The sequence below is a fragment of the Tritonibacter mobilis genome (genome assembly GCF_001681715.1).
GTDB classification, from domain to species: Bacteria; Pseudomonadota; Alphaproteobacteria; order Rhodobacterales; family Rhodobacteraceae; genus Epibacterium; species Epibacterium mobile.
Genome location: NZ_LNWY01000026.1, coordinates 1 through 57,671, shown reverse-complemented (window position 1 = coordinate 57,671; position 57,671 = coordinate 1). Strand labels below are relative to the sequence as shown.

Annotated in this window: 45 protein-coding genes, 1 tRNA gene and 1 pseudogene; 23 read left to right on the top strand and 24 right to left on the bottom strand. The window is 57.0% G+C overall.

Annotation, left to right across the window (positions count from 1 at the left end):
- Positions 1-36: 36 nt before the first annotated feature.
- Positions 37-126 (bottom strand) — tRNA-Ser (locus UB90_RS20850).
- A 286-nt stretch (positions 127-412) separates the two neighbouring features.
- On the opposite strand from UB90_RS20850, the gene UB90_RS20845 reads away from it, so the two are divergent.
- The 8 genes from UB90_RS20845 (at position 413) to UB90_RS20810 (ending at position 7,622) form a co-directional block, all read left to right on the top strand.
- On the top strand, positions 413-1,318 hold the full coding sequence (locus UB90_RS20845; RefSeq protein ID WP_074712667.1) for an SPOR domain-containing protein: 906 nt from the start codon (positions 413-415) through the stop codon (positions 1,316-1,318).
- Between the two features lie 62 nt (positions 1,319-1,380).
- A complete protein-coding gene (locus UB90_RS20840) occupies positions 1,381-2,562 on the top strand; it encodes a D-alanyl-D-alanine carboxypeptidase family protein (RefSeq protein ID WP_065327047.1) in 1,182 nt (393 codons plus the stop codon).
- Complete coding sequence (gene tmk, locus UB90_RS20835; RefSeq protein ID WP_065322931.1) at positions 2,559-3,203, top strand: dTMP kinase; 645 nt, start codon at positions 2,559-2,561, stop codon at positions 3,201-3,203. Before UB90_RS20840 ends, tmk begins: the two co-directional genes overlap by 4 nt.
- Complete coding sequence (locus tag UB90_RS20830) at positions 3,200-4,321, top strand: DNA polymerase III subunit delta' (protein ID WP_065327048.1); 1,122 nt, start codon at positions 3,200-3,202, stop codon at positions 4,319-4,321. Before tmk ends, UB90_RS20830 begins: the two co-directional genes overlap by 4 nt.
- Before the next feature lie 61 nt (positions 4,322-4,382).
- A complete protein-coding gene (locus UB90_RS20825) occupies positions 4,383-5,186 on the top strand; it encodes a TatD family hydrolase (protein WP_065327049.1) in 804 nt (267 codons plus the stop codon).
- The gene (locus UB90_RS20820; protein WP_065327050.1) at positions 5,186-5,983 is read left to right on the top strand and encodes an MBL fold metallo-hydrolase; all 798 of its coding nucleotides are present in this window, start codon (positions 5,186-5,188) and stop codon (positions 5,981-5,983) included. Before UB90_RS20825 ends, UB90_RS20820 begins: the two co-directional genes overlap by 1 nt.
- 36 nt (positions 5,984-6,019) lie before the next feature.
- Positions 6,020-6,952 (top strand): AEC family transporter, encoded by a 933-nt coding sequence (locus UB90_RS20815; protein ID WP_005614841.1) that lies wholly within the window; start codon positions 6,020-6,022, stop codon positions 6,950-6,952.
- 124 nt (positions 6,953-7,076) lie between these two features.
- Entirely contained in the window at positions 7,077-7,622 is a 546-nt protein-coding gene (locus tag UB90_RS20810; RefSeq protein WP_065327051.1) for a peroxiredoxin, read from the top strand.
- Positions 7,623-7,695: 73 nt separating this feature from the next.
- On the opposite strand, the gene UB90_RS20805 is transcribed toward UB90_RS20810, so the two are convergent.
- The 7 genes from UB90_RS20805 to UB90_RS20775 all read right to left on the bottom strand — a co-directional run bounded on the left by UB90_RS20805 (position 7,696) and on the right by UB90_RS20775 (position 16,066).
- Positions 7,696-9,087: a M20 family metallopeptidase gene (locus UB90_RS20805; protein WP_065327052.1), complete on the bottom strand. Its 1,392-nt coding sequence runs from the start codon at positions 9,085-9,087 to the stop codon at positions 7,696-7,698.
- Positions 9,084-10,649, bottom strand: a complete 1,566-nt coding sequence (locus tag UB90_RS20800; protein ID WP_065327053.1) for a gamma-glutamyltransferase family protein — start codon at positions 10,647-10,649, stop codon at positions 9,084-9,086. Before UB90_RS20800 ends, UB90_RS20805 begins: the two co-directional genes overlap by 4 nt.
- Positions 10,646-11,629 carry an ABC transporter ATP-binding protein gene (locus tag UB90_RS20795; protein WP_009175704.1) on the bottom strand — a complete coding sequence of 328 codons (984 nt, stop codon included), beginning with the start codon at positions 11,627-11,629 and terminating at the stop codon, positions 10,646-10,648. Before UB90_RS20795 ends, UB90_RS20800 begins: the two co-directional genes overlap by 4 nt.
- Entirely contained in the window at positions 11,626-12,621 is a 996-nt protein-coding gene (locus tag UB90_RS20790; protein WP_005614852.1) for an ABC transporter ATP-binding protein, read from the bottom strand. The genes UB90_RS20795 and UB90_RS20790 overlap by 4 nt, the downstream gene beginning before the upstream one ends.
- A gap of 3 nt (positions 12,622-12,624) precedes the next feature.
- Positions 12,625-13,521 (bottom strand): ABC transporter permease, encoded by an 897-nt coding sequence (locus UB90_RS20785; protein ID WP_065327054.1) that lies wholly within the window; start codon positions 13,519-13,521, stop codon positions 12,625-12,627.
- A gap of 1 nt (position 13,522) precedes the next feature.
- On the bottom strand, positions 13,523-14,440 hold the full coding sequence (locus UB90_RS20780) for an ABC transporter permease (RefSeq protein ID WP_005614855.1): 918 nt from the start codon (positions 14,438-14,440) through the stop codon (positions 13,523-13,525).
- Between the two features lie 102 nt (positions 14,441-14,542).
- Positions 14,543-16,066: an ABC transporter substrate-binding protein gene (locus tag UB90_RS20775; protein WP_065327055.1), complete on the bottom strand. Its 1,524-nt coding sequence runs from the start codon at positions 16,064-16,066 to the stop codon at positions 14,543-14,545.
- A gap of 153 nt (positions 16,067-16,219) precedes the next feature.
- On the opposite strand from UB90_RS20775, the gene UB90_RS20770 reads away from it, so the two are divergent.
- A complete protein-coding gene (locus tag UB90_RS20770) occupies positions 16,220-16,981 on the top strand; it encodes an IclR family transcriptional regulator (RefSeq protein ID WP_065327056.1) in 762 nt (253 codons plus the stop codon).
- Between the two features lie 35 nt (positions 16,982-17,016).
- Here the strand turns inward: UB90_RS20770 and UB90_RS20765 are convergent, their stop codons facing one another.
- Together UB90_RS20765 and UB90_RS20760 are read right to left on the bottom strand one after the other, a co-directional pair.
- Positions 17,017-19,518, bottom strand: a complete 2,502-nt coding sequence (locus tag UB90_RS20765; RefSeq protein ID WP_065332074.1) for an ATP-binding protein — start codon at positions 19,516-19,518, stop codon at positions 17,017-17,019.
- A 6-nt stretch (positions 19,519-19,524) separates the two neighbouring features.
- Positions 19,525-20,247: a response regulator transcription factor gene (locus tag UB90_RS20760; protein ID WP_065327058.1), complete on the bottom strand. Its 723-nt coding sequence runs from the start codon at positions 20,245-20,247 to the stop codon at positions 19,525-19,527.
- A 236-nt stretch (positions 20,248-20,483) separates the two neighbouring features.
- Here UB90_RS20760 and phnD point away from each other — a divergent pair, with 236 nt between their 5' ends.
- From phnD to UB90_RS20720, 8 genes and pseudogenes are all read left to right on the top strand, one after another.
- Positions 20,484-21,464, top strand: coding sequence for a phosphate/phosphite/phosphonate ABC transporter substrate-binding protein (phnD, locus tag UB90_RS20755; protein ID WP_065327059.1), 981 nt, complete (start codon positions 20,484-20,486; stop codon positions 21,462-21,464).
- 134 nt (positions 21,465-21,598) lie between these two features.
- Positions 21,599-22,372 (top strand): phosphonate ABC transporter ATP-binding protein, encoded by a 774-nt coding sequence (gene phnC / locus UB90_RS20750; protein ID WP_009175612.1) that lies wholly within the window; start codon positions 21,599-21,601, stop codon positions 22,370-22,372.
- The gene (gene phnE, locus UB90_RS20745; protein ID WP_065327060.1) at positions 22,369-23,163 is read left to right on the top strand and encodes a phosphonate ABC transporter, permease protein PhnE; all 795 of its coding nucleotides are present in this window, start codon (positions 22,369-22,371) and stop codon (positions 23,161-23,163) included. Before phnC ends, phnE (UB90_RS20745) begins: the two co-directional genes overlap by 4 nt.
- The gene (gene phnE, locus UB90_RS20740; protein ID WP_009175713.1) at positions 23,163-23,972 is read left to right on the top strand and encodes a phosphonate ABC transporter, permease protein PhnE; all 810 of its coding nucleotides are present in this window, start codon (positions 23,163-23,165) and stop codon (positions 23,970-23,972) included. The genes phnE (UB90_RS20745) and phnE (UB90_RS20740) overlap by 1 nt, the downstream gene beginning before the upstream one ends.
- A 151-nt stretch (positions 23,973-24,123) precedes the next feature.
- Complete coding sequence (locus tag UB90_RS20735; protein ID WP_065327062.1) at positions 24,124-25,311, top strand: pyridoxal phosphate-dependent aminotransferase; 1,188 nt, start codon at positions 24,124-24,126, stop codon at positions 25,309-25,311.
- A 107-nt stretch (positions 25,312-25,418) separates the two neighbouring features.
- A pseudogene (tviB, locus tag UB90_RS20730) lies at positions 25,419-26,703 on the top strand (Vi polysaccharide biosynthesis UDP-N-acetylglucosamine C-6 dehydrogenase TviB).
- A gap of 19 nt (positions 26,704-26,722) precedes the next feature.
- Positions 26,723-27,673: an asparaginase gene (locus tag UB90_RS20725; protein ID WP_065327063.1), complete on the top strand. Its 951-nt coding sequence runs from the start codon at positions 26,723-26,725 to the stop codon at positions 27,671-27,673.
- 100 nt (positions 27,674-27,773) lie between these two features.
- Positions 27,774-29,195: an alanine/glycine:cation symporter family protein gene (locus tag UB90_RS20720; protein ID WP_065327064.1), complete on the top strand. Its 1,422-nt coding sequence runs from the start codon at positions 27,774-27,776 to the stop codon at positions 29,193-29,195.
- A 46-nt stretch (positions 29,196-29,241) separates the two neighbouring features.
- On the opposite strand, the gene UB90_RS20715 is transcribed toward UB90_RS20720, so the two are convergent.
- Positions 29,242-30,165 carry a MurR/RpiR family transcriptional regulator gene (locus UB90_RS20715; RefSeq protein WP_065327065.1) on the bottom strand — a complete coding sequence of 308 codons (924 nt, stop codon included), beginning with the start codon at positions 30,163-30,165 and terminating at the stop codon, positions 29,242-29,244.
- Positions 30,166-30,230: 65 nt separating this feature from the next.
- Positions 30,231-34,292, bottom strand: a complete 4,062-nt coding sequence (locus tag UB90_RS20710; RefSeq protein ID WP_227512147.1) for a PEP/pyruvate-binding domain-containing protein — start codon at positions 34,290-34,292, stop codon at positions 30,231-30,233.
- Between the two features lie 224 nt (positions 34,293-34,516).
- Here UB90_RS20710 and UB90_RS20705 point away from each other — a divergent pair, with 224 nt between their 5' ends.
- Both UB90_RS20705 and UB90_RS20700 read left to right on the top strand, forming a co-directional pair.
- Positions 34,517-35,359, top strand: coding sequence for a PhnD/SsuA/transferrin family substrate-binding protein (locus UB90_RS20705; RefSeq protein WP_009175586.1), 843 nt, complete (start codon positions 34,517-34,519; stop codon positions 35,357-35,359).
- The gene (locus UB90_RS20700; protein ID WP_065327067.1) at positions 35,356-37,668 is read left to right on the top strand and encodes a response regulator; all 2,313 of its coding nucleotides are present in this window, start codon (positions 35,356-35,358) and stop codon (positions 37,666-37,668) included. The genes UB90_RS20705 and UB90_RS20700 overlap by 4 nt, the downstream gene beginning before the upstream one ends.
- Before the next feature lie 32 nt (positions 37,669-37,700).
- Here the strand turns inward: UB90_RS20700 and UB90_RS20695 are convergent, their stop codons facing one another.
- From UB90_RS20695 to UB90_RS22630, 3 genes are read right to left on the bottom strand one after another with little or no spacing between them, the layout of a single operon-like run.
- Positions 37,701-38,510: a metal ABC transporter permease gene (locus tag UB90_RS20695; RefSeq protein WP_065327068.1), complete on the bottom strand. Its 810-nt coding sequence runs from the start codon at positions 38,508-38,510 to the stop codon at positions 37,701-37,703.
- Complete coding sequence (locus tag UB90_RS20690; protein WP_009175641.1) at positions 38,507-39,256, bottom strand: metal ABC transporter ATP-binding protein; 750 nt, start codon at positions 39,254-39,256, stop codon at positions 38,507-38,509. Before UB90_RS20690 ends, UB90_RS20695 begins: the two co-directional genes overlap by 4 nt.
- 5 nt (positions 39,257-39,261) lie before the next feature.
- Positions 39,262-39,732, bottom strand: a complete 471-nt coding sequence (locus UB90_RS22630; RefSeq protein ID WP_074712669.1) for a transcriptional repressor — start codon at positions 39,730-39,732, stop codon at positions 39,262-39,264.
- Positions 39,733-39,836: 104 nt separating this feature from the next.
- Here UB90_RS22630 and UB90_RS20680 point away from each other — a divergent pair, with 104 nt between their 5' ends.
- Complete coding sequence (locus UB90_RS20680; RefSeq protein WP_065332073.1) at positions 39,837-40,901, top strand: zinc ABC transporter substrate-binding protein; 1,065 nt, start codon at positions 39,837-39,839, stop codon at positions 40,899-40,901.
- A 151-nt stretch (positions 40,902-41,052) separates the two neighbouring features.
- Here the strand turns inward: UB90_RS20680 and UB90_RS20675 are convergent, their stop codons facing one another.
- The 9 genes from UB90_RS20675 to UB90_RS20635 form a co-directional block, all read right to left on the bottom strand.
- Positions 41,053-42,078, bottom strand: coding sequence for a trans-3-hydroxy-L-proline dehydratase (locus tag UB90_RS20675; RefSeq protein WP_065327071.1), 1,026 nt, complete (start codon positions 42,076-42,078; stop codon positions 41,053-41,055).
- 15 nt (positions 42,079-42,093) lie between these two features.
- On the bottom strand, positions 42,094-43,332 hold the full coding sequence (locus tag UB90_RS20670; protein ID WP_065327072.1) for an NAD(P)/FAD-dependent oxidoreductase: 1,239 nt from the start codon (positions 43,330-43,332) through the stop codon (positions 42,094-42,096).
- Positions 43,333-43,405: 73 nt separating this feature from the next.
- Positions 43,406-44,332 carry a 4-hydroxyproline epimerase gene (locus tag UB90_RS20665; protein ID WP_065327073.1) on the bottom strand — a complete coding sequence of 309 codons (927 nt, stop codon included), beginning with the start codon at positions 44,330-44,332 and terminating at the stop codon, positions 43,406-43,408.
- Positions 44,323-45,282, bottom strand: a complete 960-nt coding sequence (locus UB90_RS20660; RefSeq protein WP_065327074.1) for a dihydrodipicolinate synthase family protein — start codon at positions 45,280-45,282, stop codon at positions 44,323-44,325. Before UB90_RS20660 ends, UB90_RS20665 begins: the two co-directional genes overlap by 10 nt.
- Positions 45,283-45,574: 292 nt before the next feature.
- Positions 45,575-46,864 (bottom strand): TRAP transporter large permease, encoded by a 1,290-nt coding sequence (locus UB90_RS20655; RefSeq protein WP_065327075.1) that lies wholly within the window; start codon positions 46,862-46,864, stop codon positions 45,575-45,577.
- On the bottom strand, positions 46,861-47,418 hold the full coding sequence (locus tag UB90_RS20650) for a TRAP transporter small permease (RefSeq protein ID WP_065327076.1): 558 nt from the start codon (positions 47,416-47,418) through the stop codon (positions 46,861-46,863). The genes UB90_RS20655 and UB90_RS20650 overlap by 4 nt, the downstream gene beginning before the upstream one ends.
- A 161-nt stretch (positions 47,419-47,579) precedes the next feature.
- Positions 47,580-48,578, bottom strand: a complete 999-nt coding sequence (gene dctP / locus UB90_RS20645) for a TRAP transporter substrate-binding protein DctP (protein WP_065327077.1) — start codon at positions 48,576-48,578, stop codon at positions 47,580-47,582.
- Between the two features lie 661 nt (positions 48,579-49,239).
- A complete protein-coding gene (locus UB90_RS20640; protein ID WP_065327078.1) occupies positions 49,240-51,084 on the bottom strand; it encodes a methyl-accepting chemotaxis protein in 1,845 nt (614 codons plus the stop codon).
- Between the two features lie 37 nt (positions 51,085-51,121).
- Positions 51,122-51,691 (bottom strand): hypothetical protein, encoded by a 570-nt coding sequence (locus UB90_RS20635; RefSeq protein WP_081285634.1) that lies wholly within the window; start codon positions 51,689-51,691, stop codon positions 51,122-51,124.
- Between the two features lie 336 nt (positions 51,692-52,027).
- Here UB90_RS20635 and UB90_RS20630 point away from each other — a divergent pair, with 336 nt between their 5' ends.
- The 3 genes from UB90_RS20630 to fdhF all read left to right on the top strand — a co-directional run bounded on the left by UB90_RS20630 (position 52,028) and on the right by fdhF (position 57,629).
- Complete coding sequence (locus UB90_RS20630) at positions 52,028-52,915, top strand: LysR family transcriptional regulator (protein ID WP_065332072.1); 888 nt, start codon at positions 52,028-52,030, stop codon at positions 52,913-52,915.
- A gap of 113 nt (positions 52,916-53,028) precedes the next feature.
- A complete protein-coding gene (locus UB90_RS20625) occupies positions 53,029-54,717 on the top strand; it encodes an NAD(P)H-dependent oxidoreductase subunit E (protein WP_065332071.1) in 1,689 nt (562 codons plus the stop codon).
- A gap of 137 nt (positions 54,718-54,854) precedes the next feature.
- On the top strand, positions 54,855-57,629 hold the full coding sequence (fdhF, locus tag UB90_RS20620) for a formate dehydrogenase subunit alpha (RefSeq protein ID WP_065327081.1): 2,775 nt from the start codon (positions 54,855-54,857) through the stop codon (positions 57,627-57,629).
- The last annotated feature ends 42 nt before the right edge of the window (positions 57,630-57,671 follow it).

Here is a 57,671-nt window from a genome sequence, read left to right as displayed (position 1 = left end):
GAGATCTGCATGAAAGTTTGTAACCCATTGACTTAATGGCGGGGAGACAGGGATTCGAACCCTGGGAACGCTCTCACGTTCAACGGTTTTCAAGACCGCCGCATTCGACCACTCTGCCACCTCCCCGGTTCTGCAGATCGAACTGTGGTGCGGTTTAGGGTGCAAGCGCACCGGTGGCAAGGAGAAATGCAACCTCTTTGCTCAGATCTTGCGAGAATGACGCGCAATCCACCGCCCATTGAAGGGGAGAAGCCAAACGTCAGGGTTTCCATACCAAAACACTGCGTTTATGCTTTGTGCGACGACGCAGGAGACCGGAAAATCGGCAACCATCGAACCTTGATTTCGTTAGGGATGGATGCGTCGAGGCGAACACAGGTGATGACGGACCATGAGCAGGCAGGATACGCGCATGAGCGATAGGAATACGGACCCGGCAAACTGCCCCAGACGTGTCTCAAAGGGTATGGCACTTGCGCTTGCAGGTGTGCTGGCGCTGGCGGGCTGTGAAGAGGGGGCGAACCTTTCCTTCCTGCAACCCAAAGACAAGGGCGCACAAGGGGCACCAAGCAACTCTACCAAATTGGTTGAGCGTGACGTTGAAGCGCCGGATGTGTTTCAGGTGACCGAAGCGGGTTTGTGGGATGGGCGTCCGTCCATTGGCGGGGTTTGGGTTGCGCATCCTGACGTCAAAGATCCTGAACGTGTTATTATTCGCAACAACGCCAATGGAAAATTTGTAATTGGCGCCTTGTTCCGCCGTGAACGCGCAATTCCGGGGCCACGGTTGCAGGTGTCCTCTGACGCGGCAGCGGCGCTGTCGATGCTCGCAGGGGCGCCGGTGGAGCTGAATGTTACTGCGCTGCGTCGCGAAGCTGTTGAAGAAACACCAGCTGCATCAGACGTTCCCGAGATCGAAGGGCTGGACGAGAGCCCGCAAGTGGCCGCGTCTGCTGCCGTTGAAACTGAGACGCTCGACCCTATCGCGGGCGGCGCCGCAGCCGCTATTGAGGCCACTGCGCCTGCCGCAGCGCCTGCGCCAGCCAGCCCGAAACCGGCCGCACCTGCGCCAGCGCGCTCTGCTTTGACCAAACCTTATATCCAGATTGGTATTTTCAGTGTCGAAGCGAACGCCAAGCGCACTGCGGATCAGATGCGAAATGCGGGTATCATCCCGACCATTTATGAGCAATCATCCAATGGCAAAGCCTTCTGGCGTGTGGTGGTTGGCCCTGCGCAATCCAAAGGTGAGCGCACGCAGCTGTTGAAAGCTGTGAAAAGCGCAGGCTTTGCCGACGCCTATGCCGTGACAAACTGAACCGGGTCTCATCGACCCGAACCAGCATAAACAGACAAGCGCTCCAAGGGAGGACCTCCCCCGTGACAATCCGCTTTATTTCCGCAACTTGCTTTGGCGCTTTGGCCGGGCTTTGGCTTGCGAGTTCCACGACGGCTCTGCAGGCTTTTGAGACCAAGGCCCGAGCGGCCTATGTGGTCGATCAAGGCACAAACACTGTGCTTCTGAGCAAGAATGCTGACGTGCCGATGCCGCCAGCCTCCATGTCAAAGCTGATGACCCTTTATGTTGCCTTTGAGGCGGTGCGTGATGGACGTCTGACCATGGATGAACGTCTGCCCGTCAGCGAACATGCGATGAGCTACAAAGGCTCGACCATGTTCCTTGATACCACCGACCGGGTGCGGGTTGAGGATCTGTTGCGCGGTATTATCGTGCTTTCAGGGAATGACGCATGTGCTGTGATCGCCGAAGCCCTGAGCCCCGATGGCACCGAGGCAGGCTTTGCCCGCTATATGACCCGCCGCGCGCGTGAACTGGGCATGAGCGAGAGCACATTCATGAATTCCAACGGATGGCCAGACCAAGGTCACGAAATGTCCGTGCGCGACCTTGCTATTCTGGCGGAACATCTGATCGAGGATTTCCCCGAATTTTATCCGATGTTCTCCGAGCAGGAGTTCGCCTTTGATGGCCGCGCACCATCCAACACGCGCAATCGCAATCCGCTGCTGCAACTGGATATCGGCGCGGATGGCCTCAAGACAGGTCACACCCAAGAAGCGGGTTACGGGCTTGTAGGTTCTGCCAAACAGGGCGACCGGCGTGTCATTTTTGTGATCTCAGGCATGAACAGTACACCTGAGCGCGCAGAAGAGAGCGAAGCGATTGTGAATTGGGCCTTTCGTCAGTTCACCAAGAAGACCATCGCACGCGAAGGTCTTGCAGTGGAGCAGGCAGAGGTGTGGATGGGCGACAGCCCAACCGTGGGGTTGGTGCCCGCAGAAAATCTCGAGATCCTGCTTCCGGCGCTTTCAGGTGATGCGATCAAGGCCGAAGTTGTCTATACCGGCCCCGTTACCGCGCCGATTCAGGCCGGTCAGCAGCTTGCCGAATTGGTTGTCAAACCCGAAGACCTGCCCGAAATGCGCCTGCCACTGGTGGCGCAAAGCGATGTGGGGACCGGGGGGTTCCCGGTGAAGGTGATGACTGCGGCCCGTGTTCTGGTGAAGCGCTTCCTGAATGGTCCTGAGGACGCGACGTGAACCAATACCAAGGCCCCGGCCTGTTCCTGACCTTCGAAGGTATCGATGGGTCGGGCAAATCGTCTCAATGCCGCCTGCTGGCGGATCATCTGCGCGGGTTGGGCCGCGAAGTGGTGCTAACACGCGAGCCCGGCGGCTCTGCCGGTGCCGAGGAAATCCGTAGCCTCGTGCTGGAGGGTGATCCTGATCGCTGGTCGGCAGAGACCGAGATCTTGCTGTTCACAGCTGCTCGCCGTGACCATCTGGAACGCACAATTCTGCCTGCGCTCGCAGCAGGCAAGGTTGTCATATGTGACCGCTTTGCCGATTCCACGCGCATGTATCAGGGTCTGTCCCGCGGCGATTTGCGTGCCACCGTCGACAGTCTGCACAAGCTGATGATCGGGCGCGAGCCGGATGTTACGATATTGATCGATATGGATCCCGAAACGGGCCTTGCGCGGGCCAAGGGGCGGCAGGGAACAGAAGAGCGGTTTGAGGACTTTGGCCTCGCGCTCCAGGAAAAGATGCGTGCAGGTTTCTTGTCGCTGGCCGATGAATTTGCGGACCGGTTCCGGATTGTCGATGGAGCACAGGACATGGACGCGGTTGCAGCGGATATTGCACGCATCGCTGAGGCGGAGCTGGATCAGCGTTCATGAGCGAGGCCGACGATCTTCCGCGTGCCGATCAGGCCGAGGGCGCGCCGCACCCACGCGAGACAGTGCGGCTTTATGGTCATGCGCAGGCGGAAGCGGATTTTTTACACGCATTCTCGTCGGAGCGGTTGCATCACGCATGGCTGATCATGGGGCCGCGCGGTGTTGGCAAAGCTACCTTGGCGTGGCGCATTGCGCGTTTCCTGCTGGCAACTCCCCCGATGGAAGAGGACGGTTTGTTTGGTGCGCCACCGCCGCCGAACAGCCTTGATATTGATCCGGACCATCCGGTGAGCCACCGCATGCAGGCTCTTGCGGAGCAGGGCATGGCGGCAATCACCCGTAGCTATAACGACAAAGGTCGCCTGCGCGATCAGATCGTTGTGGACGACATCCGTGTATTGAACCGGTTTTTTGGCCTGTCTTCTGCCGAAGGCGGACGCCGGGTGGTGATCGTCGACAGCGCGGATGAGATGAACGTTAATGCCGCCAATGCCTTGCTGAAAATGCTCGAAGAGCCGCCCGCGCGCACCACATTGCTGCTGATTTCGCACCAGCCCTCGCGGCTGCTGCCTACGATCCGGTCGCGCTGCCGGACGCTGCGGCTTGGCCCGCTTCAGCCCGACGATATGCAGGCGGCCCTGGAACAGGCCGGGGCGTCATTGCCAGAAGACCCGACCCATCTTGCCGCACTTGCTGCGGGATCAGTGGGGGCCGCGATGCGATTGCTGTCGCTGGAGGGGATGAAGCTCTACTCAGAGCTTTTGGCAATCATCGACAGCCTGCCACGGCTTGATCGCCAACGCGCCATGGCGCTTGCTGAAAAGGCAGCCGCGAGAGGGGGGGCAGAGCGGTTTGAGCTGATGTTGACCCTCATTGATGTCTTGTTGGTGCGCTTGGCGCGCACGGGTGCGACGGGACAGGCACCGATGCCGGAAGCGGCGCAAAATGAAGGCGCGATTTTGGCGCGACTGTCGCCCAATCCGCATAAAGCGCGGGCATGGGCGGATCTTGCAGCCACGGTCACCGAACGCACCCGTCACGGTCAGGCGGTGAACCTTGACCCTGCTGCCTTGGTCCTAGATACGGTATTCAAGATGCAGGACACCGCGTCGCGCTGAAGTATTCCCTCTGTGCGATCGGCGGCAGAACCGCGACAGCTTGAATGCGACAGAGGCAACTATGACGACCCCGCAAATCACAGACAGCCATTGCCACCTCGATTTCCCGGATTTTGACGGGGAACTTCCAGAGGTTCTGGCCCGTGCGGCAGAGGCTGGCGTGACCCGTATGGTCACCATCTGCACCAAGCTCAAAAATGAACCCACCGTGCGGGCGCTCGCCGCGGCCCATGCGCCGGTGTTCTACGCGGCGGGAACCCATCCGATGAGCGCTGCCGAAGAGCCGCTCGTGACGGTGGATGAGTTGGTCGCACTGGCGCAGCACCCGAAATTTGTCGGTATCGGCGAGACGGGTCTGGACTATCACTACACAGGCGATAGCGCCGAAATCCAAAAGCAAAGCCTGCGTATTCATATTAAGGCTGCGCAAGAGACCGGATTGCCGCTCATTATCCACGCGCGCGCCGCGGATGAGGATATGGCCCGCATTTTGCGCGAAACACATGCAGAGAAAGCCTATTGCTGCGTGATGCATTGCTTTTCATCTTCGGCTGAGTTGGGGCGCGCCGCGCTGGATCTGGGGTTCTACCTGTCGATGTCCGGCATCGCCGCCTTCCCCAAGAGCCAGGAACTACGCGACATTTTTGCCATTGCCCCTATCGACCGGATTTTGGTGGAAACCGACAGTCCCTATCTTGCGCCGCCACCCTATCGCGGCAAACGCAATGAACCTGCCTATACCGCCCACACAGCCAAGGTCGGCGCGGAGGTGTTTGGCTTGGATTACGCGGAATTTGCAGCCCGTACGCAGGAGAATTTTGACCGACTGTTCTGGAAAGCCGCGCAATATGAGGCCGCTGCCTGATGCCGGAGTTGCGTTGCACGATCCTTGGATGCGGGTCTTCTGGTGGGGTTCCGCGCCTTGGCGGTCATTGGGGGGATTGCGATCCCGAAAACCCAAAAAACAGTCGCCGTCGGTGCTCCATGCTGGTGCAGCAGGACGGCCCTGAAGGCACAACAACGGTGCTGATCGACACCAGCCCCGATATGCGCAGCCAATTGCTGGATGCCGGTATCGGACGGCTTGATGCGGTGGTCTACACCCACGCGCATGCAGATCATGTGCATGGGCTGGATGACCTCCGGATGGTCGTTTTCAACATGCGCGAGCGCATCCCGGTCTATGCCGACACGCCGACCAAGACCGACCTGCTTGATCGTTTTGGCTATGCTTTTATTCAGCCCGAAGGCTCCAGCTATCCGCCCATTTTGGAGATGCGCGATATCGACGGCGCGTTTGAGATTTCGGGCGCAGGCGGCTCCATTCCATTCATACCGTTTTTGGTAAACCACGGCGGAATTGATGCGCTGGGATTCCGGATTGGCGATCTGGCCTACCTGCCTGACGTCGCCAAAATTCCCGAGCATGTGGTGCCTGTGCTCGAGGGGCTGGATTGCTGGGTGATCGACTCATTGCGCCGTACACCGCATCCTACGCATTTCTCCTATCAGGAGGCGCTGGCGTGGATTGATCGTATGCAACCCGCTCGTGCGGTGCTGACCAATATGCACATCGATATGGATTACGACACGGTCGAGGCCGAGACACCTGACCACATCACGCCCGCCTTCGATGGCATGGTGATCCACAGCGATTATTGAATAAAAAGAATTCTAAAAGACCGGGACGACAGGCTTATGATTTTCAACCTTATCAATGTCGTCTTGCCGGTTTTTGTCGTGGTCGGCATCGGCTACGTGCTGACCCTGCGCGGGATGTTCCAGCAAGTCCAGATGGACGGGTTGATGAAATTTGCCCAAGGTGTTGCGATCCCCTTTCTGCTGTTTCGCGCCATGGCGGGGATCGATCTGCAATCCGGTTTTGACCCGCGCTTGCTGATCAGCTTCTACATCGGCGCGGGGGCCTGTTTCTTTGCGGGCTTCTTTGGCGCACGTCTCATTTTTAAACGTGATTGGGAAGATTGCGTTGCCATCGGTTTTTGTTGTCTGTTTTCAAATTCGGTGCTGCTGGGTCTGCCGATTACCGAGCGCGCCTTTGGGCCGGATGCGTTGGTCGGCAACTACGCGATTATCGCGTTTCACTCGCCGTTTTGCTACGCGCTTGGCATTACCGCTATGGAAGTCATTCGCAACCGGGGGCAGGGCGGTTTGCGCACCGTGAAATCTGTTTTCCGGTCGATCTTTAAGAACAACCTGATCATTGCAATCCTCGCCGGGTTTGCGGTGAACCTATCGGGGTTGAGCATCCCTGAACCGGTGGATGAGGCGCTGGCGCTGGTTGCCAAAGCGGGACTTCCGACTGCGCTTTTTGCGCTAGGCGGGATCATGGTGCAGTATCGGCCAGAGGGAGATTTGCGCACCATCGCAATGGTTTGCTGTATTGCGTTGTTGCTGCATCCGGCCATTGTCTATGGGCTTGGTTCTGCATTGGACGTGCGCCAAGACCTGTTCCGATCCGGGGTTATGAATGCGGCCATGGCGCCCGGTGTGAATGCTTATATCTTTGCAAATATGTATGGCCGCGCCAAACGCGTGGCGGCCTCTTCGGTGCTGATTGCAACCGCGTCCAGCGTGGTGACCGTGCTGCTGTGGCTGACGCTCCTGAGTTAGCCAAAATAGGCGTGGGGCAGGGGGATTGAATCACTTTGGTGAAGTTTTTCCAGCCCCCTTGCACCCCTTGCCAGATGCGGTAAGACACGGGCTGAAAATTCCAAATCAGTTTCAAGGATCTCCCATGTTTGCTGGACAAAAACTCCCCCAGGTGACCTTCCGCACCCGCGTTCGCGACGACAGCATCGAGGGCCCGAACCCGTTCCGCTGGCAGGATGTGACCACCGCGGATTACTTCGCGGGCAAGCGCGTGATCCTGTTCTCGTTGCCGGGTGCTTTCACCCCCACTTGCTCCACCTATCAGTTGCCGGGCTTTGAAAACGGGTTTGAAGACTTCAAAGCCGAAGGCATCGACGAAATTTACTGCATGTCGGTCAACGACAGCTTTGTGATGAACAAATGGGCCGAAGCGCAGGGCATCAAGAACGTCAAAGTGATCCCCGATGGCTCCGGTGAGTTCACCCGTAAAGTCGGCATGTTGGTCGCCAAAGACAACCTCGGCTTCGGCATGCGCTCCTGGCGGTATGCGGCCATCATCAACGATGGCGTTGTAGAAGCCTATTTTGAAGAGCCCGGCCGTGACGATAACCACGCCGAAGATCCCTATGGTGAATCTTCGCCGGAAAACCTGATGAAGCACCTGAAAGAAAAGGTCACCGAAGCAGCGTAAGCCGCTCTGGATCAGTTAAAAAAGCCCCGCAAGATAACTTGCGGGGCTTTTTGCGTTTGCGATCATATCGATGTCAGGACTTTGGTCCGCCCTGTTCTCCGAGATCCCAGAATACGCCTGCCATCACCCGCAGGGCATCGCGGCAGACAGGTTTTAGCACATGTTCGTTGGGTGCGTGCTGCGAACAGCCACGGTAAGAGTGTGGCACCCAGATCGTCGGAACCTCCAGAATATCGGTGAAACTGTCGTTTGGCAGCGAGCCTGCGAGGTTTGGCAACACATGCAACTCACCTGAGGTCTTTCGGATCGAGTCGCCCACAAACTGCGCCCAAGGGTGCTCGGGGTCCAGACGCGTTGCAGCAAAGAACCCGCGATCGTGGCAGCGGATCTCGACATTTTCAAACCCGTGCGCATCAAGGTGGCGGCGCAGGGCAGGGACCACGTCTTCGGGATCGGTGCCGACCACGTATCGCAGCTGGCAGGTGGCGCGCGCCCAGCCGGAAATCGCATTGACCGGCGCATCCGGCACGCCAGACACCATCGCCAGAACGGTAAAGCTGTTCCAGCCAAAGACTCGCTCTGCCGGGGTGAGGTCTTCTTCGCCCCAATCCGGGTTCACCGCCGGTCCTTGGCCGCCTGCGACGGGCAAGTCTCTCAGGGCGGCGCGCACACTGTCCGTAAGGCTGTCGGGGCGCCATTCGGGAACTTTGATCTGGCCGCGCACATCGGTGATGCAGGCCAAAGCATGGGCAAGGATCATCGCCGGGTCAGACAGTAACCCACCCCAGTTGCCCGAGTGATGCGCGCCCTCGTGTGTTTCCACCACCAGATCAAAGGTTGTGCCGCCGCGCGACCCCATAAACATGGTTGGAACGTCGGGCTGCAAGCGCGGACCATCCGAGGCGATCAGAACATCCGCTGTCAGCCGATCCTTATAGGCCTTGAACACTTCGGGCAGACCGACCGAGCCGACCTCTTCACTCATTTCAAGCACGATGCGGGTGTTGAAACCAAGGCTGCCGCGTTCTGCCACAACGGCCTCAAGGGCGGCGATGTTGATCAGATGCTGACCTTTGTTATCCGCAGTGCCGCGTCCATATAGGCGGTCGCCTTCCTCAACGATTTTCCAAGGTGACAGACCATCGCGCCACATGCCGTCCTGTCCGAGCACCGCATCGCCGTGACCGTAGGTCAGTACGGTGGGCAAATCGTCGCCCTCCACGCGTTCGCCGATCAAGAGCGGGCCGCCTCTGGGATCTGGGTTGTCGATGATTTCACAGTTGAACCCCAGCGCGTTCAGGCGTGGCAGCATCGCTTGTTCGAGGTAGCGCTGACATTCGGAGCGGGCTTCGGGGGCGTCGCTTTGGCTCTCGCTGCGATAGGTCACGAGATCTGCAAGGTCGGATTGGAACTGTCCGGCCTCAAAATAGTCGGTTACGCGGGAAATGGCGGCGTCGCGGCTCATAGGTCGTCCTCGGAGATTGCGTCGCCCCATGGCGACATGATTTCGGTGCAGCCGCTGTTCACATCTCCTTTACGCATCACACCTGCGGGGCAGGCAAAGGCATAAGGGGATACGGTGCGGCGCGTGGTGCTAGTGGGTTTTTCCTCGGCAAGCGCAGAAAGAACCTCTGGGGGGAGGGTTTCATCTGCGATGATCTGGTCACCGCCTGACATGTCGATGCGCGGCGTGTGAAAGGCCTGCTCCACATCCATTTTGCCATCAACCATGAATGACGCGATCTGAGAGACGGCAGAGACGATTTTCCGCCCCCCTGACGCCCCCAGTGCAAAGCGTTTGTCACCAACGCTGCCTAGCACCGGGCAGACGTTCATCAGACATGCTTTATTGGGGGCCAAGGAGTTTGGACGCCCTTGTTCGGGATCAAACCACATGATGCCGTTGTTCATCAGGAATCCCGTCGCAGGGGAGACCACGCGGCTGCCAAAGATCGACAAAAGCGTTTGGGTGTGGGTGACCATGTTTCCGTCGCGGTCCACCACCGAAAAATGGGTGGTGCAACCGGGGGCTTCTGGCACTTCGCCGTCATCGCCCATTTTGCCGAGACGTTCCGCATAGGCCCGGTCAAGGGCGCGGGCATAGGCTACATAAGTTGCCGCTGGTGTCGACAGGTCCGCACCTTCCAGTTGCTCCATCACCCGCGCGAATGTGGGACCGGCGGTGAGGCCCGGCATCACGTGGAACTGGGCATCGCGGTAAGAGACCGGTTGCGCGGCCCCCATCCAGGCCTTGTAGCCTGCGAGGTCCTCGGCGGAGAGGTAGCCACCTTTGTCTTGCACGTCGCGGGCCATAGCTTGTGCCAGATCGCCCTCATAGAACCCCCGTGCGCCAGATTGAGCGATATGGCTCAGCGAGTCTGCCATGCGGCTTTGATCGAGGCGATTGTCAGGAACTGCGGTCCAGCCGGACCCTTTGGGCCAAATACCGTCATCCAGAAACAGGGTCGCCGCATCCGGGTCGCGAGCCAGATTGCGCGCGGTGGAGGCGATCAAGAGTGCGGCATACCAGTCTACCAGCATGCCCTCTTTGGCGTGGGCAATGGCCGGTTCAAGCAGGTCTGCCCAAGGCATCTTGCCCCAACGCGCATGTGCCTGCCCAATACCATCGACGGTGCCGGGAACGGCGATTGCGGTTGCGCCTTCGACGTTGCGATCGTCGACCACCCGTTCCCATGGGAACAAATCGCCCGCCTTGCCATCTCCCGAGAGCGGATAGTTGGCAACATCCAGACCTTTGGGCGAGCGCATGCCAAAGTTGATCGCCACCGCCTCGCCTGTGTCCGCGCGCCAGTGGATGGCCGCACCGCCCCCAGCGGGGCCGCTCATCCACGGTTCAAGCACCCCCACCACAAAGGACGTCGCGACTGCAGCGTCCACGGCGTCGCCTCCGGCGCGTAATACGGCTGCGCCTGCTTCTGCGGCTTGTCGGTGCTGCGAGGCGACCACGCCGCCGGCGGTCTTAACGACGTGTTTGCGGGTGACTTGCGTCTTTGACAGAGCACTCATGCTGCATCCTTTCGCGTCATGGGGCTATCGGGGTCTGCCAAATGGCATTCGACATGGCCGTGATCTGTCTTGATCGGCCGTGGCGCGACGGTTTTGCAGTGCTGTGTTGCCAGCGGGCACCGTGGATGGAATGCGCATCCCGACGGGGGATTGATGGGGTTTGGATAGGCCGTACCAAGCGCAGTTTCCGGCACGCCAAGTCCCGGCTCAGGTGTCAGAACCGAACTCAGGAGCGCGCGCGTGTAGGGGTGCTTGGGATTGTCAAAGAGTTCTGCAACCGGGGCCTCTTCGACGATCCGGCCCAGATACATCACCGCCACGCGTGTCGCCAGATGTTCAACAACCGCAAGGTCATGGCTGATGAACAGATAGGTGAGGCCAAATTCGCGCCGCAGATCGCCCAGAAGGTTGAGGATCTGGCTTTGCACCGAGACATCCAAGGCCGAAGTCGGCTCGTCGCAGATCACGATTTCGGGCTTCATCACCAAGGCACGCGCAATGGCGACGCGCTGGCGTTGACCGCCCGACATTTGGCTGGGGTAGGTGTTCATGACCCGCTGCGGCAGGCCCACCACATCCAGCATGTCCTTTACGGCTTTGCGCTGGCTGGCGCTGTCACCGATGTTGTGAACACGTAAGGGCAGCGAAATGATATCGTAGATCGACTTGCGCGGATTGAGCGAGGAATAAGGGTCCTGAAAGATGGGCTGCAACCGTCCTGCCAGACCGCGCCGGTCCAGCGTCTCCATCGACTCGCCATCAACCAGCACCTGACCAGAGGTGGGTTTCTCCAGTCCGAGCAAGAGTTTGGCCAATGTGGATTTACCACAGCCGGACTCGCCCACCAGCCCTAAGACCTCGCCCTTGCCGAGCGACAGTGAGACGTCGTTGACGGCCGTCAACGGCTTGCGCGCTCCGAACAGGCCCTGTTTGACGCTATAGGTTTTCTTTACCCCTTCAAGGGTCAGAACATCGCTCATGCCGCCTCTCCTTCTTCGGATAGCGCTCCATCGGGGTGGATGCATTTGAATTCATGACTGGCATCGCCCCGCAGCGGGATATCCGCGCGGCATTCCGGGCGGGCATGTGGGCAGCGGGTGCGGAACACACAGCCGCTGACCTCGCCAATCAACGAGGGCACAATGCCCGGAATGGTGCCAAGAGGTGCGCCGCGCTCGGTTTTGCCGGGCTGCGGGATGCAGCGCAAAAGTCCGCGTGTGTAGGGGTGGCTGGGTGTTGCAAACACCTCTGCTGCGGGGCCGGTTTCGACCAATTCACCCGCATACATCACGGCCACTTTGTCCGCCACGCGTGCCACCACGCCGAGATCATGGGTGATCAGGATCATGGCCATGTTCATCTCGCGCGTGAGATCCACCAACAACCGCAGGATCTGTGCCTGAATGGTCACATCAAGTGCGGTGGTAGGTTCATCCGCGATCAGCAGGTCTGGTTCACACATCAAAGCCAAGGCGATCATCACCCGCTGCCGCAAACCGCCAGACAATTGGTGCGGATATTGCGACAGGCGGCTTTCGGCGGCAGTGATGCCGACCTTTTCCAGCAGTTCAATCGCGCGCGCCCGAGCGACGGATTTGCTGACCTTGCGATGCAGCAGCAGCGTCTCGGTCAACTGATCGCCAATGGTGTAGGCCGGATTGAGCGAGGTCATCGGTTCCTGAAAGATCATCGCGATCCGGTTGCCGCGCAGATCGCGCATCACCCGGCGATTGGCGGTTTGCAGATCGACATTGTCAAACCGCATCTCATCGGCCTGACGTTTGATCGATTTTCCCAAAAGCCCCATTACCGCAAGCGATGTGAGCGATTTGCCAGAGCCACTTTCGCCAACGATGGAAAGGGTCTCGCCGCGTTTGAGATCAAAATCAATGCCACGCACCGCGTGCAACGTGCCGCTGCCGGTCGGGATGTTGAGGGTCAGGTTCTTTACGGAAAGAAGCGTATCGGTCATGGGTCAGCTCCGTCCTTCGGGGGCGGTGACGTCACGCAGTCCGTCGCCCATCAGATTGATCGCCAGCACCAGCAAGAAGAGCACAGCGCCGGGGATGAGAACGAGCCATGGCTCGAACAGCATCATGTTTTTGCCTTCGCTCACCATCAGCCCCCACGAAGGGGTCGGCGGTTGCACACCAAGGCCAAGGAAGCTCAATGCCGCTTCGAGCAGGATCGCATGGGCCATCTCCAGCGTGATCACCACGATCAGATTGTTGAAGATGTTGGGCATGATTTCGGTCAGCAAAATGCGCGGCGTAGAGGCACCGATGACCTGCGCGGCGGCCACGTAGTCGCGGCGGCTGACCTGCAAGGTTGACGCCCGCATCACCACGGCGAAGCGGTCCCACAAAAGGAGGCCAAGAACGCAGACCACGACCGTCAGCGAGCCGCCGAGGATGGCCACCACCGCGAGGGCCACCAACACCACAGGCATCGCCAAACGCACATTGATGAGGAAGGTGACAACCGCGTCGACCTTGCCACCAAAGTAGCCAGCGGCCACCCCCATCGCGGTACCGATCACGCCCGAAATGAGCGCGGCCACCGCACCGATCAGCAGAGAAACACGCGCGCCGTAGATCAGGCGCGACAAATAATCCCGGCCTAGATGGTCGGTGCCGAGTGGGTGTTCCCATGTGCCGCCCAGAAACACGGGCGGTACCATGCGGTTCATCAGGCTTTGTTCGTAGGGGTCGTGGGGGGCCAGAATGGGCGCAAGTATGGCGATGACAACCAACAGGCCAACTACGATCAGGCCAAAGATAAGCCCTTTGTGGCCAAGAGCGCGCAGCTTCAGCATTTGGCGCGGCGTCGGCCCTTGGACTTCTTGATAGAGAGGATCAGTCGCGTCGGTCACGTCAGGAACTCCGCATTCTTGGGTCCAGCCAAGCGTTCAGAACGTCGGCAAGGAAGGTGAAGACAATGTAGAACATTGAGAAAACGAGGATCAGTGCCTGCACGGTGGGCAGGTCGTTGCGGGCAATGCTCTCCCATGCGAGGAAACCCGCGCCATGCAACGCAAAGACGGATTCCACAACGATGGAGCCACCCAGCATAAAGCCCATTTGCACCGCAGCGAGGCTGACCACCGGGATGATCGCATTGCGCAAAGCGTGTTTGAACAAGACCCGTCCTTCGCCTGCACCCTTGGCGCGGGCTGTGCGGATGAAATCAGAGTTCAAGACGTCCAGCATACCCGCACGGGTCAGGCGCATGATCGCGGGCATCGCATAATAGCCCAGCACGATGGTCGGCATGATGAAATGGCGCCACGTCGCAGCACCGGATGGCGGCAACAGACCAAGTTGAATTGCAAAGACCACGATGAGGATCAAACCAAACCAAAAGGAAGGCATCGCCTGACCTGCAACGGACAGGAACAGTGCCACGCGATCGATGAGGGAGTTGGGGCGGATGGCTGCGGCAACGCCAAGCGGAACCGCCGTCAGAAGTGCGAAGGTGATACCACAGACGCCGAGCAGCATGGTGACTTGCAGGCGCTCTGCGATCAGGCTGGCAACGGGGAGTTTGAAATAATAGCTCTCGCCAAAATCGCCTCGAATGGCCGAGAATAGCCACTCGCCATATTGCACCAGCATCGGGCGGTCAAAACCGTAGACGCGGCGGATGGCCTCGATGTCTTCGCCACTTGCGGTTTCACCGGCAAGGGCAGCGGCGGGATCACCGGACAGGAACAGCAGCGAAAAACTGATGAAGCTGACCGTAAAGGCGACCAGCAGAGCCAAGCCCAGTCTCTTCAGGATGAAAGGAAGCATAAGTTACCTCGGGCGTCAGGCCTCAGGCCCGCGCATCTGGGGTTGTGTCGTAAGGGGGATGTCGGAAATCGAGGGGGCAGTTGCCCCCTCAACCGGGAGTGATCAGTTCCAGGACATATCTACGAACCGCAGAACCTCGTCCGCGGTGGGCGTGTAGCTTACGTCGTTGGTGAACACATAGTTGGTGTTGTAGCTGAACATCGGTGCCCAATAGGCTTCGCCGGTGATCTTCTTGATCGCCTTGGTGTAGTATTCGATCCGCTCGTCCGGGTTGGTGGAGCTATCGGCCACGTTCAGCCATTCCAGCACCTCGTCGTCACGGGTGCTGTCAAGCGAACCGTGCTTGAAGAACTGGCTGACCATCGCGGAGGCATCATTGATCGAGTAGCTGCCCCACGTCTGGAAAGACAGCGGAACGTCGCCCTTCATGTTCAGCTCGCGCAGTGCGGAATACTGCAGCATCTTGAAGTCGGTCTTGATACCTACGGCGTTCAGATAAGAAACGATGGCCTCTGCATATTGACGGTCGCGATAGGCGTAGAACTCGGTCGAGAACCCGTCAGGATACCCTGCTTCTGCCAGAAGCTCTTTGGCTTTTTCGGGGTTGTATTCATAGGTGGTCACGTCCTGCACGCAGCCGAACTGGCTGGGGAAGCACGGCGTGTTCACAACCTGACTGGAGCCTTTCAGCAAAGCATCCACAAGCTCCTGACGGTTGATCGCGTAATTGACCGCTTCGCGCACCTTGGCTTTGGTAAAAGGGTTGTCCGCACCGGAACGTCCAGCAGAGTCCATTTGCAGATAGCCGACGCGCATGGTGGATTCGTTGGCAACGGTGAATTGCCCCATTTGGCCAAGTTTCTCGGCCTGATCTGCAGGCACCTGCCAGATCAGATCGAGCGAGCCGGAAAACAACTCTGCCATCTGGGTGTTCACATCAGGAATGGTGCGGATGTCGATTTTCTCGATTTCCGGCTGCCCTTTGGGGCTGTCGTGGTAGTTTTCATTCGCTTCCAGAACGAAATGCTGACCCGGAACCACTTCGGTGACCTTGTAGGGGCCGGTGCCGATGGGCTTCAGGCCCATGCCGGAGGGGCCAGCCTCGGCGTAATATTCATTCGGGTATATCGAGACGGGACCGGAGAGGAACTCAATCGCCGCCGGGAATTTTTCTTTTAGCAGGATGCGCACTGTGTAGTCGTCGACTTTCTCAGCCGATTTCATCCAGTTGACGTTGCGCTGAGTTTTGACGCCGTTCTCTTCCTTTGCAACAAAGTTCACGGTGTAGACGACATCATCCGCGTTGAAGGGTTCGCCATTGTGGAAGGTCACGCCCTCACGCAGTTTCAGTTCCAGCGTGGTGTCGTCGATCCATTCCCAGCTTGTCGCAAGGTTGCCGATGTATTCGTTGGTTTGCGGATCACGATAGATCAGCCCGTCCCAAACCGCGCGCTGCATAACCACACCTTCGCGCGATGAATTGAAGTAGCTGTCAACGTTTTCCAGCTCTTTGGTGAAAGCCACGTTCAAAGTGCCCGAAGCCTTCTCGGCCAAAACAGGCATCGCGGTGGTCGAGGCCAATGTCAGCGCAACAAGCGCCGAGCGGGTGAAAGAAAGATCAATCATGTCATTTCCCTGTCTAATGCGATGGAGTGATTGAAGTATCATTATTTGATACTTATGATTGTTATTTGACCATCATACTCAGAGGCTGCCGGTTTTAGTCAAGTCTTTGTTACGTTCGAATTTTGTGAGTCACCGCTGAAACGGGGTAAAAGAATGGAAAAGAAGCAAAATCCTCTGTTCGTGGGGACACTGGCCAAAGGGCTGCGATTGTTGCGGGCGTTTGACGAATCACATGTGTCGCTTTCTTTGGCGGAACTGGTGGCGCGCACCGGACTGGAAAAAAGCGCCGTGCAGCGAATGGCGCATACGCTCCATCACGAGGGGATGTTGGAGCGTGACCCCGGCACACGCCGCTACAGGCCAAGTCATGCGTGGCTCGAGTTGGCCTACGCTTATTATTGGTCCGATCCGCTGATTTCGCGCGCATTGCCGAAGCTGGTGGAATTCAGCCGTGCCTACGGAGAAACGGTGAATTTGGCGCAGATTTCCGGGGATCATATCATCTATTCCCTGCGTCTGCCCAACCAGCGCACACAATTTGCAGCCAGTATCGTCGGGCGCCGCCTGCCGGCGCTTGGCACGGCATCGGGGCGCGTCATGCTCGCCACTTGGTCCAAGGAGGAGGTGACACATGCACTGGAAAACTGGCCAATCCGCTCCGCCACGCCCAAGACGATCACGGATCGCGAAGCCATTGCCGAAGATATTGCCCGTGCGAAAAACGATGGCTATTCGATCACGGATGGCCAGATGATGTTGAATGAAATCAGTCTTGCGGTGCCGGTGATATCTATCGATGGCCGGGCGAATGCCGCCGTGCAGGTTTCTGTCTCCAGCCTGACCTATGATGAAGCGCGCTTGAAAGGTGAGATCTTGCCAGCATTGCTGGACACGGCAGGTGGCATTCCCGGCTGATTAGAGACGTCTCGGCTAATCCGAAACGGGCATGCCTAAGCCTGCGGATGCAGCAGGTCTTTTATCTTTGCGGTGGTCATCGGTTTTTCAATTCGACCGAGATGGGCCACATCCTGGAGAGTGGCGGGCATGCCAGTGATCCGGCGGGTCGACATGACTATGAGTTGGCAGTCCGGGCGTTTGTCTTTTGCCAATTCCAGTATCTCCCAGCCGGATGCGCCGTGATCGAGATTAAGATCACTCACCACCAAATCGAGCAGGGGCAATGTCCTGAGCGCTTGCGCGCCGTCGTTATAGGTTGGTGCCTGATGCACAGCCCATCCAAGCTGTGTCAATATCTCGACCGTGGACCGCAGATGGCCGGGATCATCGTCCACCACCAACGCATGACCGGAGCCATTGCGAGCCTGCGCTAAGGGTCCTGCCTCTGTGTGTCCCGTAAGTGGCGGAAAGGACAGGCGTATCTCTGTTCCGATGTTCTCTTGTGAGGACAGCGACATTTGCCCCCCGGACTGGTGAACGAAACCGTCAACCATAGACAGGCCCAGCCCGGTGCCATTGCCATCGCTGCGATGCGTAAAGAACGGCTCTGTCGCGTGCTGCAGAACCTCTGGTGCCATGCCACATCCTGTATCGCGGATGCTAATACATGCTCCGTCCGTTGCGTCACGCGTGACTGCTATGTGGATACTGCCCGCCTCGCTGATGGCCTGTCCCGCGTTGACGCATAGATTAAGAATCGCGCTTTCCAACTGGCCCGGGTCAACCTTGGCCAGAACCGGATCGACGGGTAGGTCGAAATGCAGCGCGACACTCTCAGGGAGGGCGATCTCCAACAGATCTGCCATGCCCTCGATCAGTTGAGCCACATCGGTGACCTGCGGTTCCAGATGCTGTTTGCGTGCAAAGGCCAGCAGGCGCTCTGTCAGCGACACACCGAGGTCTAGCGCGGCGCCGATGCGTTCGCGTACGCGACTTGCGTTTTCTTCGGTCGCCGTGGACAGCAGGTGCATATTGCCAGAGATGCTCGACAGGATATTGCCAAAATCATGCGCAACCTCGCCTGTGACCTTGCCAAGTGTCTCTACGCGGCGGATTTCTTCCAGCCGTTCATCGATGCGCTTGCGTTCAGTGGTTTCCGACAACAGCCAGACCGCCCCCCCATCAGGCAGCGGAGAATGGCGCAACTCCAGCACATGGCCGGAGGCATCGGCATATTCCTCAAAGCCACCGCGTTCATGTGCGGTGGCTTGGCGGGTGAAGGCAGACCGCGCGATCAGATCATCCATCCGTAATGGTGGCGCGCTCTTCTCTGACGTCACGCGGAGGAGTTTGCGAAAGTTCTCGTTCTCCGCCTCGATCTGACCATCGACTGATGTAATGGCGACACCATCCTGAATGTTGCGAAACACGCGGGAAAACAGCGCATTTTGGCGGCGAATTTCACCGGTGCGCCGATCAAGTTTTCGAGCGTTGTCGCGAAAGACCTGAAAGGCGGCAAACAGCTGACCGATCTCGTCATCCGAGGCCCGCGCGCGTGGAAGGTCGTTGCTGTGATCCCCGGCTGCCAATGTGCGCATGGCATTGGCAATACGCCGCAAATTCCCCGCCACATATCTTGAGACATAAAGAGACGACGTCACAGCCACCAGCAAACTCATCGCAGTGAAAATCAGAAATGACTTTTTTGCGATACCAAGGTTGGAAGAGGTCTCCGCACGCGCCTGCGATAGGCGGGCTTCGGCCTGTGTGACCTTCTCTTCGGCAAAGGTGGAGATGCGGCCCGCCTCCTGACGAATGCGAAACAATGCGTTCTCCGCATCAAGGCGCGCTGCAAGCTCATTGTGTTTGAGGACGAACAGCCCGGCGCTTCTCGCGACCGCTTGCTGAATTTCTGCGAAGGTCTGTTGGTGGACGGGCTGAATTCGAGGCGTGATCTGTTCACGCAATACCCTGTAACGGCGTGCAAATTCGCCGAGTTCGATCAACGCCTCTGCCCGTCCGGCACCAAGTGCACTGGCGGTGAGTTGCTGCAACTCCGCCCAGATCTCACGTTCAGCGAGCGGCAGTGATCCGTCACCGGCGTGCCTGCGTGCACGCTGATTGAGGCGCAGCATATCTCTGTCGATGGCGGTGAGATCAGCTTTGCGTGCAGTTTGCGGAACCAATGCGGTGGTCAGGTCTTCGATCGCGAGGCTTAGGCGTGCCAGAGGAAGATCCAGCGCCGGATCACTTGCCGCATGAGCCTCAATGAGGCGCAGGTTTTCGCGCACGTTTTGCGCTTCTTGTTCCAGCTGAAACGGTGGGAAGAGCGCGTATAGAAACGGTGCCGAGGTTGCGAGGTCAGCGGCGCGACGCGATAGGTCCAATGCGTCGGAGACTTCGCTCAACGTGTCTTGATGCAAGACATTCATCCAAAGTTCAGTGCGATTCAGAACGCGCAAACCGATGACACTCACCAGTAAGATGAGCGCAAACATCACTGCGATTGCAGCGGAAAGGCGAAAGCGGACGCTGAGACTTGAGAGTGCAAACATAGCAGATCAGGTCGCGGCCAGATGAAAGATGTACCCCTGCGCGCGACGCGTCTGTAAATGAACGGGTTTTGAGGGCACCTTTTCGATCTTGCGACGCAGGCGCAGGATCAGCACGTCAATGGTGCGATCCACATAGCGTTGCATGTCAGACCCGAGCTCTTCCAGAAGCTCGGGGCGCGGGATCACCCGGTCCGGGTTCTTGGCAAAATATTCCAGCAAGCGGTATTCGGCATTGGTGAGCGGGATCTCCTCACCTTCGGCGTCAAGCAGGCGGCGAGACTGGACGTCGATCCTGAGAGTGCCAAAAGCGATGTCTTGCCCGGGAGAGACACTTGGCCGGGCGGTGCCATGACCATACCGGCGCAGCACCGCGCGGATGCGGGCCACCAATTCGCGCGGGTTGAATGGCTTGATCAGGTAGTCATCTGCGCCTGTTTCCAGTCCGATGATCTTGTCGATCTCATCTCCGACGCCTGTGAGCATCACAATCGGGATTTCATAGCGTTCGCGAATATGGATCGCCAGTGTCAGGCCAGACTCGCCGCGCAGACGCAGATCGATCAGCGCCAGATCTACCGGCGGTGGGTCTCCAAGGGCGTGAAAACCCGCGATGTCAGCACAGCATATTGGTGCAAAGCCGCTGTCGCGCATCAAGGCAGACAGGGTTTCACGCATATTCGGATCATCGTCCACGATGGCAATAAGCGGCTCACTTTTATCTGCCTGCATGTTCCCCTCCTGATGATCTGAGCCTGATCGGTGTTTCTATTGAGTGCTGCAAATTAGCACGAGGTTTAAGTCCCTGCGTTTGCATTTGTAATATTGTTAACATTAAACCGTCGTTTCGATTGTTCCGTTAACAGAACGCGCCTCGCATCGGGTCTGGTGTCGCTCCTATCGTGCTGGGGTCTGCGCCATGCCTTCGCGAGAGTCGTTGCGGGGTGGGCGACATAAGGGAGGACACTATGACGAGAACTATCACCCGTGCCGCTGCAGCTCTGGGCATCCTGTCCGCAAGCGCATTTGCGGCAGCCGCTGAAGATTGTGCCGAGCGTGGCGCATTGGACGTTCTGTATTGCGACGCCAATGGCGATCTGGTTGCAGATACGCCAACCGATCCGGCGGAACTGAGCAACCCCGACACGCTGGTCTTTGCATATACACCGGTTGAGGATCCTGCAGTTTATGCCGACATCTGGGAGCCGTTCATCGCGCATCTGGAAGAAACAACAGGCAAGGATGTTCAGTTCTTTGCGGTGCAGTCTAACTCTGCCGAGGTTGAAGCTATGCGCTCTGGCCGTCTGCATGTGGCGGGTTTCTCCACCGGACCAACCCCATTTGCGGTGAACCTCGCAGGCGCTGTGCCTTTCGCCATCATGGGCGCTGAGGATGGTCAGTTTGGCTACAAACTGCAGGTCTTCACACAGGCTGATAGCGACATCAAGGATGTGAAGGATCTGGCTGGTCGCCGCGTCGCGCATACCTCGCCGACTTCCAACTCCGGCAACCAGGCGCCGCGCGCGCTGTTCCCGGATCTCGGAGCGGAGCCCGACAAGGATTACGAGGTGATCTATTCCGGCTCGCACGACCAATCGATGCTGGGCGTGGTTGCGGGCGATTACGATGCCGCACCGGTGGCGTCGGAAGTGGTCGATCGGATGGCCGAACGTGGTCTTTATGATCCTGCAGACGTGCGCAAAATCTGGGAAAGCGATCCGTTCCCAACAACTTCGTTCACTCTTGCACATAACCTCGACCCGGAACTGGCGGAAAAGATCAAAGAAGCGTTCTTCTCCTTTGATTTCGAGGGCACCAAACTGGGCGACGAGTTTGAGGGCGTGAGCAAGTTCATCCCGATCACCTATAAGGATCAATGGGCGGTTATCCGTCAGATTCAAAAGTCCAACGGCGTGGAATATACCCCTCAGGGTCTCGCCGGGAACTAATCCCACCAAAATCGAAACAGCCCGGTCAGCATTGGTCTGGCCGGGTGCTTTTCGCGGCCTCCCGTGCGTCTCTGCCTCCTGTGCCAGAGGGCATCGCGGCAGAGGCAGGGCCGCGCTATGTCCGGGAGACCGCCATGCTGAAGATTTCCAAACTGACCAAACGCTATGGATCGGGTGATCCTGTGTTGAAAGAACTCGATCTGACTGTGGAAGGGGACCAGCTCACTTCCGTGATCGGCTCGTCGGGCGCAGGTAAAAGCACATTGCTGCGCTGCATTAACCGTCTGGTGGAACCCACGTCCGGGTCCATTGATCTGAACGGTACAGAGTTTACCACCCTGAACCGCCGAGAATTGCGTGCGGCGCGCCGCCGGATCGGGATGGTGTTTCAGAGCTTCAACCTGATTGACCGGTTGACGGTGATGGAAAATGTACAGTCCGGGCGGTTGGGCTATATCTCGACGTGGGCGGCACTCACCCGGCGCTACCCGCGCGAAGATATCCGCCACGCCTATGAACTGATGGAACGCGTGGGGATCGCCCATTACGCCGACAAACGCGCCGACGAGTTGTCTGGTGGTGAACGCCAGCGGGTTGGTGTGGTGCGCGCGTTGATGCAGCGCCCCGAGATCCTGCTGGCGGATGAACCAACGGCCTCGCTCGATCCCAAGACCTCCGAACAGATCATGTCGCTGCTGCGGGATCTGGCCAGCGAGTTGAAACTGCCAGTGATCATCAACATTCACAACGTCACCGAAGCCAAGGAATACAGCGACCGCATCGTAGGTATGCGTTATGGTCGGATCATCTTTGACGATTTGCCCGAGAAATTGGGCAAGGGCGAGATGGACGAGATTTACGCAGGGGTGCCAGCAGAGGACCGTGCGCAGGTCGGGGCGGCGGCATGAGCGCGATCAAGGACACATGGAGCAAGCCGCCGTTCATTTCCAACCCGCTTGTGCGTTACGGATTTTATGCTGCGGTCGCGATCTACTTTGTGGTGACACTCGCTACATTGCCTATCGATTGGGCGCGCGTTTCAGACGGTATGACACGGGCCCAGCGGATTTTCAGCGGGGCGTTCCCGCCCAGCTTTGAGCGTTCGGGATTGTTGATTGATGGCTTTCTGGAAAGCCTGAAAATCGCGATCCTTGCCACCGTGGGCGGTATTGCAATCTCGGTGCCATTGGCGTTCATGGCGGCAAGCAACATTTCGATCCGTCCGATCTACCTGTTGGGCCGGGGCATCATCATTGTCGCGCGCAGCTTTCACCCGGTGATCGTCGCGATCATTTTTGTCAAGGCCGTGGGTTTTGGCCCCTTTGCGGGTGCGCTGACGCTGGTGGTCTACTCTGTCGGATTTGTCGCCAAACTGCTCGCAGAACGGATCGAGGAAATCGACTTTGGTCAGGTAGAGGCCATGCGCTCCGCCGGGGCGGGGTTCATCGCCACGCTGGCCTATGCGGTGATGCCGCAGATCATGCCACGTCTGGTTGGTTTGGGGATCTATCAGCTCGACAGTAACCTGCGTGCCTCTGCCGTGGTGGGGATCGTAGGTGCGGGCGGGATCGGCGCGACCCTCGCCAATGCCTTTGGTCGCTATGACTACGACTTTGCCCTCGCCATCACCATGGTGATCGTCGGCGTGATCCTCGTCTCCGAGGCGGTGAGCGGATTTATCAGAAAGCGGATTGCATGATGACCAGTCAGTCTTTGAACCAAACCCTCGACCACTGGTCTCGTTTCACTCTGCGTCAAAGGGTGATGCGCTATGGTGGTTTTGCGCTGACCTTGCTGGTCGTCGCATGGGCCCTGAGCAGTATCGATGTGATCTGGGAATGGGTCTGGGATGCCCCCTCGCAGATGGGCGACCTGTTTGGCCGGATGATGCCACCCGATCCCAGCAATCTGCCCTCGATCCTTGAAGCGATCTGGCAGACGGTCAACATTGCCACGCTGGCCACGATGATCGCTGTCGTCGTCTCGCTGCCGGTGGCCTATATCGCGGCGCAGAACACCACCCCGAACAAGTTCGCGCTCTGGGTCGGTCGGTTTATCCTCGTGTCCTCGCGGTCGGTGAACACCATTATCTGGGCGCTGCTGTTTGTGGCAATCTTTGGCCCCGGTATCGTGGCGGGCATCGTAGCGATCATGTTCCGCTCCATTGGCTTCTTGGGCAAACTCCTTGGTGAGGCGATTGAGGAAATCGACCGCAAGCCGGTAGAGGCACTGGAAGCCTGTGGCGCGTCACGTTTCAAAGTTGTTCTCTACGGTATTGTCCCGCAAGTGATGCCGGCGTTTTTTGCAGTGGCCATCCTGCGCTGGGATATCAACCTGCGAGAATCCACGGTGCTGGGTCTTGTCGGGGCTGGCGGTATCGGAATGATCCTGCAGGGCGCGATCGACACCTTTAACTGGCCAGAAGTATCGATGGTGTTGCTTACCATTCTTGCACTGGTGGTGTTTGGTGAGGTGGTGTCTTCTTACCTGCGGAAAAAGATCCTCTGATCTGAGGGGATTATTCTTCCCCTATCAAGGCCCCGGTTCTACCGGGGCCTTTTTTATGTGCCATCTCGGACTTTGCAGGATTGTCTTTGACTTGTCGCACATTTGTATAATAGTGATCTGGTGAAATGCAGCGCGCGCGGAGACAATGGCTATGAAGACCACATCAATCACTCGTCGTCTCGCGGATCTTGGTGGGGCCAAGTGGGATTTGCACACAGCCGCAAGAGAGCGTCTGGACCGGGGTGAGCAGATTGTTGAGATGACAATTGGTGAACCCGACGTGTCATTGCCAGACGCATTGAAACGATCAGCCATTGATGGGCTTGAGGCCGGGCGGACCCAGTATTCGAATGGGCGCGGTGAAAACGGTCTGAGAGAGGCGCTAGCGGAGATTTATTACACCCGTCGCGGGCGGCGGTTTGATCGCGACAATGTCTTGTGCTTCCCGGGCACGCAAACGGCACTTTATGCCGTGATGCAAGGCGTCGCAGAAGTAGGCGATGAGGTGTTGGTCGGAGATCCGCTCTATGCCACGTATGAGGGCGTTATCCGTGCAACAGGTGCAGAAATGGTGTCTGTACCGCTCAAGCCGGAACACGGCTTTCGGATGCAGGCGGTGGATATTGAGGCACGGGTCACCAGCCGAACCCGTGCGATCTTGCTCAATACGCCGCATAATCCGACCGGTGCGATTTTACGGCCTGCGGAACTGGAGGCGATTGCCGAGATCGCGCTGAAGCATGATCTTTGGCTGATCTCCGACGAGGTCTATGAGGATCTTGTTTTTGATGGCAACAGTTTCACATCACCGCTGGCACTGCCCAATATTGCTGATCGTGTAATTGCCGTTTCCTCGATTTCCAAGTCCCACGCAGCGCCGGGATTGCGCAGTGGTTGGGCCATTGGTCCTCGGGCGTTTATGGATGCGCTGCTGCCGGTGTCTGAAACAATGCTGTTTGGCAACCAGCCTTTCATTGCGGATATGACCGAACACGCCATCCGAGCGGGATCGCCCGTGGCGGCTGGGATGCGACATCGTTTTGCCAGACGCGCAAAGTATCTTGCGGATCGATTGGAAGCTGAGACCGCGCTGCGCGTACATCGCCCGGAGGCGGGCATGTTTGCGTTGGTGGATGTGAGTCCACTTGGCATGGATTGCGATAGTTTTGCTTGGGCGCTCCTTGATAAAGCAGGGGTTGCAGTAATGCCCGGGTCGTCCTTTGGTGCTCATTTAACGCATTGGGTGCGACTTGCTCTGACGGTTGATGATGTCGCTATGACGCAGGCTGTGGACCGGATTTCCGAATTTGCGCGATCCGTTTCTGTTGCGGCAGAGTAGGGCGCTACAACACAAACTGGCGAGTGTCGGTTGAAACCTCTCCATGGCGCGTTTTATGAAGTGTCACTTCGGGTCAAGTGGACTCGTGAACTGCAGGAGAGTCCAAGATGGCAGACCACCAGCTGGCTGACGAACAGATTTGTATCATTGGGCTCGGGTATGTCGGCTTGCCGCTTGCCGTTGAATTTGGGCGCAATCGCCCTGTGGTTGGTTTTGATATCGACCAAAGTCGAATTGAAGAGTTACGTCTCGGCAAGGATCGAACGCGCGAAATCGACAGCGCGACGCTTAGATCCGCAGATTATCTGGATCTGACGGCTGAGATTTCAGAGATTTCTGACGCGTCGATCTATATTGTCACGGTGCCAACGCCGATTGATGCGACCCGTCGTCCGGATCTGGGACCGCTGTTGTCGGCGACGCGCACTGTGGCGCAAGTCCTGAAAGCTGGCGATACCGTCATATATGAATCGACAGTCTATCCCGGCGCGACCGAAGAAGACTGTGTGCCCTTGCTTGAGGAAATTTCAGGTCTCACTCTCAATATGGATTTTGGGGTTGGATATAGTCCTGAGCGGATCAATCCCGGCGATAAAACCAGACGCCTGCCAGATATCATCAAAGTAACCTCTGGTTCGTCTGCAGAGACGGCCGACAAGGTTGATGCGCTTTATGCCAGCATTGTTACCGCTGGCACATATCGCGCCGAGAGCATCCGCGTCGCCGAAGCGGCCAAAGTCATCGAGAACAGTCAGCGCGATATCAATATTGCCTTGATCAATGAGTTGGCGAAGATCTTCAACCGGATGGACATCGACACCGAGGCGGTTCTGAATGCAGCAGGCACCAAGTGGAACTTCCTTAACTTTCGTCCCGGCCTTGTGGGCGGGCACTGTATCGGTGTGGACCCGTATTACCTTACGTATAAAGCTCAGGAAGTTGGCTATCATCCAGAGATTTTAACTCTCTGGACGCAGGCTCAATGACGGAATGGGGGCCTATGTTGCGCAACAGATGATCAAGGCGATGCTGAAGCGCAGAGTGCCGGTTGTGGACTCGCGGGTTTTGGTGATGGGGTTGACATTCAAAGAGAACTGCCCGGATTTGCGCAACACCCGCGTTGTCGATGTAATCGACGGGCTGCGCGATTTTGGCGTTGCTGTTGACGTCTATGATCCACACGCGAACCCTGAAGAAGCGCGTAAAGAATATGGGCTGGAACTGATCGATACACCGCAACCCGCAACCTATGATGGGATGATCCTGGCCGTCGCACATCAGGAGTTCCGGGAAATGGGAGCTGAGGTGCTGCGCTCTTTTGGGAAAGCGGGGGCGCTTCTTTATGATCTGAAGTATGTGCTGCCCGCGACTGATGCGGATTTGCGCCTGTGATTGCAATCAGGAGGTTCAAATGACCATTTGCGTCATCCACACCGGGGGCACCATTGGAATGGCAGCTACCCCTGATGGGTTCGCACCGAAAGAGGGCGTGGTTGAGGCCGAGCTAAAGCGTCTGCACGACAGTCGTGAAATCCAGTCTGACTATATTGTTTTGACAGCCGCTCCTTTGATCGACAGTGCCAATGCCACACCTGCGGATTGGAACTGGATCATGAGGAAAATCGCGGCCCATCATGAGGCCTGCGATGGCTTTGTGGTGACACATGGCACCGATACGCTGGCATTTACCGCTGCGGCACTGGCGTTTGGCCTGAAGGGGGTGCGAAAACCCGTCATCGTGACCGGGGCGATGTTGCCGCTCACGGAATCGGGCAGCGACGGCAGCGGCAACTTACGAGATGCATTCTCTGCGGCAGAGAGGGCGGAGCCCGGAGTTTGGGTTCAATTCGCAGGGAAGTTTCTGCATGGCGCGCGTGTTTGGAAATCCCATTCGGTCGCGTTTGATGCCTTTAACGCCTCGCCGACAGATAAGGCGCCCGTTCAGCCGGCTGAGCGGTTCAGTTTCTGTGAATATGGTGATGCAACCGCGCTGATTGCAGCCGTCGCGCCCGCGATGAATGCGGACCTCATTGCTTTGGCCGTCGAACATGCGTCCGGGATCGTGTTGCGGTGTTACGGTTCGGGAACGGTGCCTGAAGGGGTGGGGCTGCGCAAAGCAATGTTGCGGGCGCGCGAAAAAGGTGTTCCGGTACTTGCGGTTAGCCAATGCGCGGAAGGTGGCATTTCCTTGGGAACCTACGCGGCGGGCGCAGTGCTGGCTCAGGCCGGTGCAATCGACGGACGAGATATGACGGTAGAGGCGGCCTATGCCAAGCTACTGCACGCCCTGTCGCAAAGCGATGATCCCGCAGTACAGCGCAAACTGCTCGAAACCCGACTTTGTGGTGAATGGGCCTTATAAATTGGGCACTTTAGGCCTTCTATCGCCGAATTGTGGCGTTGCATCCCTGCATTGAGCCACGTATTCCGCCCGCGTATCATAATGTGAGTGGAGAAACGCTATGCAAGCGCTCGAACAGTTCTTCGGAGTGATCGGAGACCTGACATGGGGATGGTCGCTGGTTCCGATATTGGTCATATTCGGCACCTTCATCACTGTCGCAACCGGTTTTGTTCAGTTCGAATTCTTCGGGCGCATGTTCCGTGTTTTGACCCGGGGCCGTACCGAATCCGGCAAGATTTCAGCACGTGAGGCACTGTTGGTGTCGGTCGGTGGTCGTGTAGGTGGTGGCAACATCGCAGGTGTTGCTGTGGCGATTACGCTGGGCGGGCCCGGTGCCGTGTTCTGGATGTGGGCCATTGCACTGGTTGGCATGGCCACCAGTCTGGTCGAATGCTCGCTTGCGCAGCTCTTTAAACGAGCGGACCCGTTGACGGGCCAATATCGTGGTGGCCCTGCACGGGCGATCCTACACGGTTTGGGTGAAAACTACCGCTGGTTGGCTGTGATCTACGCGATCTGCCTGATTGCGGCCTTTGCGCTTGGGTTCAATGCATTTCAGGGCAACACAGTGGCTGGCGCAGCAGAGGCCTCGCTTGGGATCGATCGTATGTGGTCGGCGATTTTTCTTGCGGTTATGACCGGTTTTATCGTTTTCGGCGGCATTCGCCGCATCGCCAAAGCATCTGAAGTCGTGGTGCCTGTGATGGCGGTGGGTTATTTGCTGATGGCGCTGGTGGTGATCCTGACCAATCTCGGCGAAATCCCGTCGGTGCTCAGCAGCATTGTCGCCAACGCTTTTGGATTTGAAGAAGCGGTAAGCGGTGGCATGGGCGCAGCACTTGCGCAGGGCCTGCGCCGCGGTCTGTTCTCAAATGAGGCGGGTTTGGGATCTGCGCCGAACGTTGCAGCGACAGCAGAGGTCAATCATCCGATCAGCCAAGGCATCACACAGGCATTCTCAGTCTTTATCGATACCATCATCATCTGCAGCTGTACGGCCTTTGTGATTTTGTTGAGCGATGTTTATGTGCCCGGGGCAACTGACATTGACGGTATTGCGCTGACGCAGACTGCAATGGTTTCGCATCTTGGCGAATGGACGCAGTACTTCATGACTTTTGCGATCCTGCTGTTTGCGTTCTCGTCGGTGATCTACAACTATTATCTCGGCGAAAATGCGATCACCGTTCTGACCAAAACGCCTGTGGCAACGATTGTGCTGAAAATCGTTGTTGTCGGGATCGTCTTCGTGGGCGCAGTTGCACCGAATGCCACCTCTGTCTTCTTCTTCTCAGACCCGCTCATGGGGGTCTTGGCGTTGGTGAACCTGCTCGTGCTGATGATGTTGTTCCCCATCGCGCTGCGTGTGCTGCAGGACTTCCGCAAGCAGCTCAAAGCAGGTGTTGCGCGACCGGTGCTGCGTCTGGAGGATTTCCCGGATCTTGATCTTGACCCTAGGGCGTGGCCGAACCGCGACTAAGCACAGAACAGATAAACCTGCAGGTCGCCCCAAAGGGCGGCCTGTTTTACTCTGGCGGTCTGGTCGGAGCGCGCGGCAGGCGCTTGCCGCTCCAATAGACGCCATTGTCTTGGCGGAGAGATTCATAGCGTGCAATCCGGGTTTGCGCAGCTTTGCCGCCCGCGTCGATCAGATGGGACAAGAGGCTCTCCAGGATCACCATCGCGCCCGATAGGCATCCGAAATGATGGGGAGACTGCGCGGAAAATGTGAGTTGGTGATCCGCCTGAACGCCCGGTGCAATCGTGTCGCTGTCCGAGAGCAAGATAACTGTCGCGCCCGCCTCATGCGCCATGCGGATCGCGCGGATCGTGCTGGTAGAGTAGGGGGCAAAGGTCATTGCGAACAGGCAATCCTCCGGGCCGATATCAAGCAGATCATCCGCCGCATCCCCCATATGACGCGGCACCAACTCCAACGTTGGCAGCGCCATGCGACCAACGTAATGGAAATAATACGCCAGCGCATGTGTCGACCTGCTCGCGGTGATGAAGCAATGTCGTGCAGAGGTCATCGCAGCAATGAGTGCCGCAGTTCGCTCTGGTGTCATCAGCCGAAGCGAGCGCGCGGTGATATTGAGTGCATTGCGCGCCGCGCGGGCTTGTAGCGCAGATGTGCGATCACCGGTGGCAAGCTGATCGAGCCAGTCCATGCCAAGGTCCGCTTCTCGATCTGTGACCAGCGCGGCCCGAAAGGGCGCGCGAAAACTCTCAAAGCCGGGATAGTCAAAGACTTCGGCGAGTCTGGTTAGCGTATTGGGGCTGACGCCTGCTTTGTCGGCGCTGACCCGGATCGGGTCGAGGCCGAAGTCGCCGGGGGAGTCGATTACATATTTCGCCGCCGTTTTCAGCTTCGGCGGCAGCGTTTCAATACGGGATTTTATTGTACTGAGCAGGCGGTTTGCCTGCTGTGGATCAAACGGTGTCGTCATGGCCTCATCAGATCATATGTTCTGAAGTGTGAGTACTCAAAACATATGATCTGCGCGAGGGAGTCTTAGGCGCGTAGCGCCTGAGACTCGTTGTTTTGCGGCTCAATCTCGCCGCTATCCGTCACGGTGATGATGTCACCTTGCGCCAGCGCATCAAGGCCTTGGGCGCCTACGAGCATCAGGATGTGCTTTTCGCGGGCAACAATCGCCATATGGCTAAGCCAACCGCCGACGATGCTGACCACCGCTCCGGCTTGCTGGACTTGCGGAAGCCATGCGGGATTGACCATGTGGCATACGATGATGTCGCCGGGTTCGAACCCTTCAAAGGCGTCGGGGCCATAGGCGGTCTCATCCGCCACCCGGAACACACGACCCGTTGCGTTGCCAGAACCGGCAACACAGATCCCACCCAAAGCACCATCTTCGAGCGTTTTCACAGCGCCCGACGACAGATGTTCGCAATCCAGCAAACTGAGCTGCACATTGGTGGGAGCGTGCTCGCGGCATAGCTCATCGTGACGCTGCCGTTCTTTAGCGCGTTCACGCAGGCGTTCAGGCTGCGCCCAGTCGCCGGTGAGAAGTTCTTCCATTGTAAGGTGGAACACCAACTGCCCTAGTCCATTTTGATCTGCAAAGGCGCGCAAGGCCCGGCGCATCTCGTTCAGAACCCGCAGCGCCTCGTGTTTGGCGCGCTCTTTCAGATCCTGAAATGCAATTGCCATTTCAAGGGTGTGCTTCAGGTCTTGAGGCACGCCTTGAGGCAACTGCGAAGGCTCCAAAGCCTCGTGAGAGGGGTCAAGCAGGGTGAACAATAGCCCCGGTGCCTCATGATAGCGCGGCGTTGACAGCTCATAGTCAAACATCGCCCGATGGCCCATCAACTCCAATGCGCGGGCCTGTGCGTCGTCTTCGCTGCCCTTGCATTGTGCAAGCAGACTTGCGGGCGAGTATTTTAGCTCTGCTTGCATGAGGTGACTGCGCAATGCGGGATCACCCTGCGCAGCAGAGTTGGCTTCTTGCATCGCAAAGGCCGCAAGCAGGTTGATTTTCTCGGCTTCCACGTAAATGCCGGTGACAAAGTAGTCGCGTATCTGCGAGATTGCCTCCAGCAATTTGCGCTGCGGCAGAGCCTCAAAACGCATGGCCTGCCAATCTTCGACACGATCCTGCAGCTTCGGCAATACATCGCGCTCGAACGCCTCCAATGTGGGCTGCAATTGCTTGCGCAGACGATTTGCACGATTGCCCCGCAGGTCCATTGCGAGCTTCTTCTTCATGCTAGTGTTGACGTAGGTCTTACCAAACAACCGTACGAGATGCGCATCCGGCCCTTCGGGCAGCGTGTAGGGCAGGCCGAGGGCACGGCTTGCCAGATCAAGGCTGCCGCCCGGTGCCCAGAGGTCGGTCATCAAGGAAAAAGAGAGCGGAGTGGGGCGCGGAAGCACCTCACTCATTTCGTCTTGCTCCAGAATGATACCTTCGGGATCATCGCTCGTGCTGCGTGACGCAAACAAGCGACGCCATTCCTCTGCAGCGGCCTGTTCAGACTCGCTGCCAACGGCAACGGTCGTGATGTCACGCGATTGCAGGATGTAGAATTGCCCGTCTGCCCAGGCCCATTCGATATCCTGAGCTTGATCAAACAGAGTCTCGATAGCTTGTCCCATTTGCAATAGATGTGTGGGATCAAAGGGCGGCGTCTCGGTATCGGGGGCTTGCGAGCCACTGACACGGCCAAACCGCGCGGTTCCAGGGGTTTTGCGCCCGGATACAAGATCCTCACCACATCCCTCGACCCACTCCAGCAGCATCATACCTGGTGCTTGAGGATCCTGGGTGAACAGCACGCCCGCAAAGGAGGCATCAACCATTTCCTGCACGAGGATATTGGCCTGACCCGCGCTGGCGATCTGGTAGCTGTCGGCCCGATCAGAACTGAACGACGCCAGCACGGTCTCAATGGCCTCCGCGATATTGTGCTCTTTCACGTCGAGCGCAGAGTCAAACACCCCGGCAAAGCTCTGTTCGGCGCCATCTTCGTTGCTGGCAGAGGAGCGCACTGCACATGGGTTCGGCCCAATGTATTGCCAAATCTTGCTGGCCATGTGTGCGCGTTGGCGCGCATTGGCCGCACGATACCGGGTTAGAAAGCCATCCGTTAGGACCACGGCATTTGGAACGGGGAAACCTGCTTGGGCCATATGCGAAAGGCGCAGAGCCTTGTTACCAGCCAAGGCGAGCTTGTCGGTATCTCCCAGTTTGTATGCCCCATCGGGAAGGCGAGACAGCATGCGTAGTTTATGCCCGATCCGTCTGAATGTGCCGGAGACGAACAGATACTGCGCCAGCAGACCGATAAGGCTCATACAGAGATAGAGGTTCCCGGCCGCCGAAAGTCCCATCGTGAGCACAAACAAAGCAGGCACACCGAGGCCAAGCCAAAGCACCGCACTACGACGGGATTTTGCAATCGCGAGGACAAGATAGAGCCCAGCCAATGCGCAGGTCAGTGCCGGGGCAATCCACAACGGATCCGGCGCACCTAAATCGGCAATCCAAAGAAAACCCTCAACGATCCCCGAAGAGGCGCGCTCTGCTGCTTGCAGCCCCAACATCATCAGAGGTAGGAACAACAACGCTGCCATGTTGCGCATTGGCGTAAGCCCATGCTTTGCATAAAAGCCGCGGATTGCGCGTGCTTTGCGCATGGGATCATGCGCGAGCGTGCTCTTCAGTTCGTTGAGTTCGGTTTTATGGTCGCGCAGCTTGATTTGATCCCGTTCGGATTTCAGCGCGATCGGGAGCACCATGATGCGCGAGATCAGTGCCATCACAAGAAGGCTCAAGAGCAGATGAGATTTATTGTGGCCCCATATCAGCGCCGCGCTGATACCTTGTACCGCCTTATCCCATAGTCCGCTTTCCTGTTCCGCCATCCATGTCACCACATGGGGTTTCGGAGCGGGTGGGATGAAATACTCCCATGGAACGGTGTAGCGGCCCTCAAACGGGATGCCTGCTTGTGTCAGTTCCAAACCTAACACTTGCCCCATAAAGCAGCTGCGCCGGTCATAGCAGGCGGCGACAGTCGGCACCTTGCGCAGTTTTGCGATCCGGCTTTGAAGTTCTTTTGTCGTCAGTGCCCTGAGAGGGATGTTCACCGCACCCGGCAGGTGTCCTGCTTCAAAATCCTTGGGGTAGCGGGTGTCGACGATCTGAGCCGCGCCGCTCTCCATATAGGTTTTGAAGTCTGCCGTGCTCATTAAGCGGGACTTATTTTGGTACTCTGGGATTGCGCGCAGATCAGAGAGGCTTTGTACGCGGCTGTCGGAGAACGAGCGGCCTTCAACGATCCACTTTTCGATGCCTCCCGCGATGAAGCGGCAGTCAATACCGAGCTTTGCCAGTTCTGTGCAGGTTTCCGAACTTCTGTTGCCGTTATGGCAGAACAAGACAACCTTATCGCCCGGTGCAACCGGGGGTGTTTCACGAAAGTCTGGAAACCGAATGTGTTCAGCACCGGGAAGCGTGCCCATCGCGTTTTCAGCGCTTTCGCGAATGTCGAAGAACTTCACATCCCCCTCAGAAAGGAGCGCAGCGGCGTCTTCGGTGGTGATGCCCTGAGCATGCGTCTCTTGCGCGGTGTAACTGGTCTCTTTCAACTCAGCATCTTTGATTTTTGTGCCGTCAAACTGAGCCGGGCGCGTCAGAGTTGCCTGAAGGCGCTGTTGTTCCTGCGATTTATTTCGCTGCCACTGCCAGTGATTTGCAAAGGCCAAAGCAACCGCAACTAGGATCAATGCAGAGATCGTTTTGGTCGGGTATTTTCCACCACCTGAACGGGTTTTGAGGCCCAGACGAGACGCTATGATAGCGCCAAAACCTGAGATGGTCGCTACAACCACCGCAAGAATCTGTGACAAGGATGAGACTGATCCAAGGACCAGTTCAGGTGAGGGTATCGCATAAGCAGCCGAAGGCGTTGCGGATAAAAACGCCGCAATTATGAATAAACAAAAGCAAATTTTAACCGTCCGGGCGATACAAGGCGGTAGGTTTGGTGTAATCACGAGTTGTCCTTCTGAACGGAAAGGGAACCGTTTAGCGGTTTTGGGATGCGTCATAGAAACGTCGCAATCCTTTCCAGATGGTTAATTTTTGCACGCGACGAGTGATTACCGGTTAAATTTCAATAAGTTTTCGGCTTATCTATGGCATAGAGTTGGTTGGAAACGGGCGCTCCGGGGGTGACACTCGGTCGAAAGCGATGAGATTGGAGAGTTTCATGCCTACGGCATACTCGTTTGGACGACGTTCACAGACTGAGTCGCCTCTACGTTGCGATCTTGTGCAACTGTTCGCCACCGCTATAGTTGCGTTGATCATTTGGCTCGCGCCTGCATCAACCGTTCGCGCTGAGATTGAGCTTGTGTTTGGCACCTACGCCGCTGACAAGCCCTCCGCTACTGTGCGCAAGTATCGCCCCTTCCTGACATTTCTGGAAAATCGGATGGAGGCCAGTCTGGGCGAGGAAGTGACGATCGGTCTGAAAATCTCCAAAGACTATGAGTCCAGCATTGACGATCTTGTCAGTGGACGCGTCGATTTCGCGCGCTTTGGTCCAGCATCCTATGTCCATGCAACAGATCGCAATCCGGGCATATCGATTATCGCGATGGAATCCAAAAAAGGCAGTAAGCGCTTTAAAGGTGTGATTGCGGTGCACAAAGACAGCGATATAGAAAGTGTCGAAGACCTCGCTGGCCTTTCATTTGCCTTTGGTGATGAACTGTCGACCATTGGACGTTACCTGTCCCAAGCCTATCTGTTGGATGCCGGTATCTCCGCCAACGAGTTGCACGGATACGAGTATCTGGGGCGTCATGATCTGGTTGGAGAGGCGGTTGGGGCCGGTAAGTTCAGCGCGGGTGCTTTGAAAGAAAGCACGTTCAAAGAGCTGGTGGCTAAAGGAGTCCCGATCAGGGCGTTGGTGTCGTTTGACAACGTAACCAAGCCTTGGCTCGCGCGTGCTGATCTGGACGAAAGAGTTCTGGAGGCGATGAAATCAGTCATGCTGGCTTCTCAGAACGAAGAAATGGTGAAACGCGTCGCCAAAAACGGATTTCTAGCGGGTAGCGATGATGACTATGATTTTGTCCGGCGCGCAATGAAACGGAGCAGCGACTTTTGATAGCGCCACTGCGCACACTCCTACAAAGCAAAGGGATCTTGTCCCAGATCGTCGTGTCGATGTCGCTCGCGGCGCTTCTTGTCGTGGTCGCGGTGGGAGGTGTTGCGCGGCGCTATGAGGTCGAGCGGGTCAGCGAGCAATTGAGTGAGCAGGCCAATTTGACGGTCTCGCTCCTGAGTGGCCTCATGCTTGAAGCGATTATCGTCGAGGACGTCCCGGTGCTGGAAACCGGTCTGGTCGAGGCGATCACGCGCTACCCCAAGATCCTATCGATTCATATCGAGAATGGTGAAGGGGAAGTGATCGCGGAGGCAGCCAATAGTTCAGCAGACGAGGCTGAGGGCTATGTGATGTATCGCCGCCCGGTCGAATTCGAAGGCTTCGTCTTTGGCACAATGGTCGTTCAATGGTCGACCGAAGAAGGGCGTGAAATCGTTCTTGATAAAGTGCGCCAGACGATCACTTGGACGGTTCTGGCGGTGATCGCAATGTCGCTGCTGATGCTCTATTTGGTGTACCGGTTGGCTCTCAACCCGCTGCAGATCGTTCATGCGCGAATGTCGAATGCAGTAGCCGGAGCAAAGACGGCTCATTCTTCGCTTCCGTGGTACTCAAGCCGAGAGTTTCAGGCGTTGAATGTTTCGGTTGGCGTTCTGGAAGATAGCTTTGCCGAACGTGATGAGCGCGAGCAGGCATTGGAGCGCGCACGCGAACAAGCCGAAATCGCGAGCCGTGCCAAGTCTGAGTTCCTCGCAAATATGAGCCATGAAATCCGCACCCCTATGAATGGTGTGATCGGCATGGCGGAGGTTTTGCGAGAAACCAAGCTCACGCCAGATCAGGAAATGTACACTGATACGATCGTCAAATCGGGCAACGCTCTTTTGACTATCATCAACGATATCCTCAATTTTTCGAAAATTGAGGCGGGCAAGCTAGAGTTGACGCAGGCGACCTTCAACCTGCGTACCGTGGTTGAAGATGTGGTTATGCTTTTGGCTCCAAAAGCGGCCGAAAAGTGGGTCCAGCTCACGCTGCGGTATGACCCGGACCTTGTGGAATTCTATGACGGTGATGCGGGTCGTATTCGACAAATCATCACCAATGTGGTCGGCAACGCGGTCAAATTTACCTCGCAAGGATCGGTACATATCGATGTGACCGGGACTTTGCGCGGCGAAGAAATGGACCTGCGAATTTCTGTGGTGGATACAGGAATTGGCATTCCAGCAGAGAAGCTAGACCGGATTTTCCATGCCTTTGAGCAGGTGGACGGAGCCGCAACTCGCAGCTTTGAAGGGACAGGGCTCGGGCTTGCGATCTCGACCCGCCTTCTTCAACTGATGAAGGGTCGCATTCATGTGACCTCTAGCGAGGGCAAAGGGTCTGTCTTTACGATCGACATCACATTGCCAACGAGCGACCGCGCCCCTGTTGCGTTCTTGCCAGAGCAACCTGTTGCCGGGCTGCATGCCCTGATCGTAGATGATCTGGAACTCAACAGGCGCATTCTGGGTGAAAGGCTGCGCTCCTGGGGCCTGCGTGTTACAGAAGCCGCCTCGGCGATGGAAGCCATGCTGCATCTGGACGAGATGCGGGACGCGACGGACACCTGCGATCTGCTTTTCCTCGACTTCAACATGCCTGACTGTGATGGCTACGAATTGGCCTTGCGCATTCGAGGCTTGCCGAATGCGGCGCGGGTTCCGATTATCGTGATTTCTTCTGTTGATCCGGCGTTGTCACAATCCATGTTGGCCGACATCGGATCTTGCCATCAGGTACTGAAACCCGTGCGTGCTGATCAGCTGCGCGTGGTCATCAGTCAGGCTCTGGGTGGTGAGGCAAGCGGAAATAGCCGCGATAGATCTGATGCTGGCAGTCCAAAGCTCGGTAAGCGCATCAAACTTCTGATGGCAGAAGACAATCGTACCAATCAGGTGGTTGTCACCCGCATGCTCAAGAATGAAAACGTGGACATTACGATCGCGGCGAATGGGCAGGAAGCAGTTGAGATGTACCTCAGAGACGAGCCTGATCTAATCCTCATGGACATGATGATGCCAGTGATGGACGGGCTTGAGGCGACTGAAGAAATCAGACGACTTGAAAGCGAAGGCGATCAACCGCACGTCCCGATCATTGCCCTGACGGCCAATGCGTTGCAAAGTCACGAAGAAGCATGTTTGGAGGTTGGTATGGATGATTTCCTCAGTAAACCGATCCGAAAGCAAGCTCTGCTTGAGACTTTACACAAGTGGTATGATGTTCGAGCGGATGCTGCACCTGCACGGCAGGTTGAGGCCTGAGCGAAGGTGCTCCCTGCGCGAGCATGACAACATTATGGACGGCGTAAGCTGCGTGCGATCACGGCAACCAAGCTAGCTGCTGCAAACAGCGCCGTTCCCGTGCTGACAATCGTTGGTCCTGTCGGAGTGTCTGCACTAAAGGACATATACATCCCTCCAATCACAGAGCCGCAACCGATCAAAACCGCTAAAAACGCCATGCGTTCGGGCGTGGTTGAGAATATTCGCGCGGTTGCGGCGGGGATCAGTAGCATCGCGGCAATCAATAACACTCCGACGACTTTGATCGCGACAGCAACGACCACAGCGAGGGCGAGCGTCAGAACAAGTTGCTCACGTTGCGGATTGATGCCCGATGCTTGCGCAAGTTCCGGGTTGAGTGTCGCGGTCAACAGCGAGGACCAGCGCCACCACATCAGCGAAATGACCAACAACGCGCCTGACCAGACGACGGCCAGATCACCGCGGGACACCGCCAGAATGTCCCCAAAAAGATAGGCCATGAGGTCGACGCGTACGCCTTGCAAAAAAGAAACGGCAACCAAGCCGAAGGCCAACGCGCTATGAGCCAGCACACCAAGCAAGGTATCCATCGCGTATCCACGCCCGCTCAGTGTGGAAATGGTACTGGCCATCAGCAATGCCGTGACAAGCACCCCGCTGAAAATGGACACATCAAAAGTGAGTGCCAGCGCGACGCCCAAGATCGAGGCATGCGCCGTGGCATCGCCAAAATAAGCCATGCGTCGCCAGACTACGAAACAACCCAATGGGGCGGCAGCGAAAGCGACGCCGATGCCGGCGAGGGCAGCTCGGATCATAAAATCATCCAAGAAGGTCATGCGTGTTCATGTCCTTTTCCAACATGATCGTGGTCGCAATCATGGCTGTGATCGTGCTCATGCCGGTACAACGCGAGAGCACCGAGCGTGCCCGTGCCAAACAGAGCCTGATATTCTGGTGCACTCGCGACTTGTGCTGGTTCCCCCTCACAGCACACATGCCCGTTCAAGCAGATCACGCGATCAGAGGCCGCCATGACGACGTGAAGCTCGTGGCTCACCATCAGGACCGCACAGCCAAACTGCTGACGCACTGTCTCGATCTTCTGATAAAATGCGGCGGATCCGGGCTGATCCAGCCCCTGCGTTGCTTCGTCCAAGATCAACAGGTCCGGTTTGGACAGCAGCGCACGCGCAAGCAGCACGCGCTGCATTTGCCCGCCCGACAGACCTGTCATTTGCCTTTTCCTCAGACCAGAAGCACCTGCATCTGAAAGCGCTGCCTCTGCTTCGTCTGGGCTGATGCGGACGGGCAGGCTCAGGAAACGCTCGACTGTAAGCGGCAATGTCGGATCAATATGAAGCTTTTGGGGAACGTACCCGATGCGCAGATTTTCTGCGCGCTCAAGTGTACCCGCGCTCAGCGGGATGGCACGAATAATCGCGCGCAAAAGCGTGGATTTTCCTGACCCGTTGGGGCCTAGGATCGTGACGATTTCGCCTTTGTCGATGTGGAAGTCGACATTCTCCAGTGCAGGCGCTCCGCTGTGGCGGATGGTGGCCTGCCGCAGCGTGACGAGACGCATCTCAGCTACCCTTGGCACTTGGGGCACAGGCCCTCTGCTTCGATGACGGCGCGTTCAATAACGAACCCGGCGGCGCGTGCTACATCTCCCAATTGGCCATGCATGGGTTCACGCTGCGCTTCTGCAACGCTGTCGCACGATCTGCAAATCATAAACACCGGAGTATGAGTTTCGCCGGGGTGCATACAGGCAATAAAGGCGTTCAACCGTTCGATTTTATGTACGAAGCCGTGTTTCACCAAAAAATCGAGCGCGCGATAGGCGACTGGCGGTTGCGAACCAAGGCCTTCGTCTCGCAGGAAATCCAAAATCTCATAGGCTCCCAAAGCGCGATGCTGCTGGAGAAGGATCTCCAAAACACGCCGGCGCACTGGGGTGAGCTGCAAACGATTGGTTTTGCAGAAATCCTCGACAGTCTGGAGCCCGCCGGAAATGCAGCGGTTATGATCGTGAGAGGTAAAGCCGACGCTGTCCATGGGGCCTCCTTCGAGGGCGGTCAATTGGGGATTGATATGTTACAACATGCGGTTTATCAAGCGGCAAAGACGTTATGATATAACACAGCACTGGAGCCTGAATCGTGCCCAAATCAGTATTGTCCGCTCTCTTTCTAAGCGTGTCCGCTCTGCCTGTTCTTGCGGAGGCACCGCGAGTGGTCGCGGATATCGCGCCAGTACAAGGTTTGGTTGCCCGTGTAATGGCCGGCGTTGGAGAGCCTGACCTGCTGGTTCCTCCGGGGGCTTCACCGCATGGGCATAGCCTGAAGCCTTCTGATGCGCGCGCTTTGTCTTCGGCCGATGCGGTGTTCTGGGTCGGAGATGCGCTGTCGCCCTGGTTGGAAGGCTCGTTAGAAGAATTGGCGTCTGATGCGCATGTTGTGTCTCTGCTTGAGGCACCGGGGACTTTGCAGCTGGAATTCCGCAATGGAGCGGTCTTTGCGGCAGACGGTCATGACGATCACGGGCATGATGACCACAGTCACGATGACCATAATCACGATGGTCACGATCACGCCGATCATGACGAACACGCGCATGACCATGGTGATCACGACGCACATGGCCATGATCACTCCGATCATGACCATAGCCATGGGGGGCATGATCATGGGGATCACGGTCATTCGCACGAAGGTGTCGATCCACATGCATGGCTCGCGCCCCAGAACGGTAAGCAGTGGTTGGCACTGATCGCCGAGGAACTTTCAGAGATTGATCCTGCCAACGCCGAAATTTACCAGAGCAATGCGCTTGCGGGGCAGGCTGAAATCGACGCAGTTGTCGAACAAGTGAAGGCCGACCTAAGCCAAACACAAGGTGAGTTTGTCGTCTTCCATGACGCCTATCAGTATTTTGAACACAGCTTTGGTGTGTCCACGTTGGGGGCGATTTCGCTCGCGGATGCATCAGACCCCAGCGTTGCACGAATTGCGGAAATTCGGGATGCAATCGCGGAGGCGAATGTATCCTGCGTGTTCTCCGAGCTGCAATTCAATCCCGGTCTCGTCGCGACCGTCGCGGAAGGGCGCGATGTCAAATCGGTTGTGATTGATCCCCTCGGTACTGAAATTGCACCGGGTGCATCGTTTTACACGGATCTATTGAGTGACATCGGGGCAGATTTTGTCGAGTGCTTGTCGCGCTGATCGAATTGCCCATTGATTGTGTTGTGCTGGCACCGCGTGTTCGTGGTGCCAGCAGCGGCTCTACACAGTTCGATGAAAACCAGTGTTATCAACGCCTGATAGGGCTTGCACTGATTGGGCTGTGACAGAGATTGCAGGGTTTCCTTAATAGTCACGCCCCCCACGTGTCGGAGAGACGGTAACCGCCCGGCCATGGGTCTTCTGGATCGAGCATATGTTGATGAACCCCTGTCACCCAACCTCTACCACTGATTTCCGGGACAATGGCTGGCCGATCCCCAACCTCGGTATTGTCCAGAATGCGACCGGAAAACCGTGATCCGATGATCGACATCGCATCAAATGTCTGGCCGATCTGCAATTGTCCACGCGCGGCCATCAATGCCATGCGTGCTGAGACGGCAGTGCCAGTTGGTGAGCGATCCACTTTACCTGGCTGAATTGCGACTGCGGATTTCCCGGTCAAGCCTGTGTCTGTTGGCGTAAGTGGCCCAAAAAAGGCACAAAACGAGATGTGATCCCACTCGGGATTTTCGGGATGGCGAAAGCCCAGTTGCGCGTTTGCGGCGTCAGTGATGCGCACGCCAAGGCGGGCAATATCCTTAGCCTCCGATTCAACGATCTCGAACCCCAACGCCTGAGCATCAACCACCACAAAACTGTCGCCGCCATAGGCGGTATCGACGGTAATGGTGCCGAGACCTTCGACCTCAAGCGGGACTTGCAGCTTATCTGCAAAGCTTGGCAGGTTTTGCACAAAAATCCGCTGCGCTTTGCCATTGCTGCATTCGGCACGAACTTTGACCAGCCCACCCGGCGCTTCTAGCACCATGTGGGTTTCCGGCTCCTGCATAGGAACAAGCCCACCGTCCAGCAGAACCGTAGAAACGCAGATTGAGTTCGAGCCAGACATGGGCGGGGTATCTTCCGGCTCCATGATGATCCAAGCGGCGATGGCATCGGGATGTTTGGGAGGAACGAGCAGGTTCACATGGCGAAACACGCCGCCGCGGGGCTCGTTCAGCACAAAGTTGCGTAATGTCTCGTCTTTTGCGATGAAATTTCGCTGCTCCCATAGTGTTTCACCCGGAGGCGGGAGCACTCCGCCTACGATCACATCACCGACTTCGCCCTCGGCATGGGCTGAAATTACGTGAATAGTCTTAGTGCTGCGCATAGATAGCTCCCTCAGTCAAAAACGGTCAGCCCGATAGGGTGATAGCGAAATCGCGCCCTTGGTGCCCGCGATCATATCCCGCACGATTTCGGCAGTCGCGGCAGATTGCGTCAGTCCAAGGTGCCCGTGACCAAAGGCGTAAATCACATTGTCTGTCTTGGGAGATGAGCCAATGACGGGGAGTGTGTCCGGGATAGATGGGCGGTATCCCATCCATTGGGTGCCGCCTGAGGTATCCAGTCCTGGCAAGAAACGACTGGCCTTTTCCAACAGAACCTCTGCACGCTTGTAGTTGGGTGGTAACGTCAACCCACCCAGCTCTACCGCGCCACCGACACGCACGCCGCCGTTGATGCGGCTGACGACAAAGCCATGCGCGCCAAATGTCAGATGGGTGCGGACATCGAATGCGCCTGCGGGCAGAGTGGTGTTGTAGCCGCGTTCAGTCTCCAGCGGGATGCGATCACCTAACGTTCGGGCAAGGTGATGCGACCATGCACCTGCCGCCAATACCACTTTATCTGCGGTGATGGTGCCTCCCGCGTGGGTAAGTTCCACTTGGGATGTAGTTGAAGAGATAGATTTTATATCGCACTGCAGGATTTCGCCGCCAGCGGCCTGAAAACTTTGCGCCAGATGCCGCGTCCAGGCTTTGGGGTCGGTGGTATTGATCCAGTCAGGGGTGAATCCTGCATGCGTAAACCGACGGTCAAGGCCGGGTTGGATCTCTGCAATCTCTTCTGGGGTTCGCAATAGATCATATTTAATGCCGTAGCGGCCGCGCAGTTCCCATCCGGGAAGGCTCTCGCGAAATTGCGCTTCACCTTCGTAGAGTTGCAATTGTCCATCGCGCTGAATGAGATGTTCGCCATCCGTCGATGCGATTTGCCGTTCGAGAGCGGCTTTGGACAGATCCATAAGCGCGCTTTGAGCGGCGACTGAGGCATCATGGCGATCTCGCCAGCTTGCACGCCAAAACCGCAACATCCACGGCGCGATCTGCAGCGCATACCGCGGAGGGATCGAAAGCGGCCCCAGCGGGTCGAGCAGCCATTTTGGGGCCTTGCGCATGATACCGGGCGCGGCCAAAGGCATCACATCAGTAAAGGCAAAAGCGCCCGCATTGCCCTGCGAGGTTTCGGCAGCAACCCCGGTGCGATCAAGCACCCGAACCTTGTGCCCATGCCGGATCAGCTCAGCTGCGATGCTGATCCCCACGACACCTGCACCAATGACAACGATATCCTGCGGCATGGTAATGCGCCTTTTAAGTCGGTGAAGTGATTGAGGGCGGTGAGAACGGCCCCTCAGTTCTGATGAAACCCGGTTATGTGATCCCGGCTCTAAACGGATCGTTTGATGCAAAAAGCAAAGTCGCCTCAGCCATCACGTAAGCCTGTCCTCTTATTTTGGGGATGATCCCGCCGGACGGGCCGTTATGGTACGACATCGTGTAGGAACTGCCAATCACGCTCTCCAACACGATTTCTTCACTCTCTGCCAGCTGCCCGGCTGCCGCCAGGCAGGAGATAAAACCAGAGCTGCCTGTGCCGCACGGAGAGCGGTCGTATTCATTGTCAGGGCAGAGCACGAAATTGCGCCGCAGAGTTGCTGTGTCGGGGCTCGTACCACTCAGGATAACATGATCTACGGGCTGACCAGCGGGGCCGCTTATGGCGGAGCGATGGCAGGCTTCTCTGATCGCAATCGACAGGTTCGTCAGTGCAGGGATGTTGCCAGTGGTGACCTCCATTGGCGCATCAGCGATGAAGAACCAATTGCCACCATAGGCCATATCGCCAGTGATTACTCCATGGTCGGGCACTTCAACGCTGACAGCGTGATGAATGCGGCGGCTTTCGATGTTGGTGACCGACACTGTATTGGCGTCATGTAGTTCGACCGTGACCACACCTGCGGGAGTTTCGATCTTGTGGATACCTACCTTGATACGGCCCATATGAGCGAGCGTCACCGCTAGGCCAATCGTGCCGTGCCCGCACATGCCCAGGACGGCATCCGCATCAAAATAGATCACACCGGTCACGCATTCGGGATCCACCGGCTCTACCAGTAGGGCCGCGACCATTCCGGGTTGCCCGCGCGGTTCCAGCAGGACGGAGTTGCAAAACTCCAAGTGGTTTTTGGACAAGGCTTCAGCGCGCTCACCAAGCGGTCCCGATCCAAGATCGGGACCGCCATCAAGAATAACCCGCGTGGGCATCCCGCCGGTATGGCTGTCGATTACATGCATTCGGCGATAATCCCGCCCTGTTTGGACCAATCGGCAAACCAAGCGCGGAACAGGTTGTATTGCTGCTCGCAGTAGTTTCGCTGTGCGTCGGTGAGCGCGTCGGTCTCGATGAAATGAAGGCGATATTCGTCTTCGCCGTTCAGAACCAAGAGGTACTTGTAGTAAAGAACCAGATCGGTGCCTTCGTCAAAGCTTGCCAGAACGCCAAAGGCTTCTTCCAGTTGACGTGCACGCAAACGCGCCTCAGCGTGGCCTTCGGCAGCCTTTTGCGCCAGTGCGGCAAGCAGCAGTGCTTCTTTGGGCAGGGCGGTGCCGATCCCGGTGATAGATCCGGTTGCACCACAATTTACAAAGCCATGATAAACCTCGGTGTCAACTCCGACCATCAGTGTGACCTGATCGTCCTGGCTCGTGATGTGCTCTGCCGCGTAACGTAGATCGTCCTTGCCGCCGAATTCTTTGAAGCCGATCAGGTTCGGGTGTTCTGCGCGCAAAGCAAAGAAAAGTTCCGCACGTGTGGCGAACCCGTAGACGGGGCTGTTGTAAATGATTGCGGGCACATCAGGGGCGGCGGACAGGATCGCCTTGAAATGGTGTTTTTGCGCCGTTGCGGACGTGCCGCGCGACAAAACTCGCGGGATCACCATCAGGCCTGCAGCGCCAACTTTCTGGGCGTGTGCAGCCAGCGAAACGGCGGATTTTGAGTTGATCGCGCCAGTGCCCACCACGGTCGGCACGCCAGCTTCGATCAGGCGTTCGACGCCGGTCATGCGATCTTGGTCGCTGAGCAGTGGCCAGTCGCCCATGGAGCCGCAATAGACCACCGCAGACATGCCTGCCCCGATCATTTCTTTGCCCTTCTTCACCAGAGCATCAAAATCCGGAGTGCGATCCGCCTTACAGGGGGTCATCAGTGCGGGCATGGTGCCCGAGAAAATATTCTGAGACATGAGTTCTCCTATTTGCTGAGGCGGACCGGAAGCCCAGCCAACCGTATTGAGAATCTGGCCTGAGCCACAGCAAGTGCCTGAATTCTCGATAATCTCTCGTAGGTCTCGACGTAGGTCTTAGACCCTACATCAAAGGCTTACCGCATTATGTATCCAAAATCCAATCTGTTTTAACGCCACCACCAGAATTTTTCCCATGTGACGTTCCTTGCACCATTGGTGCCCCAGAAACGTAAAAGCCGACGCGCTGCGCCGGCTTTTAATCAGAGTAGGCTGTCGCTCCGGGACGCGATCAGCCGAGTAGCAGTTCCGGCAGCCACAAGGCGACTGACGGAACAAAGGTTGTCAGCATGAGGGTCGGAAGCCACGCAAAGACGATGAAAATCAGCGTTGGCCAGAGCATCTTTGCCACCGGGGTCTCTGACACTTGTGCCCCAAGATAGAGCAGAGGTGCAGTGGGTGGCGTGATATTCGCCATGCCGAGATTTACACCGATGACCGCAGCAAAGTGGATCGGGTCCATCCCGACACTCTGCGCGATAGGCAACAAAATGGGCGTCGACAGGAGCAAACCGGAGATATCATCCATGAGCATGCCGATCAGGATCATCACGACATTGATCATCAGGAGGATCACGATGGGATTGTCAGAAACGGAGTAGACCATTTGCTGGGCGATTTGCGGTGCGCCCTGAGCGATCAGATTGTCCGAGACGATCAGCACCATGAAGATCATGATCATCACCACGCCAATCGTAATGCCTGATTTCTGGAATGTCTCCATCAGGCCTCTCCAGGTGAGACCGCGATAGAAATAGATCGCGACCGGGATTGCATAAACGACGGCAATCCCTGCGGCTTCGGTCGGGGTCATGATGCCACCATAGATGCCGCCAAGGATGATGATTGGCATCATCAAGGCAGGCCCTGCGACTCGTCCTTGTGCTTTCAGAGCAGGGAAGAACGGGGAAGGGCGCTCTGACAGTTTGATTTCATCATGTTTTCGCAACATGAAATGGTTGGTGATAATCAACAGCGTGATCAGGATGAACGCAGGGATCACCGTAGACAAAAAGCATTTCAGGACGTGCTGTTGCGCCACCCAACCATAGAGGATGTGGTTCGCGCTCGGCGGAATCAAAAGGCCCAGCGGGCTTGCTGCGACCAGCAGTGCAGCTGATTTACCTTCCGGGTAGTTCGCTTTTTTTAGGTGCGGCAGCATGATGCCGCCAATGCATGTTAACGTTGAATTTGCGCTGCCCGCGATTGAGCCGAATACACCACAAGCCAATACTGCGGCGGCACTCAGACCTCCCTTGAGGTGACCGACGAACATCTCCGCAATGGCAACAAGCGGCGCTGCGATGCGGCCACGCTCCATCACGCCACCTGCGATCATAAACAAGGGGATGGCAAGCAAGACCAATGAGCGTAAACCCGTTGCCCCGGTCGGGAGATAACCAGTGATGGATTGATCTCCAAATACGGCGATGAACATCAATACTGCGCCAAAAGCGACAAAAACGCTGACGCCCAGCAGTAGCATGACGCAAACGATGACGAGACTTCCGACGATGATCATGATGCCACATCCTTTTTGAGGTCAGATTTAAGTGGCAGGCCAAGCCCCTTACGTATGTGCACATAGAGATAGGCGGCGGAGAACATTGCCATAAATCCAAAAGCGATCATGATTGCAATTCGCCAGGAGACGAAAGGAATGCGAAGAGCAGGGGTTGCTCGCAGACGAGGAAAAGAGAAATCATCAGCAAGCGATACGTAGCAGGCGTAGACGATGAAAACTGTAACCACGAGTTCGATCATCAGGACTGCAAAGCCGCGCCACCAGATCAGGCGCGGGTTCTTTATCACAACTTCCAGAATATCGGCGTTGATGTGCAGTTTGCGTTCTGAGGCCAGCACAGCCCCTGCAAAAAAACCCACGATACTGATTGCGAGCAGCCATTCTTCGTAGGCAAAAAGATCGCCGCTAAATCCGTATCGGACGACGACGACCGCCCCGAAGGTCAAGGCCATCATTGCCCCGGAAAATACCACGAGGACCTTCATGAGGAACATTGCCCAGTTCATCGGTGCCCCGATGAAACGCGGCAACTCATCTGTGATGCGTGCCATCTCCCCCCCTTTTTATTATTGCTTTGAGTCTCTTGTGCGCTGAAGTGCTGATGCACAATTGGGGCTCTTGCAGCCCGCTTTGGTGCCTCATTCTGCCAGAAAACTCTATGTCATTAGATGCCGGCAGGGGCAGCAATTGATGCCGCCCCTGCCGTGCCGAGTTATTGAACAGCTGCCAAGACTTGATCAATTACGTCTTTGCCAACAGCGCTTTCCATAGTGGGCCAGATCGTTGCGCGCACATACTCAGCCATCGCTTTTTGATCTTCATCGTTGAGCTTCAGAATAGTGTAGCCACTATCGATGAGTTTTTGGCCGAAAGCGGCATCATTTTCGCGGTTATATGCGAAGAAATCTGCCGAGGCTTTGGTCATCGCTGCTTGCACAACTTCACGCTGCTCGTCGTTCAGTTTCGCCAGGGTGCGCTCTGAACCGTAGTAAAATGTCTGCTCCAGCAGAGAGTTATACTCGATGAAGTGTGTGCCGACATCCGACTTTGCGAAGATCGAATAAGTCGCCGTTTTGGTGCAGCAGATCGCGCCGTCTACAATGCCAGACTGAAGCGCGGGAAAGATGTCACCCCAAGCCATGGTGGTGGCACGGTACCCCAGTGCCTCAACTGTGGATTTCACCGCGTTCGAAGACCAAACACGAATGTTCATGCCTTTGTCTTCAAAATTGTTCCAGTTGTCCGGCTCTTTGGACGCAACGATGCCGACGAAGCCTTCGGGGTTCGCTGCCATCACGCGGATACCATATTCGTCAGTGATATCCTGCAAAATGCGATTGTAGTCCGAATCCATATCTCTCAACACGCGTTCCATGTCGTCGTAGTTGCTGACGAGGAATGGCATGTTGAGGAATTCAAGCCGCGGGTCAGTGTCCGAGTAGATGAAGGCAGATGCAAAATCGATATTGCCGCGTGCCACGTCTTCGAACAGGGCTTCGCCGGATCCCAATTGGCTAGCGGGAAAGACAGTCATGTCGAGGCCAACATTGGCTGCGTTCACATCGGCTGCCACCTGTTCCATCATTTTTGTACCCTGATGGTCGATGGGAAACACGCCTGCAAAGCGCAGTTTGATGTCATCGGCGAGAGCCGGAGCCGCAAACTGAAGGGCCACCGAGCTGACGGCCACTGCTTTCAAAAACACGTTCATTCCTGAGTTCTCCATGTTGTGAGATCTTTGATTTTTCATTGTGTGTGCCGGGGTTCTCACCGTGCCGTTCATCGTTCGCACAAGACACCACAACACTTTCAGCGGGGTGCCGCGCAACGGAGCCGTTGCTTCAGATGGGTGCATTTTGTCGGGCTGGCTGTCCTCTCCAACGCATCTGCGTTTGTTATACTTATAAAGTATCCAAAATCCAATAATTCTGAAGGAGGCCGAGAAATTTCCTTAGCTATCTGATTTTAATGATAATTTTTTAGTTATGAGCTTGGTGTCGGAAGGTGACGATGTCCATTGGTTGTCGTCTGAAGCAGCTATTCGCCTCGAAAGCTACTTTTAGTAGATGTCTTCTGCCTCGGAGGCGTTACGCTCTTTACGCTGGAATTTTATCGCACAGTTGCAGTGGGTTGAGCCACTAGGGACAAGCGAGAGAAAGAGAGCAGCGGCATGTCTGATTCTACCCAACAACACGGCATGAGCCCCAACGGATCGCGCACGCGCTCACGCATCCAAGGGAATACGCGTGATCAAGTGGCGCACGCTAAACAGGTTTGTCGTGATCGAAATGAATTAAGCGGCCGCGCTTATGACTGGCGGCCGCTTTGAAACTAGTGTGGTTTCCGCATTCTTAGAGCAAGTGTGAGCAGGATCAGAAATCCTCCCAGCCCACTGCTGCCTTCAATGGAGTGTCAGCCTCTGCTCCTGGCGCGTGTGCGGGCGAGTCTAACGGCTCTGATGTGGATTGCATGGCAAGATCTGCGACCGTTTCGGCCTGCGGCTCAGGTGTGACCTGATGTTGTGCGCCATTTGTTTTGAAGACAGCAACAACGCGCGCGAGCTGGGCAGCATCGTTGCGAAGCACCTGGCTGGCAGCTGTCGTTTCTTCGACCATAGCGGCGTTGTGTTGTGTTACTTGGTCGAGCTGAGACACGCCAGTGTTGATCTCATTCAACGTGGTCGATTGTTCCTCTGCACCGGTGGCGATGCCACTGACATGACCTGAAATCGTCCCCACACGGCTGACGATCTTATCCAGTTCCTCGCCCGTGCGGCCGACTAGGCGAACACCTTCGCCTACCTGCTCGGTGCTTTCGACGATCAGATGTTTGATTTCTTGGGCCGCGTCAGAAGAGCGCTGTGCGAGCGCGCGCACCTCGGAGGCGACGACCGCAAAACCGCGTCCTGCTTCCCCCGCGCGGGCGGCTTCAACGCCAGCGTTCAGCGCGAGCAGGTTTGTTTGGAAGGCGATGTCATCGATAACTGTCAAAATTTTCGATATCTTGACGGACGAAGCCTCAATGTTGGACATCGCTTCGACGGCGTCGGTCACGACTTTGCTGCTTTGCTCGGCCGTGGCGCGGGTTTCGTCCATAATGCCTTCGACTTCACGTGCCCCTTCGGCTGCTGAACGTACGCTGCCGTTCAGCTGTTCCATCGCGGCAGCGGTCTCTTCCAATGTGGCTGCTTGGCTCTCCGTGCGCTGGGAAAGATCAGAGGATGACACACTGATTTCCTCGGCGCTTGAGCGGATGCGTTCAGAGCTTTCGATCACGGAATCGATAATGCTGACCATCGTCGCGCGGGTAGAATTAAAGTTGCGCCGCAGGGTTTCGTATTCTTCCGCGAACGGATCATTGATGGCATGAGTCAGATCGCCATCGGACATGCGCTTTAGCGCATTGTTCAAGGCGTCGACGACGTGTTTTTGGTGAGCTTGCGCGGTTTCGCGCTCTTGCTCCATAGCTTTTGCTGATGCGAGCTGACGTTTTAAATCGTCGACATTGCGAGCGATCCGCCCCACCTCGTCTGCGCGCGAAAGATACTGACCCGGCTGAGTGTAGTTCCCCTCAGCGATACTGACAATGCTAGACCCAAGGTCGTTCAGAGGGCCGCTCACCACTCGGCGCAAAATCAAAGAGGAGAGGAATATCATCAGCAGAAACAGCCCCGCACCAACGCCATAGGCCATGAGTTGGTGATTAAAGGCATCTGCCTTCGCTGTTTCACTGGACCAAAGCATGGCCACAGCACCCACCGGAACACCTTTTGAGGTTGTGGCCGGTGCTGCAAAGAACTCGCCATCAGCGCTGGCTTGCGCTGTGTTGGTTTCGATCGCAGCGAGGGCCAATGCAGAAAGCTCCGCAATCTCGCCCTCACCTGCTGTTCCCGTTGACGCCACCACCGCGCCGTCCGTTTTGATCGCGATGCCATGCAAGGAGCGGCCTTCAGACATCTCCATGACGGTAGACAGATCGGCCAAGAGCTTCTCCTGGTCGCCGAAACGGATTGCCCCGCCGCTGCGAGAGGCAACCGAATAGGTTACATTCTCTCCCAGCGTGTACACGCCCTCTTGAACGGTTTGATCGATGATCAATTTGTTTGCGACGATGATAAACGTCGCAGTCACAAGCGTTGCTGCCGTCAGCAGGAGGCTGAGTTTTGCAAAGATTGACCATCCTTTGATGGCGGAGCGTGTGGTTTCGGTGGTCGCCATTGGTGTTACCCGTTCAGTTGCCAGGTGATTTTGAGTGTTACAGAAGGCTTTCTGCATCAACTCCAACTGTGAGCGCACCGATGGGCGCACCTGTGTCCGGATCCACAATGGTCACCGAAATCTGACCCTGATAGCGCTGAGTGGACTCATCGAGCTCCACCTCACTGATGTGAACGCTTCCGGCACCCTTGCCGTATGTATCTTGGAATTTCGCTTCATCGCCCTGCCACATGTCAGAAGTAACCGCAGAAGCGGCGACGTTCAGCCCATGTTCATCCATGATGAAGACCTCAGTCATAGCGCCCATTGACGCCTCAATCCGCGCACGCAGCGCGTCTGAAACCGGGTTGTTCAATACAGGTTCGATGGGGTCATTGGAGGGCGAGCCGACCGAGGCGCGCCATGCCTGATCCATTTCGTCGATTTGAGTTTGGCTGAGACCGGCGTGTGCCTCATTTTGCGCTTTGATGGCTGTGACGATTTCTGGGGCGTTGGCCCAATCGCTGATTTCATCGTCCATATAGGCTTGCAAGGCCGGGGTGAATTCATCTGCTGCAAAAGCCGGAGCAGCCATGAGCAAGGCCGCAAGAGTGGTTACGAGACGCACGATTTAACTCCTTCATGCCGGGGGCATCCGTGAAGATTATGTTCTCTTGGGTTAGCGCAGAGAGTTTACCAGCCGATTAACCCGTATATTTGGCGTTATTTGTCCGTTTGTTGCCGTGTGGCGGGCAGAAATAAACCAGACAGAAGGATATGCTGTCTCAATAAAGAATATCCGGATCAATACCTTATCGAGCCGGTCCTCCTATGGTCAGGCATTGAGGATGGTGCGGCAAGTCTCGTCTAAGTAATGTATCGTTGTGACTGGGCGAGGCACTACGGGGATTTTGCGATGCGCAAAATCAGCATGTGAGGCATCGAATGAGATCAGTAGGCGTTGATGATTGAGCTGAAAGACTTGCAGTTGTTGACGGCACTGGCGCGTCATCAGCATTTTGCCAAAGCGGCTGAGGCCTGCAATATGTCTCAGCCTGCGTTTTCCATGCGCATTCGTGGCCTTGAAGACAAGCTGGGCCTGTCCATCGTGCGACGCGGCAACCGTTTTCAAGGTCTCACCGCAGAAGGTCAGATGATCGTGGAGCGGGCGCGGAGCATTCTGGATGACGCAAAAGCGCTCAATCAGGAGATCGCTGCAGCACGAGGCGAAGTCACTGGGACGTTGATTGTCGGTGTGGTTCCGACGGCGACCTCCTACGCGGCCCAACTTATTGATCGTATGCATCAGGCGCATCCCCGTGTGCTGGTCCGGCTTGAGGTCACAACGTCGCTCAACATTCAGCAGCGGCTTTATGATGGCACGCTGGATGTCGGCGTGACCTATAGCGATAGCGTGGGGCGCGATGATATGAGCGTTCAACATCTCTACGATGAAGCATATGTGCTGTTCGCCTCCGAGCAACTACTAGAAGGTCATGGTCCTGATATATCATGGCAGGCGGCGGCGCAGTTGCCGCTCAGTTTGCTGGAACCACAGATGCAAAACCGGCGCATTCTGGATCGCATTTTCTCGGACCTGAGCTTGCGGCCAGAAATCGTTTCAGAGGCAAGCGGCTTTATGGCTTCCATCGTGATGGCGCGAGCAGGATCGGTTGCCACCATCTTACCACGAGCCCTGATTGAAGCTCTGGGCCCCCTCGAAGGCACTAGGGCGCTCAAGCTGATTGAGCCCGAGCCGTCATGGCCAATATGTTTGGCCTCGATTGAGCGGCAGCCTGAGCTTACTACCATTCGCGCGCTAAAGGGTGTGATTGCTGCAACTGCGCCATAAATCGCTGCGAATGCATCATAAAGAATGCTGATTGCGCCTTCGGGCATTCGAATTTGACCATAGAAGGTGAGGGTGGGATCTCGATGTTCAGGCACCTGAACTGGGAGACACCCATGGCACCTCTAGATAACACCTCCGGAGTCTGGAAATCCGGGCGCGGCAAGGGGCGCAAAACCCCAAAGGGTCGTCAGCTTGATGATCAGGCTCATTCCGAGATCCTTGACCTGCTGGGGGAACGCCCTCGGGATCGCGATCTTCTTATAGAGTTCCTGCACTTAGTTCAGGACAAGTTTGGTTATATTTCTGCAGCGCACATCCGTGCGCTTGCGGAAGAGATGCGCACCGGACAGGCCGAGATCTTTGAGGTTGCCAGTTTTTACGCCCATTTTGATGTCGTCAAAGAAGGCGAGACCCCACCGCCCGCGTTGACGATCCGGGTTTGCGATTCGTTGTCCTGCGAGTTGGCGGGTGCGGAGCAGCTGAAAAAAGCGCTGGAAGAGGGCATGAATCCGGCAAAGGTGCGTGTTTTGCGTGCCCCCTGCATGGGGCGCTGCGATACAGCGCCGGTGCTGGAAATCGGCCACAACCACATCGACAACGCGACAGTTGAAAAAGTTGAGGCCGCGATTGCTGCCGATGACACCCATGTGCATGTGCCGCCTTATGAGATCTATCGTGAATACGCGATTGCCGGAGGTTACGAGGTTCTGAAGAACCTGCGCGCGCATGGCGATTGGGAAGCCGTGCAGGAAACGTTGCTCTCTGCGGGTCTGCGTGGACTTGGTGGGGCAGGTTTCCCGTCCGGTAAGAAGTGGGGCTTCGTGCGCGCCAATGAGGGGCCGCGTTACCTTGCCGTCAATGGTGATGAAGGTGAACCGGGTACATTTAAGGATCGCTATTACCTTGAACGTACTCCGCATCTGTTTCTCGAAGGCATGCTGATCGCCGCGTGGGCGGTCGAGGCAGAAAAAGCGTTCATTTATATGCGGGACGAATATCCGGCGGTCCTGGAGATCTTGCGTCGTGAGATCCGTGCGCTGGAGGAAGCCGGGATCGTCAAGGCAGGCTACATTGACCTGCGGCGCGGGGCAGGGGCCTACATCTGCGGTGAAGAATCCGCGATGATCGAGTCCATCGAAGGCAAGCGTGGCGAACCGAGACATCGGCCACCGTTTGTCGCGCAGGTCGGGATCTTTGGTCGCCCGACCCTCGTACATAATGTCGAGACCCTATATTGGATCGCCAAAATCAACCGCGAGGGACCAGAGTGCCTGAACACGGTTGAAAAGAACGGTCGCAAGGGGCTGCGTTCTTATTCCGTGTCTGGCCGGGTAAAAAATCCAGGCGTACACCTGCTGCCTGCGGGGTCCACCATCCTCGATGTGATCGAAGCGGCGGGTGGTATGCTGGATGGCCATTCGTTCAAGGCCTATCAGCCCGGTGGCCCGTCGTCGGGTCTGTTGCCTGCACATATGAATGACATCCCGCTCGATTTTGACACGTTGCAACCACATGGCTCGTTCATTGGGTCGGCTGCCGTGGTGGTGCTATCGGATCAGGACTCGGCGCGCGACGCGGCGCTCAACATGCTGCGCTTTTTTGAAGATGAAAGCTGCGGCCAATGCACACCATGTCGTGTCGGCTGTGAAAAGGCGGTGAAGCTGATGCAGGCGGAGAAATGGGACCAGTCCCTATTGGAAGAGCTGAGCCAGACCATGGTGGACGCGTCCATCTGCGGTCTTGGTCAAGCCGCGCCGAACCCGATCCGCCTGACCATGAAACACTTCCCCGAGGAGGTGTGAGCATGTCGAGTGTCACATTGAACTCCCGCCCGGCTGATAAGCCGGGCAGCGCCCGACCCGCCCCCATGGGGCGGGCGCTTTGCACCCACCCCTCGGGCCGGTCGCTGCCCTCAACGCAGAACGGGGAGAAATAAGAAATGTCCCAAAAAGTCACCTTTACCCTCGACGGCGAACAGGTCACGGCCGAGGCTGGCCTGACCATCTGGGAAGTCGCCAATGGCCGCGGCCTCAAGATCCCACATCTGTGTCACAAGCCGCAACCGGGCTATCGCTCCGACGGCAACTGCCGCGCCTGTATGGTGGAGATCGAAGGCGAGCGGACCCTCGCGGCTTCCTGTATTCGCGAACCAAGTGAGGGCATGGTCGTCACCACCAACAATGCTCGCGCGACTAATGCGCGTAAGATGGTGATGGAACTCCTTGTGGCAGATCAACCCGCGCAGGATATCGCGCACGATAAGTCCTCGCATATGTGGGATATGGCGGAGTTGAACGGGGTTTCGGAGTCACGCTTTCCTAAGCTGGAAGAGGGGCACATCCCGCTTCTGGATGACAGCCACGTCGCGATGAGCGTGAACTTGGATGCCTGTATTTCCTGCGGCCTCTGCGTCCGGGCCTGCCGTGAAGTGCAGGTGAACGATGTGATCGGGATGGCCGGTCGCGGTCACAATGCCTATCCGACCTTTGATATTGCCGATCCGATGGGGGCATCTTCCTGTGTGGCCTGCGGCGAATGCGTGCAGGCCTGCCCGACGGGTGCGCTCATGCCCGCCACCGTAGTGAATGAGGCTCAGGTCGGTGACAGTGCGGATTTCGACTCTGAGACTGAGAGTGTCTGCCCCTTCTGTGGCGTCGGCTGCAAGGTGTCGCTCAAGGTCAAGGACGGCAAGGTCAAATATGTCGAGGGCATCAACGGTCCCGCCAACGAAGGCCGCCTCTGTGTGAAAGGCCGGTTTGGCTTTGACTATATCCACCACCCGCACCGTTTGACCAAGCCGCTGATCCGCCGCGACGATGCACCCGCCAAGGGGCTGAACGTCGATCCCGGCAACCTGATGACCCACTTCCGCGAAGCCACTTGGGACGAGGCAATGGACCTCGCGGCCAAGGGGTTGATGCGCTTGCGCGATGACGATCCAAAATCCGTTGCAGGGTTTGGTTCGGCCAAATGCACCAACGAAGAGGCCTATCTTTTCCAGAAGTTCATCCGCCAGGGCTTCAAGCACAACAACGTCGATCACTGTACGCGCCTGTGCCACGCGTCGTCTGTTGCGGCGCTGATTGAGAACGTGGGCTCAGGTGCGGTGACTGCGACCTTTAATGAGATCGAGAATGCAGATGTGGCGATCATCATCGGGGCCAACCCGATTGAGAACCATCCGGTTGCGGCGACCTACTTTAAGCAATTCACCAAACGCGGCGGCAAGCTCATCGTGATGGATCCGCGAGGCGTCGGCATGCGGCGCTATGCGGACGAGATGCTGCAATTCCGCCCCGGCGCCGATGTGTCGATGCTGAACGCGATCATGAATGTGATCGTCGGAGAAGAGCTATACGACAGCCAGTATATCCACCGCTGGACCGAGAACTGGGAGGCAGAGAAAGAACACCTGCGCCAGTTCACCCCGGAAAAAATGTCTGAAATCTGCGGTATCGATCCTGAGCAGCTGCGCCGCGTTGCGCGAACCTTTGCGGGCGCGCAAGCGGGGATGATTTTTTGGGGCATGGGCGTCAGCCAGCACATCCATGGCACCGATAACTCCCGCTGCTTGATCTCACTCGCGCTGATGACCGGAAATGTTGGCAAATCCGGCGCGGGTCTGCATCCGCTGCGGGGGCAGAATAATGTGCAAGGTGCGTCGGATGCGGGTCTCATCCCGATGTTCTTGCCTGACTATCAGACCGTCACCTCGGATGACGTGCGTCGTAGCTTTACCGATGTGTGGGGCGGTGGGGATTTCTCAAACGAGAAGGGACTCACCGTGACCGAAATCGTCGATCAGGTCTACGCGGGCAACATCAAGGGCATGTACATTCAGGGTGAGAATCCGGCCATGTCCGACCCGGACGCGGACCACGCGCGCGAGGCCTTTGCCAAACTTGACCTGATGATCGTGCAGGACATCTTTCTGACGGAAACCGCGAACTTCGCCGACATCATCCTGCCGGCCTCGGCCCTCTATGAAAAGAACGGCACCGTCTCAAACACCAATCGTCAGGTGCAACGTGTTCGTCCTGCTGTTGCACCGCCCGGCGAGGCGCGTGAGGACTGGAAGATCACTGTGGAGTTGGCGCAGCGGATTGGGCTGCCTTGGGCCTATAAAGATGTGTCCGAAGTCTTCGGTGAGATGAAGCTCAATATGAAGTCGCTCGATAACATCACTTGGGAGCGTCTGGAGACAGAGACCATCACGTACCCATCACTAAGCGAAACCGATCCCGGTCAGGCGATTGTATTTGGCGACGGCTTCCCGCGTCCCGAGGGGCGGGCCAAGTTCACTCCGGCATCTGTCATCCCTCCGGATGAGGCCCCGGATGACGAGTACCCGATGATTATGACCACCGGACGCCAGCTAGAGCATTGGCACACGGGGTCTATGACGCGGCGCTCTCTTGTACTCGATACGGTAGAGCCGGAGGCTAATTGCTCTTTGCATCCCCGCACGCTGCGCGTCCTTGGTGTCGAGCCGGGCGAAATGGTACGTCTGTCAACGCGTCGTGGCTCAATCGAGATCATGGCGCGTGCGGACCGTGCAGTTGCGGAGGATATGGTCTTTGTTCCCTTCGCCTATGTGGAGGCAGCAGCCAACATCCTGACCAACCCTGCGATCGATCCCTACGGTAAGATCCCGGAATTTAAATTCTCTGCTGTTCGGGTGGAGAAGGCGGTAGGTGAAATCGCGGCTGAGTAAGGGATGGCATCACATGAGGCTTTGTGACGGGCGCGGCGGTTT

What these genes read in the sequence shown, in the direction of transcription:
- UB90_RS20830 (WP_065327048.1), top strand. Translation starts at nt 3,200, where the DNA reads ATGAGCGAGGCCGACGATCTTCCGCGTGCCGATCAGGCCGAGGGCGCG.
- UB90_RS20780 (WP_005614855.1), bottom strand. Translation starts at nt 14,440, where the DNA reads ATGCTTCCTTTCATCCTGAAGAGACTGGGCTTGGCTCTGCTGGTCGCC.
- UB90_RS20810 (WP_065327051.1), top strand. Translation starts at nt 7,077, where the DNA reads ATGTTTGCTGGACAAAAACTCCCCCAGGTGACCTTCCGCACCCGCGTT.
- UB90_RS20790 (WP_005614852.1), bottom strand. Translation starts at nt 12,621, where the DNA reads ATGACCGATACGCTTCTTTCCGTAAAGAACCTGACCCTCAACATCCCG.
- UB90_RS20820 (WP_065327050.1), top strand. Translation starts at nt 5,186, where the DNA reads ATGCCGGAGTTGCGTTGCACGATCCTTGGATGCGGGTCTTCTGGTGGG.
- UB90_RS20735 (WP_065327062.1), top strand. Translation starts at nt 24,124, where the DNA reads ATGAAGACCACATCAATCACTCGTCGTCTCGCGGATCTTGGTGGGGCC.
- UB90_RS20640 (WP_065327078.1), bottom strand. Translation starts at nt 51,084, where the DNA reads ATGGCGACCACCGAAACCACACGCTCCGCCATCAAAGGATGGTCAATC.
- UB90_RS22630 (WP_074712669.1), bottom strand. Translation starts at nt 39,732, where the DNA reads ATGGACAGCGTCGGCTTTACCTCTCACGATCATAACCGCTGCATTTCC.
- UB90_RS20665 (WP_065327073.1), bottom strand. Translation starts at nt 44,332, where the DNA reads ATGCATGTAATCGACAGCCATACCGGCGGGATGCCCACGCGGGTTATT.
- UB90_RS20825 (WP_065327049.1), top strand. Translation starts at nt 4,383, where the DNA reads ATGACGACCCCGCAAATCACAGACAGCCATTGCCACCTCGATTTCCCG.
- UB90_RS20845 (WP_074712667.1), top strand. Translation starts at nt 413, where the DNA reads ATGAGCGATAGGAATACGGACCCGGCAAACTGCCCCAGACGTGTCTCA.
- UB90_RS20715 (WP_065327065.1), bottom strand. Translation starts at nt 30,165, where the DNA reads ATGACGACACCGTTTGATCCACAGCAGGCAAACCGCCTGCTCAGTACA.
- UB90_RS20775 (WP_065327055.1), bottom strand. Translation starts at nt 16,066, where the DNA reads ATGATTGATCTTTCTTTCACCCGCTCGGCGCTTGTTGCGCTGACATTG.
- UB90_RS20625 (WP_065332071.1), top strand. Translation starts at nt 53,029, where the DNA reads ATGGCACCTCTAGATAACACCTCCGGAGTCTGGAAATCCGGGCGCGGC.
- UB90_RS20710 (WP_227512147.1), bottom strand. Translation starts at nt 34,292, where the DNA reads ATGACGCATCCCAAAACCGCTAAACGGTTCCCTTTCCGTTCAGAAGGA.
- UB90_RS20770 (WP_065327056.1), top strand. Translation starts at nt 16,220, where the DNA reads ATGGAAAAGAAGCAAAATCCTCTGTTCGTGGGGACACTGGCCAAAGGG.
- UB90_RS20655 (WP_065327075.1), bottom strand. Translation starts at nt 46,864, where the DNA reads ATGATCATCGTCGGAAGTCTCGTCATCGTTTGCGTCATGCTACTGCTG.
- phnD (WP_065327059.1), top strand. Translation starts at nt 20,484, where the DNA reads ATGACGAGAACTATCACCCGTGCCGCTGCAGCTCTGGGCATCCTGTCC.
- UB90_RS20670 (WP_065327072.1), bottom strand. Translation starts at nt 43,332, where the DNA reads ATGCCGCAGGATATCGTTGTCATTGGTGCAGGTGTCGTGGGGATCAGC.
- UB90_RS20690 (WP_009175641.1), bottom strand. Translation starts at nt 39,256, where the DNA reads ATGCGTCTCGTCACGCTGCGGCAGGCCACCATCCGCCACAGCGGAGCG.
- UB90_RS20695 (WP_065327068.1), bottom strand. Translation starts at nt 38,510, where the DNA reads ATGACCTTCTTGGATGATTTTATGATCCGAGCTGCCCTCGCCGGCATC.
- UB90_RS20660 (WP_065327074.1), bottom strand. Translation starts at nt 45,282, where the DNA reads ATGTCTCAGAATATTTTCTCGGGCACCATGCCCGCACTGATGACCCCC.
- UB90_RS20630 (WP_065332072.1), top strand. Translation starts at nt 52,028, where the DNA reads ATGATTGAGCTGAAAGACTTGCAGTTGTTGACGGCACTGGCGCGTCAT.
- UB90_RS20800 (WP_065327053.1), bottom strand. Translation starts at nt 10,649, where the DNA reads ATGAGTGCTCTGTCAAAGACGCAAGTCACCCGCAAACACGTCGTTAAG.
- phnC (WP_009175612.1), top strand. Translation starts at nt 21,599, where the DNA reads ATGCTGAAGATTTCCAAACTGACCAAACGCTATGGATCGGGTGATCCT.
- dctP (WP_065327077.1), bottom strand. Translation starts at nt 48,578, where the DNA reads ATGAACGTGTTTTTGAAAGCAGTGGCCGTCAGCTCGGTGGCCCTTCAG.
- UB90_RS20725 (WP_065327063.1), top strand. Translation starts at nt 26,723, where the DNA reads ATGACCATTTGCGTCATCCACACCGGGGGCACCATTGGAATGGCAGCT.
- UB90_RS20815 (WP_005614841.1), top strand. Translation starts at nt 6,020, where the DNA reads ATGATTTTCAACCTTATCAATGTCGTCTTGCCGGTTTTTGTCGTGGTC.
- UB90_RS20675 (WP_065327071.1), bottom strand. Translation starts at nt 42,078, where the DNA reads ATGCGCAGCACTAAGACTATTCACGTAATTTCAGCCCATGCCGAGGGC.
- phnE (WP_009175713.1), top strand. Translation starts at nt 23,163, where the DNA reads ATGACCAGTCAGTCTTTGAACCAAACCCTCGACCACTGGTCTCGTTTC.
- UB90_RS20760 (WP_065327058.1), bottom strand. Translation starts at nt 20,247, where the DNA reads ATGCAGGCAGATAAAAGTGAGCCGCTTATTGCCATCGTGGACGATGAT.
- phnE (WP_065327060.1), top strand. Translation starts at nt 22,369, where the DNA reads ATGAGCGCGATCAAGGACACATGGAGCAAGCCGCCGTTCATTTCCAAC.
- UB90_RS20795 (WP_009175704.1), bottom strand. Translation starts at nt 11,629, where the DNA reads ATGAGCGATGTTCTGACCCTTGAAGGGGTAAAGAAAACCTATAGCGTC.
- fdhF (WP_065327081.1), top strand. Translation starts at nt 54,855, where the DNA reads ATGTCCCAAAAAGTCACCTTTACCCTCGACGGCGAACAGGTCACGGCC.
- UB90_RS20765 (WP_065332074.1), bottom strand. Translation starts at nt 19,518, where the DNA reads ATGTTTGCACTCTCAAGTCTCAGCGTCCGCTTTCGCCTTTCCGCTGCA.
- UB90_RS20805 (WP_065327052.1), bottom strand. Translation starts at nt 9,087, where the DNA reads ATGAGCCGCGACGCCGCCATTTCCCGCGTAACCGACTATTTTGAGGCC.
- UB90_RS20650 (WP_065327076.1), bottom strand. Translation starts at nt 47,418, where the DNA reads ATGGCACGCATCACAGATGAGTTGCCGCGTTTCATCGGGGCACCGATG.
- UB90_RS20720 (WP_065327064.1), top strand. Translation starts at nt 27,774, where the DNA reads ATGCAAGCGCTCGAACAGTTCTTCGGAGTGATCGGAGACCTGACATGG.